Source organism: Nannocystis pusilla (genome assembly GCF_020073745.1).
Classification (GTDB): Bacteria; Myxococcota_A; Polyangia; order Nannocystales; family Nannocystaceae; genus Nannocystis; species Nannocystis radixulma.
Genome location: NZ_JAIRAU010000028.1, coordinates 230,686 through 286,569 on the forward strand (window position 1 = coordinate 230,686; position 55,884 = coordinate 286,569).

Here is a 55,884-nt window from a genome sequence, read left to right on the forward strand (position 1 = left end):
TGCTGAGGTACGCCGCGTCGCCCTTGCGCTCGGCGCTGATGCCCTCGAGCAGCTCGAGCGCCTCCTCGGTGTCGTCGTCGCTGAGGCGGATCTGCGCCAGCAACAGGCGGGCCTGGTCGATCGAGTCGGTGTCGGCCTTCTCGAGCCGCAGCACCGCGCGCGCCGCGGCCTCGGCCTCGTCGAGATCCTGGTCGTGCGAGAGCAGGCACTCGGCGCAGTCGAGGTAGATCTGCGGATCTTCCGGCGCGCCGTCGGCGGCCTGCATGAGATAGCCCGCCGCCTGATCGAGGCGACCTTGCGCCCAGGCGACCATCCCCGCCAGGTGCAACACCCGCACGTGGTTCTCGCCGCCGAGCCGAGCCGCCTCCTCGAGGGCGTCCTCCGCCGTCTTGAGGTCGTCGTCATCGACGGCTGCGAGCCCGCGGTCGACGATTGCATCCAGTGACTGCTGCTTCATGGGCGCGAACTCTAACACGGCGTCGCGCGCGACCGACCGAGCCCGTGCGGCCGCGCGCTCGAGGTAGATCCAGGCGCATGATGTCCGCTGCCGACCCGCCGGCGCCACCAGACGTGAGGCTGCTCATGAGGGTGTTGCAGGAGCGATGGGTCCTCGCCCTCGCCACGCTCGCGCCCGACGACCGATTGCCCTACGCCACTCCTCTCTTCTACGCCGTCGCCGCGCTGCCCGGCTGCCCGGCGCCGCTGCTCGTGTTCGCCAGCCGCGCCGACACCTGTCACGGGCGTGCGATCGCCGACGGTCCCACTGCCGTGGCCGCTGCGATCTACCTGGAGACCGAGACTGTCGGCGAAGTCCGCGGCGTGCAGCTCCGCGGCGACGTGGTGGTGAGCACACGCCTGGGTCCGGAGGCGGCCGCGAGCTTGCGCGCTGCGTACCTCGAGCGGCACCCGGTGGCCGCGGCTCACCTCGGCGAACGTGACCTGCTCTACGCGCTTGCGATCGAGTGGGCCAAGTTGACCGACAACCGGATCGGCTTCGGCAAGCGGCAGGTGTGGGCCTTCGAGCCGGCGTGGCGCCGGCAATTTCCCGTCGCGTCGGGTGAAGAAACCGCGCTACGCTGACGTCGTCGGGATTTGCGCATGATCACTCGGCGACACTGGCTCACGGCGGCGGCAGCGATCGCGGCATCCTTCCTCACGGGCCACGCGGTCGCGGCCGATCCTCCCGCGGGCGAGGTCCTCGAAGTGACAGTCCCGACGCGCGCGCTCGGGGCGATCGTCGCGGCCGAAGGCGGCGCGGCCGTGGTGGTCCGCATCGACGGAAAGCTCGGCCCGGCCGACATCCGCGTCGGCGGCGCTGTCCACAGCGTCGCCGCGAGCCAGCGCGACCTCCTCGACGACCCGCGCAACGCACCGCGCGTCGGCGCGGGCGTGCGCAAGATCCTCGTCGCCGTGCGGCCCGACCTTGCGGCCACGTTCGAGGCCAATCACAAGGCGTGGACGCTGACCTTCGTGCGCAAGGTGCTGGCGTGGAACGCCCGTCTGGCGAAGACCACGGTCCGTGGTAAGCGAATCGTTAACACCCACGATCGAGCCGCCTTGCTCGCGTGGGCGGGGGCCATCGTCGACGCCAAGGGACAGCCCTCGCCGCCGGCTCTCGCGCGAGCGCCGAGGGACGCGACCGCGGCCACGCTCGAGAGCTACGTCGCATACGTCGAGGCGCTGGTGCGCAGTCTCGAGTGAGTGCTGCACAGCACGGAGCGCGCGAGGCTTGTGCTGGCTCACGGGCTTGTTCCGGGGCCCGCGATGACAACGAAACCACGCGCGGCGCATACTCCTTGACGCGCGTCAGCCACCGGCTGTGTGCGCCCTCGTTGCGGTCATGGATACGTTCGCTTCCACAAATTCGACCACCCGCGAGCTCATCGAATCGGTCGTGATTCGCTTCGCCGGCGACTCCGGCGACGGTATGCAGCTCACCGGCTCACAGTTCTCCGACACGACCGCGCTGATGGGTAACGACCTGTCGACGCTGCCCGACTTCCCGGCCGAGATCCGCGCCCCGGCGGGCACGACTTTCGGCGTGTCGGGCTTCCAGGTCCACTTCGCCGCGCACGACATCATGACGCCGGGCGACGCGCCCGACGTGCTGGTGGCGATGAACCCGGCGGCGCTCAAGGTCAACCTGCGCGACCTCAAGCCGGGCGGCCTGCTCGTCGTCAACACGGGGGCCTTCAGCGCCGGCAACCTCAAGAAGGCCGGCTACGACAAGAACCCGCTCGAGGACGGCAGCCTCGACGGCTACCGGCTGCTCAAGATCGACATCACCAAGCACACGCTGCAGTCGGTCGAGCCGTTCGGCCTCGGCAACAAGGAGGCCGTGCGCGCCAAGAACATGTGGACGCTCGGCCTGATGATGTGGATGTTCGGGCGCGAGCGCGAGAGCACGGCCGAGTGGCTGCGCGGCAAGTTCGCCAAGAACCCGGCGGTCGCCGACGCCAACATCGCCGCGCTCAACGCCGGCCACGTCTACGGCGAGACCGCCGAGATGCCGCAGGGCATCCACGCCTACGAGGTCCCGAAGGCCCGGCTCGCCGCCGGTCACTACCGCAACGTCACCGGCAACGAGGCCACCGCGTGGGGCCTCGTCACCGGCGGCAAGCTCGCGGGCCTCGAGCTCGTGCTCGGCAGCTACCCGATCACGCCGGCCTCGACCATCCTCCACGCGCTGTCGAACCTGCGCGCCTACGGCGTCACCACCTTCCAGGCCGAGGACGAGATCGCGGCGGTGTGCGCGGCGATCGGCGCCTCGTACGCCGGCTCGCTCGGCATCACCACCACCTCGGGCCCCGGTCTGGCGCTGAAGACCGAGGCGATCGGCCTCGCCGTCTCGACCGAGCTGCCGCTCGTGATCGTCGACGTCCAGCGCGGCGGTCCGTCGACCGGCCTGCCCACCAAGACCGAGCAGAGCGACCTGCTGTTCGCGGTCTACGGCCGCAACGGCGACTGCCCGCTCGTCGTGCTCGCCGCCTCCACCCCCGGCGACTGCTTCACCATGGCGGTCGAGGCCGTGCGGCTGGCGACCAAGTACATGACCCCGGTCATCCTCCTCACCGACGGCTTCCTCGCCAACAGCGCCGAGCCGTGGAAGATCCCGGACATCGACACCCTCACGCCCTTCCCGGTCCAGCACCGCAAGGACGCCGCGGGCTTCCACCCGTTCCTGCGCGACCCGCAGACCCTCGCGCGCAACTGGGCGATCCCCGGCACCCCGGGCCTCGAGCACCGGATCGGCGGCCTCGAGAAGAACTACGACTCGGGCAACATCTCGTACGACCCGGACAACCACCACAAGATGGTGAAGGTCCGCGCGGCCAAGGTCGCCGGCGTCGCCGACGACATCCCGCTGCAGACGATCGACCAGGGCGAGGACAGCGGCGACCTGCTGGTCGTCGGCTGGGGCTCGACCTTCGGCGCGATCAGCTCGGCCGTGCTCGGCGCGCGCAAGGCCGGCTTCAAGGTCTCGCACGCGCACATCCGCTACATGCACCCGATGCCGAAGAACCTCGGCGAGCTGCTGAAGCGCTTCAAGCACGTGCTCGTGCCGGAGATGAACAACGGCATGCTGGTGAAGATCCTGCGCAGCGACTACCTCGTCGACGCGCGCGGCCTCAACAAGATCGCCGGCCAGCCGTTCAAGATCGCCGAGATCGAGGCCGAGATCCGCGGCCTGCTCGCCTCTGCCTGAATTGCTTTGGAGTCACGACGATGACGCCCCTCGATCCTCCGAACCCGCCGCTCACTCGCAAGGACTTCACCTCCGACCAGGAGGTCCGCTGGTGCCCCGGCTGCGGCGACTACGCCATCCTCGCGGCCGTCCAGCGCATGCTCCCCGAGATCGGGGTGCGGCGTGAGAACACCGTGTTCGTGTCCGGCATCGGCTGCTCGAGCCGGTTCCCGTACTACATGAACACGTACGGCTTCCACACGATCCACGGCCGGGCGCCCGCGATCGCCACCGGCGTCAAGCTGGCCAACCCGCAGCTCGACGTCTGGATGGTCACCGGCGACGGCGACGGCCTCAGCATCGGTGGCAACCACCTGATGCACGTCCTGCGGCGCAACCTCAACCTGCAGATCATCCTGTTCAACAACCGGATCTACGGCCTCACCAAGGGCCAGTACTCGCCGACCTCGCTGCTCGGCAAGCGCTCGCCGTCGACGCCGATGGGTTCGGTCGACAACCCGGTCGTGCCGGCCGCGTTCGCGCTCGGCTGCGGCGCGCGCTTCGTCGCCCGCGGCGTCGACACCGACGCCAAGAACCTGATCGCCGTGTTGAAGCGGGCTCACGAGTTCCAGGGCACCGGCTTCGTCGAGGTGTTCCAGAACTGCCCCGTCTTCAACGACGGCGCGTTCGACCACTTCACCGCCAAGGACGTCTCCGGCCAGCAGCAGCTCCACCTCGAGCACGGCAAGCCGATGCGCTTCGGCGACGACAAGGGCCTGCGCCTGCGCCCCGGCAGCCTCGACATCGAGGTCGTCACCGTCGGCGAGGGCGGCGTCAGCGAGGCCGATCTGCTGGTCCACGACGAGACCAACCGCGCCCAGGCGTTCCTGCTGGCGAGCCTCGAGCCGCCGGCCTTCCCGGTCGCGGTCGGCGTGCTCTTCCGCAGCGCCGAGCCCGGCGTGTCGTTCGAGATCGGCATGCACGAGCAGAACCGGCAGGCGCGCGCGCGTGGCCTCGGGGACATCAACGCCCTCATGCGCAAGGGTCACACGTGGAAGGTCGACCCCGACCCGGCCGGCGGCGAGCAGGCGGGCTGAGCGCGCTGGCTCGCGCATTCGTCTGCACGGCATGAAAGAAGCGGGCTGCGCCGGGGGCGCGGCCCGCTTACTTTTTCGCGAAGAATCAACCAGTTGCCCCTGTCGTCGGACGGGGTGATTCAACAGGATCGAGCCATGCAACGCATCTCTCCGCCTTCCTCCTTCTTGGCTTCTGTCTTCTCCTTCGCCTCCGCCTTCGCACTCGGCTGCGTGATCACGGTCGGCCCCGGCGGTGAGGACGCCGGCATCCACGACTGCGGCAGCCTGCTGGCCAACAACGACGCCAACTGCGTGTGCAACCCGGGCTACGAGCGCTGCAACCCCGGCACCGACGACACCGACTGCTGCGAGAAAGAGGGCAAGGGCGGCGAGTGCGAGCCGAACAGCACCCTCGACGGCGACCAGTGCTTCTGCAACGTCGGCTACACGTGGTGCAACCCCGCCGACGACAGCGACCTGACCTGCTGCCTCGACGAGGGCCAGACCTCCCAGGGCACCGACGGCACCAGCGAGACCGACGGCACCACCACCGAGCAGGTCCCGACCACCAGCGTGGGCACCACCGGCGAGCCCGAGGAGTGCCTCGACGCGGTCGAGCCCCCGGCGACCTGCGACGACGGCCAGGTCTTCTGCACCAACCCCGACACGTGCACCCCCTACGGCAGCGTCGCCTACTACTGCGAGGGCGGCGCGTGGGTCGAGGACACCACGCTCGACATGGCCTGCATGCTCGACGGCCACGACTTCTCCTACGGCTGCGTCGACGACGGCTCGTCCGTGATCATCGAGTGCGGCAGCGGCTCCGGCGACGCCTGCAGCGGCTCCGAACCCAGCTGCCTCGACTCCAACACCTGGGCCGGCTGCAAGTGGGGCAAGTCGACCGAAGCCGACTGCTTCACCCTCTGCACCGAGATCGGCGACGGCGACGGCGCGACCTACGACTTCGGCTCGTGCGAGGTCCAGGACGGCACGGCCGTGTGCGCCTGCTGCGACGAGGGCGACGAGGGCTGCCCGATCAACGAGCCCGACACCGACACCGACGGCACCAGCACCGGCGGCGACAGCACCACCGGGTAGCGCGCCGCGCTACCTGCCTGTTCGCGCAGGTCTCCGGGTACATGCACGAAGGAGCATGCTCCCGGGGACCTGTTCGTTCGGTCAGCCGCGCCAGCGGACCAGGCGGGCCTGCCCGCTGTGCTTCAGCACCCGCGCCAGCTTGAGCAGCTCGTTCGCCACCCACGCGTCCTCCGGCGTCGGCGCGAGCCTGGCCTGCCCGGCCGCGTCCCACGTGAGCGCGGCGGTCACCGTCGCCCCGCCGGCCACGTACACGCTCGCGCGGTAGCGCAGCGGTTCGCCCGCCTCGCGCTCGCACACGAAGCGCGCCCCCGACGTCGGATGAAGCTCCCGGCTCGAGACCACGCGCGCCCCCTCAGAACCGCAAGCCGAGGCCGGTCGGCGCCGAGCCCTGCAGCGGGCCGATGCTCCCGAGCTCGGCGGGGTTCCTGTCGTCGCGCCGGCTCGCCAGCACGCCCGCGGTGATACCACCGCCGACGGCCAGCACGCCGACGGCGATCACGCCCCAGAACCACCCGCGCTTGTACACCGGCTGCCTGGCCGGCGGCGGCGCGTCGGAGCCGCGGGTCGGCGGCGCGCTGGCGGCCTCGGACGGTCCCTCCGCCGGCGTGGCCGCCGGCGTGCGCGCGGCGATCTGCGCCAGCTCCTCGTCGATCTTGGCGATCTGCGCCTCGGCGTCGCCGCGCTGCTCCTGATCCATCTTCGGATCGTCGGTCAGCGCCTTGAGGTAGTTCTGGAACAGCCGCCGGGCCTTGCGCAGGTGGTCGACGGCGCCCGACAGCCCGTGCCACTGCGTGTACGCCAGGCCGAGGTTGTAGAGCAGGTACGGGTGATTCGACAGCGCGTAGCTGCGCTCGAAGTGCGCGATCGCCTGCTCGTAGTTGCCGAGCGCGTACGCCTGGGTGCCGAGCTTGTACTCGAGCGCCGGGTCGTTCGACAGCGGCACCTTCGACGTCGCCGCCCCGCCCTCGCCCTCCACGCCTGTCCCCGCGGCCCTGTCCTCGGGGACAGCTGGTTCGAGCACGCGCGCGCGCGCCGGCCGGGGTGAACACCATCGCCGCCGCGAGCGCGACGGCGAGCGAGCGACACGAGGACCGCGCAACCAGGTTCACGCCGCGAGCGTGCCATCGCCCGCCGGCAAATGCCACACCCCGCCCGGGAGGTCCGGCCGTCCGCACTCGCGCGCTTTGCGCCATCGCCGCCCCGAGACCTGGCCTTCGGGACAGCATCAGACGTTGAAGCGGAAGTGCATCACGTCGCCGTCCTGAACCACGTACTCCTTGCCTTCGACGCGGAGCAGGCCCTTGGCCTTGACGGCGGCCTCGGAGCCGAGGCGGACCAGGTCTTCCCAGCCCTGGACCTCGGCGCGGATGAAGCCCCGCTCGAAGTCGGTGTGGATCTTGCCGGCGGCCTGGGGCGCCAGCGTGCCGCGGCGGATCGTCCAGGCGCGGACCTCCTGCTTGCCGGCGGTGAAGAAGGTGATGAGGTCGAGCAGCGCGTAGGCCTGGCGGATCAGGCGGTTCAGGCCCGGCTCGGTGACGCCGAGGCCGTCGAGGAACTCGCGCCGCTCGTCCGGCGACAGGCCGACGATCTCCGCCTCGATCGCCGCCGAGATCACCACGACCTCGGACTTCTCGCGCGCCGCCAGCTCGACCACCTTGGCCACCAGCGGATCGGAGGTCCCGGCCGACAGCTGCCCCTCGGCGACGTTGGCGGCGTACAGCATCGGCTTGGCGGTCAGCAGCTGCAGCGTCTTCATCACCTCGCGCGACTCGTCGTCGAGCTCGATGGTCCGCGCCGGCTGGCCGCGGTTCATCGCCGCCAACAGCTTCTCGCAGGTCGCCGCCGCCAGCTTCTCGGCCTTGTCGCCGCCCTTCGAGTTCTTGACCGCCTTCTGCAGCCGCGCCTCCACCGACTGGATGTCGCGCAGGAGCAGCTCGGTGTTGATCACCTCGGCGTCGTCGACCGGGTCGACCTTGCCGTGGACGTGCACGATCCCGCTGTCGTCGAAGCAGCGGACCACGTGGACGATCGCGTCGACGTTGCGGATGTGGCTGAGGAAGGCGTTGCCCTTGCCCTCGCCCTGGCTCGCGCCCTTGACCAGGCCGGCGATGTCGACGAACTCGACCGTCGTCGGCACCTCCTTCAGCGGCACGTACAACTTCGTCAGCGCCTCTTGCCGCGGGTCCGGCACCGGGACCACGCCGATGTTGGGGTCGATCGTGCAGAACGGGTAGTTGGCCGCCTGCGCGCCGGCATTCGACAGCGCGTTGAACAGGGTGGACTTGCCGACGTTGGGCAGACCGACGATTCCGACAGCGAGCGACATGAGCGGCGGGGAGGTAGCACGATCTCCCGCGCTCCGCGAACCGGGTTTTCACACGCGCGCAGCTCGCGCCCAAGGCGCGCGCGACGGCCTAGAAGCGGTGCTCCACGATGAGCGGCAGGACCTCCATGCCGATCAGGAAGTTGGCGTTGGTCTCGGCCGGCTGGGCCAGCGGCCGGTCGCGGGAGATCGTGAACCCGAGCACCAGGTTCACGTCGAGGCCGATCGCCAGGTTGCGCAGCAGGAACAGGCGCAGACCGCCGCCGCCGCGCACGCTCAGCGACCACGTGCGCTCGCGGGCCTGCTGGCGCGACTCGGTGATGTACGGGTACCACCAGGCCCCGCCGTTGAGGCCGACGCGGGCGATAGGCACCAGGTACGGGTGCTCCTTCAGGAACCACTTGTGGGCGTAGCCGAGGCCGAGGTCGAAGCCCGCCACCGTGCCGCGGTTGCACGAGCCCTGCGACGCCCCCAGCCCGCACTCCGGCAGGCGGAAGGTGTGCCAGTCGCCGCGGTCGAGCAGGCCCGCGATCTGCACGTACACCCAGTGCGCCTTGTACAGTTGGCGCTCGTACTGGAAGCCGATGCGGACCCGCGGCAAGTAGCCGGCGAAGCCGACCTGCACCGGCAACAGCGCCGTGATCGCGTTGCCGCCGATGATGTTCTCCGGCAGCTCGAAGCCCTTCTTCGGTCCGCTGGCGGAGCCGCTGGTGCCGCCGGTGGTGCTGGCCTTGCCGCCGACCGTGACCGGTGCAGCGTCCGCCGCGCGCGGCAGCAGCGCCAGCGAACACAGCAGGGTCCACAGCAGGAACAGCTTGCAATGGGTCATGGCGGAGGCTCCTTGACGTCGCCGTCCGGCCCGGGCGGCCGGCGGTTCGGGCCCGGAGGGCCGTGAAGGGGAGGATCGCGGCCCCGGCGGCATCGCCGCCTGCGCGGGCGCGCCCGCAAGGGTAGCACTGCACCCGCGGGCGCCAGCAAATTCCCGGCGACCGACCGCGGCGAGGCCGGCTGCACACGCGCGGACGCACGGGCGCCCCCGGGCCCGACCCCGCGCACACCTGCGCGCATCGGTCGCGGAATAAGACCCCTCAGCCGGTGTTAGGCTTGTACTCCCCATGCGACGTGACGTCCGCGAACTGCTCGCGCTGCTCGCCGCGGGCCTCGTCCTCGGCCTCGTTCACCTGGCCCTGCGGCCAGACATGCCGTGGGTCCCGGAGCCCCGCGTCGAGGAGACGATGTGCGGCGAGGTCGAGCCCGCGCCGGCCGTCGAGGTGCCGGCCGCCTCGTTCGCGCCCGTCGAGCCGATGTCCAGCCCCGGCCCGGAGGATGTCCGATGAGCCAGGTCTCCGAGACCATGTCCGCTCGGGCATCTCATTGGCGGCGCGGCGGCGTGTGGGTCCTGCGGATCGTCGTCGCCGGCGTGCTGCTGGCGGCCGCCGTGCCCAAGCTGGCCGACCCGGCCGCGTTCGCGGCCAAGCTGCCCAACTACCGCCTGTTCCCCGAATTCCTCGTCAACATCGTCGCCACCACCGCGCCGATGCTCGAGCTGGTGGCCGCGCTGGCGCTGCTGAGCGGTCGCCTCTACCGCGGCGGCGTGTGGCTGTCGGTCGGGCTCATGGCGATGTTCACGGCGCTGATCGGCTCGGCGCTGGCGCGGGGGATCGACCTCGACTGCGGCTGCTTCGGCAACGCCGTCCAGGCCGAGCCGGTCGGCGCCCTCGACCTCGTGCGCAACGTCGTGCTGCTCGGCCTCACCGTCGTCCTGGCCATCGACCTCGGGCGTGAGCCGGCGCAGTGACGAGCTTCACGCGCCGAGGTGCCGGGCGATCACCCGCCAGGGTCACGTGCGACGCGCTCGTGGTCGCCGCGAGCGCCGCCGGTCGCGCGTGGTAGACACGCGTCGATGACCGGCGTCCCGTACATCCTCTCGATCGACCACCTCCTCACCGACGAGGAGCGGCTGACCTGGCAGGCCGCGCGGGACTTCGGCGCCCGGCGGATCGCCCCCGTCATCGAGCAGCACTACGAGCGCGGCACCTTCCCGCGCGAGCTCATCTCCGAGTTCGCGGCCATGGGCTTCCTCGGCGCCCCGCTGCAGGGCTACGGCTGCGCCGGCATGAACCCGGTCGCCTACGGCCTGACGATGATCGAGCTCGAGCGGCAGGACAGCGGGATCCGCAGCTTCTGCTCCGTCCAGTCGGCCCTGGCGATGTGGCCGATCTACGCCTACGGCAGCGAGGAGCAGCGCCAGCGCTGGCTGCCCGGCATGGCGCGCGGCGAGATCATCGGCGCCTTCGGCCTCACCGAGCCCAACTCCGGCAGCGACCCCGGCTCGATGCGCACGCACGCCCGCCAGCGCGAGGCCGGCGGCGACTACGTGCTGAGCGGCCAGAAGATGTGGATCACCAACAGCCCGATCGCCGACGTGCTGGTCGTATGGGCCAAGACGCTGGACTTCGGCAGCGACACGCCGGTCATCCGCGGCTTCCTCGTCGAGCGCTCGATGGCCGGCCTGCAGACCCCGGAGACGCACGGCAAGCTGAGCCTGCGGGCCTCGATCACCGGCGAGATCGTGCTCGACGAGGTGCGAGTCCCCCGGGAAAACCTCCTCCCCGGCGTGCAGGGCCTCAAGGGTCCGCTCGGCTGCCTCACCCAGGCCCGCTACGGCATCGGCTGGGGCGCCGTGGGCGCGGCCATGAGCGTGTACGAGCGGGCCCGCGAATACACCCTGCAGCGGACCCAGTTCGGGCGCCCGATCGCCGGCTTCCAGCTGACCCAGCAGAAGCTGGTCGAGCTGCACAACGACATCGGCAAGGGCCTCCTGCTCGCCTATCACTTCGGCCGGCTCAAGCAGGACGGCAAGCTCACCCCCGAGCAGGTCTCGTACCTCAAGCGGGACAACGTGCGCATGGCCCTGGAGTCGGCCCGCACCGCGCGCTCCATGCTGGGCGGCAACGGCATCATGGGCGAGTTTCACATCATGCGTCACCTGTGCAACCTCGAGACGGTCTACACCTACGAGGGCACCCACGAGATCCACACGCTGGCGATCGGCCGGGCCCTGACCGGGCTGTCGGCCTTCACCGGCTGATCGAGCCGAACCCACGAGCCGCGGCCCGTCCGGTCGGCCTGCACGACATCCTCGCGCGACGTCTTCTGCCACCGCCCGAGTCGTCGCCGCCAGGCCGTCGCCGCGCGAGCAACTTCTTCTTCACCCGAACAACTTGTTTCGCGGCTCGCGGCCGGTCACCACGCCAGCGGGATGACGCCCTGGACCACGAGGCCGATCAGCACCAGCGAGAGCGACAGGATCAGCACGAAGAACCCGGTCGACGGCGCCGCGCCCGGCGTCGCGGGCGAGGGCGCGTGGCAGGAGCAATAACCGGGGCCGTGGATCTGCATCGGGCCAGCGGAGCTTAGCACGCCGGGGGCGGGCGCAGGCAAATCGGGCGGGCCGCCGCAACCGATGCGGGCACGTGGACACGGCTCACGACCTGCGCGGCGAGCGGACTTGCGACGTACCGTACGGACGAGCATCGGCCGGCGACGCGACGCGGTGGCCCGGGCGCCGCGCGGAAAAGGCCGCGACCCTCGCCAGTCCGGTCGACTTCCGCTAGCTTAGGCGGGCCATGGTGCACCCGGTCCAGAGTGTCATCGAGTCGCTGTACGCGGCTGGTCGCTGCCCTCGCCTCCACGTCGACGCGACCCACGCCTCCGTGACGGTGCCGGACTTCATCCGCCAGCAGTGGCGCGAGCGGCTGATCATCGACCTCGACGCCAGCTACCCGCTCGACCTGGTGTTCGGCGAGAGCGGTCTCGCGGCCGATCTCTCGTTCGGCGGGCACGTGACCCGCTGCTCCTTCCCCTGGGAGTCCATCTACATCGTCACCGACCGTTCGACCGGCCGCGGCATCGTGCTCGACCGCCACGTGCCCGAGTCGGTCAAGCGCCAGGCCGCCGGGCAGCAGCCGGCGCCGGCCTTCGACAACGCGATCACCAAGGTCGAGCCGCCGGCCGAGCCCAAGCCCGAGCTGCGGCGCGTCGAGGCCGAGCCTGCCGCCGAGGAGGCGCCGGCCGTGGCGGAAGCCGCTCCACCCGCCGCCGCGCCCAGCCCGAGCGACGATCAGGCCAAGAAGCGTCGCGCGGCCTTCCGCGTCATCGATGGTGGTGGTTGATCTTCGCGCGTGGCAGGATCGTTCTTTCACGCGGGTCCGCGAGCCATCCGCGTCGGACCCACATCGATGCCGGCGGGCCGAAGCACGGGCCTTGACCCTGCCCTCACCCGTCGCCCCAGAGGAGCCCGGTCATGAAGCTGGCGGCCATCTTCATCAGTCTCTTCCTCGCGCTGCTCGCCGCGCTGTGGCTCGCCTTCGTCCGCGCCGCGCCGCCGCATGAAGTGTGTCAGCGCAAGGCCGACATCCTCCGCGCCGAGGCCGGCAACGAGCACGGCGAGGCCGTCGAGCGCCTGCTCGACCAGTACCGCCTCGGCTGTCGCAAACAGGCCGAGGCCCTGCTCCAGCTGCGCGGCAAGCTCGTCTACGCGCGCCACGCCAAGTGCGTCATGGCGGCGCGCACCCTCTCCGAGGCCGAGCGCTGCGGCTAGCGGGCGCGGCTCGCTAGTGCCCTGAGTCGCGGCCGCGGGCCCTCGACCCGGGGCCTCCGACCTCTATACTCCGGCCTCGCCATGACCACGCAGTTCATCCCGAGCGCCGGCCTGTTCCCCGGGCGCAAGGCCACCGCGCCCGCCGTCACCGCCGACGACGAGACCAGCACCTACAAGCTCCACCGCCGCTTCGACCGCATGGGTCGGCTGGTCGGCGACGCCGGCATGCAGCGGCTGTTCGGCAGCCACGTGATGGTCGTCGGCCTCGGCGGCGTCGGCAGCTGGGCCGCCGAGTCGCTCGCGCGCTCGGGCGTCGGCAAGCTGACCATCGTCGACTTCGACCTGATCTGCGTCACCAACGCCAACCGCCAGCTGCACGCCGTGCGCGGCACCACCGGCAAGCCCAAGGCCGCCGTCATGGCCGAGCGGCTGCGGCTCATCAACCCGCGCTGCGAGGTCGTCCCGCGCCAGGAGTTCTACAACGCCGAGGCCAGCGAGTCGCTGCTGGCCGGCGCGCCCGACCTGGTCGTCGACGCGATCGACAACCTCGCCGCCAAGACCCACCTGATCGCCACCTGTCGCAAGCGGCAGATCCCGCTGGTCGTCTCCGGCGGCGCGTCCGGCCGCATGGACCCGACGCAGATCCGGATCGCCGACCTCAACGCCGTCGACAACGACCCGTTCCTGGCCGCCACCCGCAAGCTGCTGCGCAAGCACCACGAGTTCCCCCACCGCGACAAGGAGCCGTGGGGCATCGCCGCCGTCTACTCGCCCGAGCCCGCCCGCGACCCGCTCGACCTCGACTACGACGGCGGCGAGGGCTTCCGCTGCGTGTGCCCGCAGGGCGAGAACGACCTCCACGGCTGCATGCACCGCAACGTCATCTACGGCACCGCCAGCTTCGTCACCGGCGCCTTCGGCCTCGCCTGCGCCAGCGCGGCCGTGCGCACCCTGCTCGGCCAGCCGCTCTGAACCTGTCCCGCGGGCCAGCTCGCGCCGACGCGGGGCGGCCCGTTGGGGAACGCGCCTCGCGGACCTGTCCCCGCGAGCGGCCCGCGGAGCGAGCTTGCCTGTCTCTCGGGACATGCGCCAGCTCGGACTCGCGCCGCGGCGTGCGGCCTTCGCCGCCTGCTGCTCGCTGAGCCGCGAGCGCACGAGAGAACATGCCTGATAAAACATTCCCGGAAGAACATGCCCCTTCAGGCATGCCCCTGCGGACATGCTCTCCCGTCACCCCCTAGCCCAGCGGACGAACTGCGCCACCAGCTGGGCCAGGTCGTCGACGCTGGTCGGCGCCGGGTCACGCAGCGGCAGCAGCCACAGCGGCAGGCGCGGGTAGGCGCGGGTCAGCGCCTGCCCGGCCGCGACCGACTGTTCGCCCTGCACGCGCAGCCCGGCGTAGACCTGCAGGACCCGCTGGCACATGTCCTCGAGGACATCCGGTTCGACCTGCCCGGCCAGCGTCGCGCACACCGCCTCCGCGGGCGGCGGCGGCGGGAACGGCGGCAGCACGCGGTTGAGCACCACGCTGTCGACCCGCAGCCCGCGCTCGTGGAGCACCCGGAGGAAGTCGAGCGCCTCGCGGACGCTCAGCGGCGACGCCGACGTCGCCAGCACCACCCCCGTCTCGGGCGACGTGAGCAGCGTCGAGAAGTCGCCGGCGCGCTGCTGGAACGCCGACAGCACCCCGGCGAAGTCGCGCAGGAACGCCCCCAGCTCGGCCAGGAATTCGCCGCCGCCGATCGCCCCGAGCGCCTTCAGCACCACCCCGTTGCCGACCCCGAGCAGGCGCGCGCCGATCTTCCCGCCGCCGGTGATGATGCGGGTCGCGGGGTTGGTCACGACCTCGTGGATCCGCTCGGGCGCGCTGAGGAAGTCGATCGCGTTGGCCGTCGGCGGCGTGTCGAGCACGATCAGGTCGTAGCGGCGCTCCGCGTGCAGGATCTGCAGCTGGGCCATCGCCGCGTACTCGAGCGCCCCGCCGAGGTTCTCGGCGATCGTGCGGTAGATCGGGTTCTGCAAGATCTGCCTGGCCGCCGCCGGCGACTCGGCGTAGGCGCGGACGATGCGGTCGAACACCACGTCGGGCGCCAGCAGCAGCGCGTGCAGGCTGCCGGTGCCGTCGCCCGGGAGCGGCACCGGCAGCTCCTCGCCGGCGCGGGCTCGGTCTTGCCCGAGGGCCTGCGCCAGCCGGCGGGACGGGTCGATCGTCACCACCAGCACCTTCTTGCCCTGCCGCGCCGCCCCGAGCGCGAGCGCCGCCGCACAGGTCGTCTTGCCGACCCCGCCCGGGCCCACGCACAGCAGCACGCGCCGCGACGGCCCCGCGGACAGCGGGTCCCCTCCTGGCCTCGGCTCGTTCATCGCCCGCTCACCGTCCCGATCGGGGTCGTGGACGCGCCAGCGTCGAGTGACGTAGTCTCGCCGACCGTGAGCGCCCGAGAATTCGTCGTGCGGGTCGGCGAGCGCGAGCTCGTCGCCCGAGTGACCGCCTCCGATCCGCCCGTCGTCATCGTCGACGGCGTCACCCACGAGGTCACCGCCGTCGCCGGCGGCCGCAGCCACGTGCGCGTGCAGGGCGAGGTCGCCCAGCGGATCGTCACCCTCGACGACCGCGACCTGCCGACCGCCGCCGCGCTCGGTGGCGTCGCCGTCGCGCTCGATGTCCGCACCGCCCAGGCCGCCGCGCGCGACGCGGCGCTCGCGGTCGGTCGCACCGGCGGCGCCGGCGGCGGGCTCGTCAAGGCGCCCATGCCCGGCCGGGTCGTGCGCGTGCTCGTCAGCGCCGGCCAGAGCGTCGAGCGCGGCGCTCCGCTCGTCATCGTCGAGGCCATGAAGATGGAGAACGAGCTGCTCGCCGCCGTCGCCGGCACGGTCAAGGCCGTCCACGTCGGCGAGGGCGTCGCCGTCGACGCCGGCCAGGCGCTGGTCGAGCTCGACCCGTCCTGAAGGTCATGTCCTGAGGGACCTGTCCGATTGACCATCTGATTCACGCCGCCCTCCGCGGCTCGAGCGTCGCCAGCACGTCGTCGATGTCGGCCAGCCCGGCGAAGCCCTGGAAGCGCCACGGCAGGGTCACGACCGGGGGCACGCGGCGCTCCGCGGCGTGTTCGCCGGCCAGCCAGGCCTCGACGTGGCCGCGCTGACGGGCCGCCTGCTGCGCCACCACGTTGGTGGCCGCCAGCGTGCGAGCCACCTGGCCGTCGGGGTCGAGCTCCGGGGGGCCGGGCTGGAACGCCGGCAGCTCGGGCCACGCGCCGTTGACGAAGATCCCGCCGATGTGCACGCGCGACTCGTTGCGCAGCGACGCCGCCATCTCGCCCAGCTCGGTGAGCGGCCAGCGGTCGGGCAACCCGACCAGCACCGCCTGCGTCACCGCCGGGTCTTCGAGGCTCGCCTGGATCGCCTGCGCCTCGCGCGGCAGCGGGCCCACGCGGACCGCCTTGAGGATCGCCTGCGGGATCCCCAGCGTGTAGCGGAGGTGGCCGGTCGCGGGCCCGTCGAACACCACCACGTCGAAGCTGCGCGCGCGCACCGCCTCGTGCCAGATCTTGCCGAGCACCGCGAAGTCGTCGAGGCCGGGCACCGCGCGCACGAGCCTGCGGATCGGGGCGCTGTCGAACACGGCGCCGGCGATCCGCTCGCTGCGTAGCACCAGCGCCCCGTACTCGCGGACGCACACCGTCGGGACCACGCGTTGGACGTACAGCCCGGGGCCAGCGACCGTCGGTGTCTCGGACAGCGTGCGCTGACCGAGCATCCACGCCAGGCGGTCGTCGAGGCCGACTGTCGCCACCAGGACCCGGCGGCCGCGCCGGGCCAGGGACAGGCCGAGGAGCGCCGCGACCGTCGTCCGGCCCACGCCGCCCTTGCCGCTGACGACCAGCAGCTGGCGCTGGGCGAGGGTATCGAGGACGGCTCCGAACCCGGAGGGGGCGGCGCTGGAGACAGCCATGGGCGGGGCGAACCTTGGCACAGACCCGGGCCGCTCGCTACCAGAAGGCGCCAAACCCTCACGTGCGCCTGCCCTCCTCGGCAGGTCTCTTCTCGCGCCCTTGACCTGCCCGCCGCTGGCGACCATTCTCCGCGCAAGATCGGCCGGGAGAGACGGACGTGGCAGTCGAGATCAAGAGCAAGCGGGACATCGAGAAGATGCGGGCCACGTGCCGGCTGGCGGCCTCGGTGCTCGACCACATCGCCCCGCACGTCGTCCCCGGCGTCACCACCGGCCGGCTCGACAAGATCTGCCACGAGTACATCGTGAGCCACGGCGCCTACCCGTCGCCGCTCAATTACAAGGGCTTCCCGCGCTCGATCTGCACCTCGATCAACGAGGTCATCTGCCACGGGATCCCGGGCGATCAGGTGCTCAACGCCGGCGACATCCTCAACATCGACATCACCACCACCCTCGACGGCTACTTCGGCGACTGCTCCGACATGTTCGTCGTCGGCGGCAGCACCACCCCCGAGGCGCAGAAGTTGGTCGACGTCACCCGCGAGTCGCTGTGGCTCGGCATCGCCGAGGTCGGGCCGACCAAGCGGATCGGCGACATCGGCGCGGCGATCTACGAGTTCGCCCACGGTCGCCACGGCTACGGCGTCGTCGAGGCCTTCTGCGGCCACGGCATCGGCCGCGAGTTCCACATGGCGCCGCAGGTGTCGCACGTCGGCAAGCGCGGCAACGGCCTGCGCATGAAGCCGGGCATGACCTTCACCATCGAGCCGATGATCAACCTCGGCACGCCCCACTGCGACATCCTGGCCGACGGCTGGACCGCCGTCACCAAGGACGGCAAGTGGAGCGCCCAGGTCGAGCACACCATCCTCGTCACCGAGCACGGCTTCGAGGTCCTCACCCTGCGCGACGCCTCCTGGCGGCCCAGCTGGGCCGCCGCCAGCTGAGCCGGCGGCCTGGCGTCCCGGGCATGCTCCCAGGGACATGCCCGTGAAGACATGTCTGGGAGGGCCTGTCCTCGCAGACACGCTGACAGAAGAATCGCGGCGCCCCGAGCGAGGCGCCGCGGTGGTGCTCAGGCCATCCCGATGGTGGGGCCGGCCTTGACCTTGCTCTTGACCTTCATGACGCTCTCCCTTTCTCAGGCCTGGCGGTGGATCGGACCTGCGTGTGGACTGCTCCGAGACAAACTTTGCGGATCATGGCAGTCGCCGCGGAGGAAGTCGCCCGGCCCGCGAGCACGCGAGGGGCGAGACCGTGCCTCGCTCGGCCTCGCTCATGACATGTCTGTACAGACATGTCCCGTAGACCATATCCATCCGCCGGCCCGCGGCGCCGACACGGCCCGTCTCCGGCCCCTCACTCGGCCGCGCGCGTGCGGCCGCGCGGCTTCGTGCGCTGCCCCGGGGCCAGCGCGCCGTGGAGCAGCAGGTCGATCAGGCGCTGCAGGTACTCGTCGTCGAGCGGCGCGCGCTCGAGGAACAGCCGGCGGTTGAGCGCCGCGCCGAACACGTCGAACAGCAGCTTCGAGTCGACGCCGGGCGCGATCTCGCCGCGCGCCTCGGCGGCCTCGAGGATCGCGCGGGGTCCCGTCTCGAGGGTCGTGCGCACCGACCTCACGATCGCCAACATCTCGGGGTCCGCGCCCTCGACCACGAACAGGCGGAACAGCCCCTGGAACTGGGGCTGGGCCGCGAGCTCGCCGATCCGGCGGGCGATCGCCAGCATGTCGCCGCGCAGCGAGCCGGTGCCGGCGACCGCGAACGTCTCGCTGGCGATCGACATCAGCGCGTCGCGGACCAGCTCCTGCTTGCTCGGCCAGCGGCGGTACACCGTCGTCTTGTTGACCCCGGCCAGCGCCGCCACGTCCTCGATGCGCAGCCCGTGATAGCCCGCGCGGGCGGCCTCGCGCAGCGTCGCCGCCAGCACCCCGCGCACCACAGGTTCCCCGCGCACGAGCGCCTGCGTCTTCGCCTTCCGCTTCGCCTGGACCACGGCCGCACTCAGCGTAGCACCGGCGCCGCGGCCATATCGCAACTATAAGTTGCAATGCGACCGGCGCGTGTCACCCTCGTATCGCAACTGAGAGTTGCGATACGCGCCATGACCGACACGACCACCCTCTTCAGCCCCGCGATGTTCGCCGACCCGTACCCGATCTACGCCCGCCTGCGCGAGCAGACGCCCGTGCTGCACGTCCCGCAGATCGGCGTGTGGCTGGTGACGCGCTACGACGACGTCCAGCACATCCTCAAGTCGCCCGAGCTGTTCTCCTCGGAGCGGACCGCCGCGATCGACAGGCTGCGAGATCCGCGGCTCTCCGAGGGCATGGAGCTGCTCGCCTCGCGCTCGCTCGTCAGCATCGACCCGCCGGACCACACGCGGCTGCGGCGGCTCGTCAACGTCGCCTTCACCCCGCGGGCGATCGCCCGGCTCGAGCGGCGGGTCCGCGACCTCGCGCGCGAGCTCGTCGACGACATCGTGCGCAAGGACAGCTTCGACCTCATGGAGGACCTCGCCGTCCCGCTGCCGGTGATCGTGATCTCCGAGCTGCTCGGCGTCGACCCGGCGCGGCGGACCGAGTTCAAGCGCTGGTCCGACGATCTGCTGCTCGGCTCGCGGCTCGACGGTCACCTCGACGACGCGGAGATCGAGCGCATCGTCGCCAGCCGGCGCGAGTTCATCGCGTTCTTCCGCGCCATGATCGAGCACCGCCGGCGCGAGCCCGGGGACGACCTCCTGAGCGACCTCGTGCGCGCCGAGGCCGAGCGCGACGCCCTGAGCCCCGAGGAGGTGCTGACGATGGCGATCCTGCTGATGATCGCCGGCAACGAGACCACCACCAACCTGATCGGCAACGGCACCATCGCGCTGCTCGAGCACCCCGACGTCCTGCCGCGTCTGCGCGCCGACCCGACCCGGATCCCCGGCTTCGTCGAGGAGGTGCTGCGCTGGCGTTCACCGGTCGTCATGCTCGTGCGCACGACGAGGCGGGACGTCGCCGTCGGCGGCGTCGACATCCCGCAGGGCGCCGTGCTCGGCGTCCTCGTCGACTCGGCCAACCACGACCCGACGCACTTCGCCGAGCCGGAGCGCTTCGACATCGAGCGCCAGTCGGCCCACCTGTCGTTCGGCTACGGCATCCACTTCTGCGTCGGCGCGCCGCTGTCGCGGCTGGAGGGCCGGATCGCCTTCGAGGAGCTGGTCGCGCGCGTGCCCGAGTTCTCGCGCGAACCCGGGCCGCTGGAGTGGACGCCGAGCTTCAACCTGCGCGGGCTGAAGCGGCTGCCGCTGCGTCGCGGCGCGCCGGTCAGCGCGCCAGCGTCACGCGGAAGTACGGCATGATCGCCTTCCAGTCCTGCGCGACGGCGCGGGTGTCGCCGAACGGGTACTCCATGCGGGCGATGTACATGACGTCGCCGTAGGGGAACATGAACTGCTGGATCTCGCGGACCGCGTTGCTGCCCGACTCGTCCATCACCTGCAGCTTGGCGTAGATGCCGGTCTTGTCGAAGTAGTCGTCGTTGAACGACAGGTCTTCGATGTTGAGGCCGGCCTCCTGGTACTGGTTGCGGTAGAACGCGACCGCGCGCTCGTCGACCGGGCGCTCCTTCGGCGCGAGGTAGAACGTCAGCGCGATCATCTCGCTGTCGGACGACGAGCTGGCGCCGAGGTCCTCGTCGGAGCTGGACACGCCGGCCGACGAGCAGGAGGCCACGGTCACCCACTCCTTGTTGGACTCGAGGTCACCCTTCGAGTGACCGGTCTCCTCGCAGTTCTTGAACACGTACAGCGTGTCGGGGATCTCGAACTCGAGGCCGATCTGCGGGATCTTGATGATGTTGCCATCCTTCTTGCCGCTGCTCGGGTTGTCGATCCACTTGCGTGCCTCGGACTGCTTGCCCTTGCGGCGAGCCCCGCTGCCGCCGCAGCCGGAGGAGACCACCGAACCGGCCGCCACGGCCAGCGCGACGGTAAACAACACGTTCTTGGGGACGCGACGGGAGGACATCATGGCTTCTGGAGACCGTTCGCGCGCACAGTACCCAAGTGCGCCGCGGGCGGCAAGACGTCCGTCCGGCCGCTCGCCGCGCCGCGAAGCGGGCCGCCGCACGCCCGCCCGCGTCCCCGGCGCGCCCCCGCTCACCGGGCCAGCAGCGACGCCCGGTAGCCCTCCGGCGGCAGAAAGCCGAGCAGCTCGAGGCACGTCGACGCCACGTTCGACAGCCCGGCCGCGGGCGGCGGCGCCAGCAGCGGACCGCCACCGGCGGCGCGCGGGTCGACGATCGCCAGCGGCACGCGGTTGAGGCTGTGACTGGTCCGCACCTGCAGCGCGCCGTCGGGGCGGAGGTCGAACATCTGGTCGGCGTTGCCGTGGTCGGCCGTCACCACCGTGATGCCCTTGCGGGCGCGCACCGCCTCGATCACCCGGCCGAGGCACAGGTCGACCGCCTCGACCGCGAGGACCGTCGCCCCGAGGTCGCCGGTGTGACCGATCATGTCGCCGTTGGCGTAGTTGACCCGCACGAACTTCGGCTTGTACGCGTCGAGTTCGGCGATCAGGCGGTCGGTGATCTCGGCGGCGCGCATCCACGGGCGGTGCTCGAGCGGCGGCCCGTCCGACTCGACCTCGACGTACTTCTCGCGCTTGGGGTCGAACGGCTCCGAGCGGTTGCCGTTCCAGAAGTAGGTCACGTGGCCGAACTTGTGCGTCTCGCTGATCGCCAGCTGCGTCACCCCGGCGCCGGCCAGCAGCTCGCCCATCGTCCCGGCGATCGCCGGCGGCGCGACCAGGAAGTGGGTCGGCAGCTGGAGGTCGCCGTCGTACTGCGTCATCCCGGCGAACTCGACCCGCGGCTTCGGCCCGCGCGGGAACTTGTCGAAGTGCTCCTCCTCGAACGCGCGCGTCAGCTCGAGCGCCCGGTCGCCGCGGAAGTTGAACAGGATCACCGCCGCCCCGTCGCGGATCGGCCCGACCGGCCCCAGCGCGTCGGCGATCACGAACGCCGGCAGGTTCTGGTCGTCGAGACCTGTCTCTTTGTACAGGGTCTCGACCGCCTCGCGGGCCGACCCGAAGCGGCGCCCCAGCCCGCGCACGTGCGCGTCCCAGCCGCGCTCGACGATCTTCCAGTCGGCCTCGTAGCGGTCCATCGTCACGACCATGCGCCCGCCGCCGCTGGCGATCCGGTAGTCGCGGCCGTCCTGCGACAGGCGGGCGAGCACCGCCTCGAGGCGGTCGACGTACGCCAGCGCCGAGCGGGCCGGCACGTCGCGGCCGTCGAGCAGGACGTGCACGCGGACCTTCGGCACCCCCTCGAGCGCCGCCCGCTCGAGCAGCGCGATCACGTGGTCGATGTGGCTGTGGACGTTGCCGTCGGACAGCAGCCCGACGAGGTGCAGCGGCTCGCCGGACGTCTTGACCGCGTCGATGCAGCGGCGCCACGCCGGCCCGAAGATCGCCCCCGACGCGATCGCCTGGGTCACCAGCTTGGCCCCCTGGTCGACGATCCGCCCGGCCCCGAGCGCGTTGTGACCGACCTCGCTGTTGCCCATGTCGGCGTCGCTCGGCATCCCCACGGCTGTCCCATGGGCCAGGAGACTGGTGAACGACGGCAGCCCGCGCAGGCGGTCGAGCGTCGGCGTGCGCGCCTGCGCCACCGCGTCGCCGAAGTCCCCGCGGCCGATGCCGACCCCGTCGAGCACGACGCACACCACCGGCCCCTCGGGCGGGCGGCGGGTCGGATGCTGCAGCAGCCTCGTCAACATGTCCCTATCCTCCTGTCCTCAAAACCATGCCTGATAGGCCAGCGTCACGTTCAGCAGCATGTCGAACACCACGCTGTCCGGCTTGGTCCCGACCGGCGCGGCCGGGTCGACCACCACCTTCGTGCGCGAGAACGCCTTCTGCCAGTCGACCCCGAGCGCGAGCCCGTGGTTGTTGCGGATCGGCACGCCGACGCTGATCCCCGCGCGGACCAGCGGATCGTACGCGACCGTCTGCTCGTCCTCCCACGGGTTCGCCGACCGCATGCGCCGCCAGTTCGAGATCATCAGCCCGGCCCCGGCCCCGAACTCGATCACCAGCACGCGCGCCGGGATCTGAAAGGATGGCCCGAGGGTCAGGTCGGTGTGAGACAGCGACGAGACCCGCGTCACCTCCTGCCCGATCGGCATCCCCGTGTTCGGGTCGACCGGCGTCGTCGGGTCGGCCGGCACCGTGAAGCGGTTGCGCTCGGGGAAGCGGGTGTGCCCGCCCTGGAACTCGAAGCCGAAGCGCATCGGCCCCAGGCGCAGCGCGTGATAGCGGAGGGCCAGCCCGAAGCCGAAGCCGAGCGGCGGCCGGCGATCGAACAGCACGTCGCCGGCGCCGATCAGGATGCCCATGCGGCCGATGACCGACACGCCGAACACGCGCTTCTTCTCGGCGATGTCGAGCACCGTGTTGCCGCGCGGCGCCGGCAGACCAGACGCGCCGTATGCGAGGCACGTCGCGAGGAGCGCCGCCAGGGGGAGCATGCGACGGGCACCATAGCAAATCTTTTTCGCGCATAATCACCGGCGCATGACCACCCGCGTCGCTCTCCGGCGAGACGCCGGCCGGATCGGCCCCGAGTCCGGGCCGTGGATCCGTCAGCGCCAGGTCGCCAAGATCTGGGGACCCCCGGACCCCGCGAGCCTCGCGCAGCTCGTCGACCACCGCGACGTCGTCCTCGGCTGGGGCCTCCTCGCGCCCGACGCCGACATCCCGCTGCGCCTCGTGCAATTCGGCGACAAGCCGCCCGCGGCCGACTGGTTCGAGCGCAGGCTCGCCTCCGCCCTCGCCGCCCGCGCCGGCCTCGGCCTCGGCGAAACCCTCGACACCACCGCCTACCGCGAGGTCAACAGCGAGGGCGACGGCCTGCCCGGCCTGGTCATCGACCGCTACGGCGACGACCGCGTGGTCCAGCTCGGTACCCCGGCGATGACCGCCCGCCGCGCCGCGATCCTGGAGTTCTTGCGCCCGCGCACCCCCGGCCAGATCTTCGTGATCGCCGGCGAGGCCGCGCCCGACGCCGCCGAGTCCGTCCTCGAGTTCCGCGAACATGGCCTTTGGTTCAGCTGCCCGGCCCCGCCCGCGCAGAAGACCGGCGCCTACCTCGACCAGCGCGACAACCGCCGCCTGGCCGCCGGCCTCGCCGCGCGCGCGGGCGGCCCGCTGCTCGACCTCGGCTGCCACGTCGGCGGCTTCGTCGTCCACGCCGCCGCCGCCGGCGTGCGGGCAGTCGGCCTCGACCAGAGCGCCCGCGCCCTCAGTTTCGCCCGGCGCAACGCCGCGCGCAACGACCTGACCGAAAGGACAGCCTTCGTCCAGGCCGACATGTTCGGCGCCCTCGACGACCCCGCGCTGGCCGGCCCGTTCGGCGTGATCGTGTTCGACCCGCCGCGGATCGCCACCGGCTCGCAGGGCCGCGAGCGCGCGGTCGCGGCCATGGCCCGCAGCCTCGGCCGCCTGGTCCCGCGCCTCGCCCCCGGCGGCTTCCTGCTCGCCTGCAGCTGCTCGCACCACGTCGGCCGCGCCGACCTCGACGCCGCCCTGCTCGGCGCCGGCCCCCACGGCTTCACCCGCGTCCACGCCCTCGGCCCCGGCCCCGACCACCCGGTCTGGCCCGGCCACGTCGAGGGCGAGTACCTGCGCGTCAACGTCTACCAGCGCCGCGACACCTGACCGTGAGGACATGCCTCCACGGGCATGCCCCTTCGGACATGTCCCTTCGGGCATACCTCACGAGCCATGTCCTCGCGGACATGTCCCTCACAGCCCCTCGACCGGCGCCAGCGTGACGGAGCGCAGCGGCTCGCCGGCGCGCTGGACCTGCATCTCGATCGGCCCGTCGACGCCGATGAGCTGCGTCAGGTAGGCCACCTCGGACACGCGGTGGACCGGCTGGCCGGCGACCGACAGGATGAAGTCGTCGACCTGCAGCCCGGCCTTGGCGCCCGGGCCTGCCGCCTCGACGCGGGTGATCTTGACGGTCGCCAAGCGCCCCGGGAACTCGTCGTCGTCGACGGCGCGGATGCCGAGGCGCACGCGGCGGAAGCGGCCGTGCGTCAGCACCTCCTCGAGGTAGCGGCGGACCATCGGCGCCGGCACGGCGAAGCCGATGCCGGTGCCCTCGCCGCGGACCGCGGTGGCGATCCCCAGCACCTCGCCGCGCAGGTCGACGATCGGCCCGCCGGAGCTGCCGGTGTTGATCGACGCGTCGGTCTGCACGAAGCTGAAGAAGCCGTCCTGCGGCAGGTCCTCCGGCTTGCCGACGTCGGCCCAGTCGCGCCCGAGGCCGGACACCACCCCGACCGTCACGGTGTCGCCGAGGCCGAACGGGTGGCCGACGGCGAGCACCCACTCGCCCGGCCGCACCGGTCGCTCGCGGAACACCACCGGCGCCTGGTCGACGCGCGGCGGGTCGGGGGCGATCACCGCCAGGTCGAGCAGCGGCTCGCGGTGGATCACCTGCGCCCGCACGCGCTCCTGATTGGCGTACTGGACGTCGATCTCGCTGGCGGTGAGCGGCACCACATGGGCGTTCGTCACCACGAGCCCGTCGGCGCGCACGAGCGTGCCGCTACCGATCCCCCGCTTCGCCCGGCCCCCGGCCTGCGGCAGCGTGCAGATCACGCTGACCACCGACGGCGCGATCTGCTCGGTCACCGCCGCGAAGTCGGGCAGCGCCGTCGGGCGCGACGGTCGCTGCGGCGGCGGCGCGCTCGGCGGCGGCGCGCTCTTCGAGCTGTCCGAAGAGACAGGCGAAGGCGCCGCGTCGTCGAGCGGTCGACACGCGACGAGCGCGACCAGCCCGGCGACGAACAGCGTGCGCACCGGCGTCTCAGTCCTCGTCGTGCTCAGCCCTCGTCGCCCGCGGGAGCCTCGGGCTCGCCGGCGGGGGCCGCGGGCTCGCCGGCGGGGGCCGCGGCGTCCTCGCTCGGCGTGTCGGCGGCGGCGGCCGGTGTTTCGGCGGCGGCCGGCGTTTCGGCGGCGGCCGGCGCCTCGCTGGCCTCCGCGGCCTTCTCGACGACCGCCTCGGTCCCGGCGACCGTCTCGGTCTCGGCAACGACCGCCTCGGCGTCGGCGTCGGCCTCGGCCTCGACGACCGCCTCGTCGCCGTCGTTGTCCTCGTCCTCGTCGTCGTAGTCGTCGTCGTCCTCGTCGTCGTCGTCGAAGGGCGCGCTGACCAGCGGACGCGTGGGAGAAATCACAGGGAACCGCGGCGCCTGGCGCCGGGCCTCGCGCTCCTCCTCCTCGAAGCTCACCGTGGCGACGTTGTCGGCGGCATCGGGGAGCGTCTTCAGCCACTCCTCGTAGCGTTCCTTGGTGATGAGCCCACCGCGGATGTTGCGGCGGACGGTGCGGAGGTCGAAGAGGCGTTCGAGCTGGCGCGGGGCAACCATGCGGCGGCCCTTTTAGAACACCGGCCGCCGTCCGTCAAACCGGCGCGCGCGCGCCGGTGCGCGGGCGGGCGGTCCGCTCGCAGGCCCGCGCGGCGAAATTCTGCCGACCGGGGCGCCGCGCGTGACTCCGACCTCACGCGCCCGCGGGTCTCGGCAGCGACGACCTCACCGACCTGCGGCGTCTGCGAGTAGCCGCTCCGGACGCGATATTTTTCGCCCGCGACAGGCGCCCGCGCCTGTCCTCATGGACCGCCGCGGGGAAATAACCCGCCACTTTGCCTGGTAGGCGGCCGGGCGTATAGATCCCGCGCACACCGGTCCGCGCGCCCCGCCGAGACCCCTTGCCGACCCGCCACCGCGTACCCATCAAGCGACAGCCATGAGTGTAGGAGCCTACGACATCCGCGTCATCAACGACCTCGTCGAGCGCGAGAGCGCCTTCGTCGAGCGGCTCATGACCGAGGTCCACAAGGTCATCGTCGGCCAGGACGACATGATCGAGCGCGTCTTCATGGGCCTGCTGTGCCACGGCCACGTGCTGCTCGAGGGCGCCCCCGGCCTCGCCAAGACCCTCACCGTCAGCACCCTCGCGCGCTGCCTCCACATGGAGTTCAAGCGCGTCCAGTTCACCCCCGACCTGCTGCCCTCGGACGTCCTCGGCACCGTCATCTACAACCATCAGACCGGCAGCTTCACCAACCGCAAGGGCCCGGTCTTCACCAACCTGCTGCTGGCCGACGAGATCAACCGCGCCCCCGCCAAGGTCCAGAGCGCGCTGCTCGAGGCGATGGCCGAGCGCCAGGTCACCATCGGCGACACCAGCTACCCGCTGCCGCGGCCGTTCCTGGTGCTCGCCACCCAGAACCCGATCGAGCAGGAGGGCACCTACACCCTGCCCGAGGCCCAGCTCGACCGCTTCATGTTCAAGATCAAGGTCGGCTACCCGACCGCCGAGCAGGAGCTGCAGATCATGCAGCGGATCGGCGGCGCGCCGACCGCCAGCAAGCCCGAGGTCCAGCCGGTGATCGGCCCCGACGACATCGCCAAGGTCCAGCAGACCATGGACCGCATGATCGTCGAGCAACCTGTCCAGAAGTACATCGTCGACGTCGTCGCCGCCACGCGCACCCCCGGCGCCGTCGGCCTCGAGAAGCTGGCGCCGTTCATCGACTTCGGCGCCTCGCCGCGCGCCACCATCGCCCTGTTCCAGGCCGCGCGCGCCCACGCCTTCATGCGCCACCGCGGCTACGTCAGCCCCGAGGACATCAAGGCCGTCGCGCCCGACATCCTGCGCCACCGCATCATCCTCTCGTACGAGGCCGAGGCCGAGGGCAAGACCGTCGAAGAGGTCGTGCGCGCCATCCTCGAGCACGTGCAGGTCCCCTAGTCTCCGCGCCATGGCCCGCCCGTCTTCCGATAAGGCGTCGCCGAGCCGGAGCGACGCCGAGGCCGCGAAGGAGCGCACCACCCAGCTCCTGCGCGAGATCCGTCGCATCGAGATCCAGACCTCGCGCCTCGTCAACCAGCACCTCGCCGGCTCGTACCAGTCGGTGTTCAAGGGCCAGGGCGTGGCCTTCTCCGAGGTCCGCGCCTACACCCCCGGCGACGACGTGCGCGCGATCGACTGGAACGTCACCGCGCGCACCGGCGAGCCGCACGTCAAGCTGTTCACCGAGGAGCGCGAGCTCACCGTCATGCTCGTCGTCGACATGTCGGGCAGCCTCGACCTCGGCTCGCGCGACTACGACAAGCGCCAGCTGGTGGCCCGCCTGGCCGCGACGTTCGCCTTCTCGGCGATCCGCAACAACGACAAGGTCGGCCTCATCGGCTTCACCGACACCGTCGAGGTGTTCGTCCCGCCGCGCAGCGGTCGCAAGCACGTGCTCGCGGTCGTGCAGCAGGTGCTCACCCACCAGCCGCAGAGCCGGGCCACCCGCGTCGCCTCCGGCCTCGAGTACCTGGCGCGCCTCGGCCAGCGTCACACCGTCGCCATCCTCGTCAGCGACTTCGTCGACGCCGTCCCCGAGGACTCGCCCGACGCCGCCCGCGCCTTCGAGCACGCGCTCAAGGTCGTGCGCCGCCGCCACGACCTCATCCCGATCCGCGTCGAGGACCCGCTCGAGCTCGAGCTGCCCGCCCTCGGCCTCGTCGCCCTCGAGGACCTCGAGCTGCTCGGCCTCGGCGGCGACACCTTCCTCGACCTCAGCCCGCGCCGGGCCAAGAATTACCGCGCGCGCGTCGAGGCCGAGCGCGCCCGCCTCGACCAGATGCTGCGCAAGCTCAGCCTCGACAGCATGTCGATCCGCTGCGGCGACAACTGGCAGCAGCCGCTCGTCAACTTCTTCGCCCGCCGGGCCCGGAGGATGCGCCGCTGATGCTGTCTCTTCTTCACGGTCTGCTCGCCACCCTGCTCGCCCAGGCCCCCGCGCCCGTCCCGGAGCCCGAGCCCGCGCCGGGGCCCGTCGACGAACCTGTCTCCGAGGACATCTCGACCGCCCCCGCCGGCGACAGCCCGGTGGCGATCAGCGCGCGGGTCACCCCCGATCCCTCGCAGATCGGCGACCTGATTAAACTCGAGGTCACCGTCGCCTACCCGACCGGCTACGCCGTCAACGTCCCGCTCGGGCTCAAGCTCGACCCGCTGCACCTCGTCTCGGTCGAGGAGAGCGACCCCGAGAGCACCGGCCAGGGCCTGCGCAAGGTCTTCACCTTCACGATCCAGCACTTCAATGTCGGCGAGGCCAGGACCCCCGCCTTCCCGATCACCTACGTCGCCCCCGACGGCGCCGTGCAGACCGCCCAGGTCCCGCCGCACAGCTTCACCGTCACAGCCCTGCTGGCCAACGAGGCCGACCCCAAGCGCCAGGGCGAGGACCCGCCGATCTCGCTCGAATACCCCAACCACCGCGCCGAGACGGCCATCTACTACACGGCCGGCGCGCTGGTGGCCGGCTTCGTCTCGGCGCTGTTGTGGCTACGCTGGCGCCGGCGGCCGCGCCCGGTCGTGCTGCCGCCGCCCGAGCCGGCCGACCGCGTGGCCCTGCGCGCGCTCGACCGCCTCAAGGAGGCCGACTACGCCGGCCGCGGCGAGTTCCAGCTGCACTACCTCATGCTCACCGAGATCCTCAAGGGCTACCTCGAGGGCCGCTTCGGCATCGACGCGCTCGAGCGCACCACCGACGAGCTGCGCGCCGCCCTGCTGCGCAGCGAGGCCGCGATCGCCCCGCTCAAGCCGACCGACGTGATCCGCTTCCTGCAGCAGTGCGACCTCGTCAAGTTCGCCCGCTTCGCCCCGCCGGCCGGCGAGGCCGCCGACGCCATCGAGCAGGCCCGCAGCATGGTCCAGGCCACCACGCCGGTCTCCCCGACCAGCCCGAAAGAGCAGGCCCCCAAGGACATGTCCTCCGCGACAGCTCCCAAGGAGCAGGCCCCCAAGGACGGCCCGCCCGCGCCGCCCTACCGCCCCGAGTCGGACATCCCGACCGAGCCGGTGCCCAAGTTCAAGGAGGACGACCGGTGAGCGCCTCCCCGCCCGGCCGGCTCGCCGCCGTGCTGCACAACCTCCTGCCGATCCTCGGCTTCGCCGGGCTCGGCCTCGGCCTCTCGCTCGCCGGCCTCGCCGCCTACCTCGGCGCCGACCTGCGCCACGTCGTCATCGCCTCGCCGTGGTGGCTGCTCGCCGCCCTCGTCCCGGCGCTCGCGGTGCTGGTCCGCGGCGTCCTCTCGCCGCGCCCCGCCACCCTCAAGTTCTCGCGCGCCGCCTCGGCGCGCCGCCTCGGCCCCGGCCTGGCCGCGCGCCTGGCCCACCTCCCCGACGGCTTCCGCCTCGCCGCCGCCGTCCTCCTCGCCCTCGCGCTGGCCCGCCCCGAGTCGAGCCGCGCCACCGACCGCGTCGAGCACCGCGGCATCGACATCGTCGTCGCCCTCGACCTGTCCGACTCGATGGAGGCCGACGACCTCTACCCGAACCGCCTCGAGGCGGCCAAGGACGTCATCGACAGCTTCATCGCCCGCCGCCGCCACGACCGCGTCGGCATGGTCGCGTTCGGGGCCACCGCCACCACCGTCTCGCCGCTGACCGTCGACCACGGCGTGCTGCGCCAGCTGGTGCGTCGCCTGCAGCTCGGCAGCATCGACGGCAGCAAGACGGCGATCGGCGCCGGCCTCGGTCAGGCGCTCAACCGCCTCAAGGAGTCCGACGCCGACAGCAAGGTCGTCGTCCTCCTCACCGACGGCGTCCACAACGCCGAGGGCGTCGACCCCGACTCGATGGCGCGCGAGGCCGCCGACCGCGGCGTCCACGTCTACACCGTCCTCATCGGCCGCCAGGCCGCCTCCACCGACCCCGGCCGGCTCGAGCGGATCGCCAGCACCACCGGCGGCTACGCCTACACCGCCGTCGACCAGCAGGCCCTCGTCACCACCTTCCAGGACCTGCTCAACAAGCTCGAGCGCTCGACCATCCTCGGCGAGCACATCCGGGCCCAGCTGTTCCACCTGGTCTTGTGGCCAGCCCTGCTCCTCCTCATGATCGACATCGTGCTGCGCTCGACCCGCCTGCGGAGGTTCCCGTGAGCCCCGTCGTCGAAGCCATCCGCGACCTCGCCCAGGACGCCGAAACCACGGACGTCTCGCGCTCGACCTGCTTGCGGAGGTTCCCGTGAGCCCCGTCGTCGAAGCCATCCGCGACCTCGCCCAGGACGCCGAGACCCGGGACGTCTCGCGCTCGACCTACTCGCGAAGGTCCCCCGCGGTCTCGCGCTCGACCTACTTGCGGAGGTTCCCGTGAGCCCCGTCGTCGAAGCCATCCGCGACCTCGCCCAGGACGCCGAGACCCGGGACGTCCTCACCCTCTTCGAGGAGGTCGTGATCGCCCGCGAGGACCTCCTGTGGCTGCTCGTGCTCGTCCCGCTGGCCGCGGCCGCCTACCTCTGGGCCGCCCGCCAGCGCCGCCGCGGCCTCGCCAGCCTCGGCAGCCCGATCCTCGTCGAGCGCCTCGTCGGCAGCGTCAACCACGCCAGCCGGGTCGTCGCCGCCGTCGTCTCTGTCCTTTCGGTCATGCTCGTTTGCGCGGGCCTGCTGCGCGTCCAGTACGGCGGCGAGACCACCATCGTCCCCGCCACCGGCCTCGACATCGTGCTCGCCGTCGACTACAGCAAGTCGATGCTCGCGCGCGACGTCTACCCGTCGCGCAGCGAACGGCTCGCGGCCGAGCTGCAGCGCTTCCTCGACGAGGCCGACCGCCGCGGCGACCGCGTCGGCCTGGTCGTGTTCGCCGGGGCCGCGCGCGGCCTGCCGGTCAGCCGCGACGCCCGCGTCCTCAAGCTCTACCTCGACAAGGCCGACCCGCGCACCGAGAACCCCGGCGGCACCGCGATCGGCAAGGCGCTCAAGCTCGCCCTCACCTTCCTCATCGACGCCCGCCGCGCCGCCGCGGCCGGCCCCGAGGGCGGCCCGACCCGGTCGTTCCCCAAGGACGGCAAGGACGGCAAGGCCGTCGAGGACATCCCGCCGTCCGAGAGCGACCAGGTCGTCATCCTCCTCACCGACGGCGAGGACACCGTCTCGCGCCCGCTCGAGGTCGCCGCCGAGGCCGCCAAGCTCGGCGTCCGGATCTACACCGTCGGCATCGGCTCCAAGTCCGGCGAGCCGATCCAGAAGTTCGACGCCGAGGGCAACCCCGACGGCTTCGTCACCGACGAGCAGGGCAACTACCTCATGACCCGCGTCGACGACGCGACCCTCAAGGACATCGCCAAGACCACCGGCGGCGACTTCGTCCTCGTCGAGCCCGACAAGTTCGGCCTCGACAAGGTCTCCGAGTGGATCCGCGACCTGTCCAAGGGGCAGCGCGAGGACACCGTCACCGCCCACCGCGAGGAGGGCTACGCCTTCCTCGTCATCCCCGCGCTGCTCCTCCTCGCGCTCTCGCTCGCGCTGCCCGAGCGCAAGAAAGGGCCCTGACCATGCCGCTCTTCTCCACCAGCAAGCTGCTCGCCACGGTCCTCGCCGCCGGCTGGCTCGCGGAGGCCCTCGCCGGCAAAAACAGCGACGTCGAGGCCGGCATCGCCGCCTACAACGCCGGCGACCACGAGGCCGCCCTCGCCGCCTACGCCGCCGCCGAGGCCGAGCTCGGCGAGCGCCCCGAGATCTTCTACGACCGCGGCCTCGCGCTCGTCGCCAAGGGCGACAAGGACGAGGCCCGCAAGGCGTTCGAGCGCGGCACCGAGTCCACCTACCCCGACGTCCACGCCAGCTCGGAGTACGAGCTCGGCAACCTCGACCTCGACGCCGAGGCCTTCGACCCCGCCATCGAGCACTACATCAAGTGCCTCAAGGCCAGGCCCGACCACGCCAACGCCAAGTGGAACCTCGAGCTCGCCCTCCTGAAGAAGAAGCAGAAGGAGGAAGAAGAGAAGAAGAAGCAAGAGGAAGAGAAGAAGAACCAGGAAGAGAACAAGGACGAGCAGAAGCAGGACGAAGAGAAGCAGGACGAGGAAAAGAAAGACGAGCAGAAGCAGGACGAGGAAAAGAAAGACGAAGAGAAGCAGGACGAGCAGAAGCAAGACGAGCAGAAGCAAGACGAGCAGAAGCAGGACGAGCAGAAGCAAGACGAGCAGAGGCAAGACGAGCAGAAGCAGGACGAGCAGAAGGAGAAGGGCGAGCAGCCGCAGCCCCAACCGCAGCCCCAGCCGCAGCTCGACAAGGCCGACCTCGACAAGGCGCTCGAGCAGCTCGACGCCGAGGACAATTTCCAGCTCGACCGACCCGCGCGCCAGATCCGGGTCGAGAAGGACTGGTGATCGTGACCTCTCGTCGCCGCGTCCTCCAGCTCGCCGGCGCCGCCGGGCTCGGGTTCATCCTGTCCCCGAGGACAGCTCACGCCGACACCAAGTCGCGGATCGTCACCGAGATCGACCGTGACCGCGTCGAGGTCGGCGAGGCCTTCGAGTTCACCGTCCAGGTCGACAGCGAGGGCGAGCGCGGCGCCGAGGTGCCCGAGCCGGTGCTGCCCGACCTCGCCGCCATGGGCCTGCAGATCGTCGGCATGCCCGCCAGCTACCGCAGCACCAGCAGCTCGTTCAGCTTCGGCACCGGCCGCGGCTCGTCGATGACGACCCGCACCACGCAGACCACCGTCTACACCCTCGTCGCCAGCAAGCCCGGCCGCTTCGAGCTCCCCGTCCACGTCATGGAGGGCAAGACCAAGGTGGGCCCCCCGCGCGTCCCCGCGATCGAGGTCACCGGCCAGGCCGCCCCCACCGAGCCCGTCCCCGCCGCCGCAGACGGCCCGACCGAGCCGCAGGGCGACATCTTCCTGTGGACCCGCCTCGACAAGCCGACCCTGTTCGTCGGCGAACAGCTCACCTACACGCTCGAGATCTACGAGCGCCTGCCCTTCCTGCAGATCCAGCTGCGCCAGCTGCCCGGCTTCCAGGACTTTTGGAGCGAGGAGCTGCCGCAGGGCCAGATGCGTCAGGCCGTCGTCGGCAACACCGCCTACCGCGTCCACCCCGGCCTCCGCCGCGCCCTCTTCCCCCAGCGCGCCGGCACGCTCACCCTCTCGCCCGCCGAGGTCGGCATCGGCATGCGCCGCCGGATCACCGGCCGCCCCGTCAGCGTCGAGGTCAAGCCGCTGCCCGCCGGCGCCCCCCCCGGCTTCTCGCCCAACAACGTCGGCGTCTACACCATCCGCGCCGAGGCGGACCGCACCAACCTCAAGGCCGGCGAACCATTTACCCTGACGATCGCCATCCAGGGCACCGGCAACATCCGCGTCATCGACCCCGGCCCCTGGCCCGAGATGCCCGGCCTGCGCCGCTACGAGCCCAAGGTCGAGACCGAAGTGACCACCGGCGCCCAGCTCGGCGGTGAGCGTCGCTACGCCTTCCTCGTCATCCCCGAGCACGGCGGCGAGCTGACGGTCCCGCCGCACACGTTCCACTACTTCGACCCGGCCACCGCGAGCTACCAGACCGCCACCAGCGCCCCGATCGAGCTCACCGTCGCCGGCGATCCGGCCGCTGCCCCGACCGTCGCCGCCGACGCCCCACCGCCCACCGCCGCCGAGGAGGAGGGCATCCTCGCCCCGATCGTCGAGCCCGCCACGCTGCCGCGCGCGACCCCGACGCAGTCGTGGCTCACCCCCTCGCGCTGGACCTGGGGCATGGCCGCGGCCCCGATGCTCCTGGCCTTCGGGACAGCCGCGAACGCGCTGTGGCGCCGCTTCGGCCCCGACGAAGCCAGTCGCGCCGCCGCGGCCCGGCTCGCCAGGCAGCGCGAGCTGCTGGCCCAGGCCGAACACGGCCTCGCCAGCGGCGACGGCTTCTACCCCGCGCTCGCCCAGCTGCTCCAGACCGCCGCCGTCGAGCGCGCCGGCTCCGAAGGCGAGGGCCTGCCGCGCCACGCCTTGCTCGGCCTGCTCGCCCGCAAGGGCGTCCCCTCGGTCGACTGCGACCGCCTGCGCGACCTCCTCGACCGCTGCGACGCCGCCCGCTTCGGCGCCCGCGGCGAGTCTGCCAGCGAACGCGAGGCCGCCCTCCGCAGCGCCCGCGAGCTCCTGCACGGTCCCCTGAAGCACGGCGCGACCGCTCGCCCGGGATGACCGCGAACGCCTCCCCCGACCGCTCCCCTTCGACCTCCGCCCGTCACTCCTCTTCGCCACGCCCGCGATCTCTCGCGCGCTCCTCTCCGCCGCGTCTCCCGAGCCGCTCACGCGACCGACTCCCTTCCACTTCGTCCCCACCCCCCACGCGCTCTCCATGACCCGCGAACCTCCGCGCTGCGCGACCGCCCGCTCGAACCGATGACCCGCATGCGAACCCGCGCGCTCCTGCTCCTCGCCCTGCTCGCGCTCACGCCCGCGCCCGCCCGCGCCGACGTGGTCGACGAAGCCTTCGCCCGCGGCAACGCCCTCGCCGCGGCCGGCGACTACGCGGGCGCCGTCCGGGCCTACGAGGACGCCGAGGCGCTGCTCCCCGGTCGCAGCGCCGCGCTGTCGTTCAACCTGGGCACCGCCTACGCCCAGCTGGGAGAACTCGGCGCGGCCACGTATCACCTGCGCCGCGCCCTCCAGCCCCAGGCCGAAGCCAGCGTCGACATCGCCGAGGCCGCCCGTCGCAACCTGGGCGTCGTCCGTCAACGCGCCGAGGTCGCCGCGATCGCCGCCACCCTGCAGATCGATCGCCCCGAGACCTGGCGCGACGCGGCGCTGTCGGCCCTCCGCTCGCCCGCGTTCGGCTGGCTGTCTCTCGGAGCAGGTTGGCTCGCGCTGCTGCTGTGGGTCACCCGCGCCCGCTACCGCGAGGCGGCCCGCAGCGCCCTCGCGGGGCTCGCCGCCGTCCTGGCCGCCCTCTACCTCGTGCTCGGCGGCCTCCACGGCTACGCCCTGCGCACCGAGCTCGGCGCGCCGCAGGCCATCGCCCTCCCGGCCAAGCTCGAGGTGCGGGAGGGCCCCGGCATCCACCGCAAGGTCGTCTTCACTGTCCAGGGCGGCAGCCGCCTCAGCCTCGTCGAACGCGGCGCCGGTTGGGGCCGCGTCCGCCTCCCGGGCGGCCTCGAGGGCTGGGCCCCCCTCTCGGGCCTCGGTGAACTCGCGGCCCCCCCGAAGCGCCTGGCCAGCGAACCGCCCGCCCCATAGCGAAGTCGTCCATCTCGACGGCTCCGTGCATCCGCAACGAGGGTGCGGAAGCCTCGCCGTCGTCCATCTCGACCGCTGCCTGCATTCACACTGCCCGCGGTCCAAAAATCGCGCCCGCAGCCACCGCGCGAACAAAGCGGCCGCCCAGCCCGGCGGCCTGCGTGCATCCGCAACGAGCGCAGTCAGAGCGCCTTGTTCGTACGGACCCCGTGAAGGAAGCGGGCATAGCCCAGCTCGGCCGCGTTCTTGACCAGCTCGACGTTGGCCCACGCGACGATGTCCCCGAACGGTCGGTCCTGGAACGGCCAGCGGGTCCGCTGCGAGGACCGCAGGTCGTCGTCCGTCAGCGACTCGAGCGCCGCCCGCCACTGGCGCTGGAGCCCACCGAGCCACTCGCGGACCGCCTCGGCGGAGCCGGGCCACACCACGTCTTCGCGGTCGAGCTTCGCCGGGCCGAACGAGTGATCGAGCGCCATCGACCACCAGAACCCGAAGTGCCAGGTCACCCACGCGATGCTCGGCGGACCGATCTCGTAGCCTTCGTGTTCCGGCCAGTCCGCGCGCCAGGTCCCGTCCGCCGTTCGATGCACGTGCAAGCCCACCTGCGCGGGTCGCCACAAGCACTCCTCCGTGGTCAGACCGTCGAGGTGGTAGCTGGCGAGCTGCCATCCCGTCTCGAGCTGCCGGAGCAAGTATCCGAGGGCTTCGTCGGCCATGCGCAAGTCTTGTGGCGCGCTCGGGGAATCTCAAGCGAGAAGTCCGATCTCGAACTCGAGACGGATCGACCAGCGCCAGGGCATCCATCGACCGACCGCCGGCGGGGCAGATCGGCCCGACGTCCCTCGTGGCGTCGCCACCGCAAGGATGAGTTGGGCCTCTCACCAGGCTCCAGGACGATCGCAAGCGAGGCCCAGCACTCGTCAGCCACGGCCGTGCCGCGCCGCGCTCATCCCGCGGACTGGCCCGCCCTCGCCGATCGACCGCCTGCTTACAGAAAGCACGCGGCCCGGCCAGGGAAGCCGACGAATGAGCACGAGGACCTCGTCGGGGTCGCCCGGCGGCCGGTACCGTCGTGAGACCGGGTCGCGCACCTGAGGTCAGGCGCAGACCAGGGCGAGCTCGAGGCCACCGGGCGGTCGAAGTCGGCGCAGGCCGGTCTTGTTGTGCGAGCCCGCGAGCGGCCGCGCCGTCATGGACGAATTCACGCTGCATGAATTGCCGAGGGCACCCGGCTGCAATCTGGCCAGCTTCGTCCTGGTCCGCGCGCGACCGGCCTCGGCGACCGCCGACGCTGCGCACCGCTTGTTCCGGACGTGCGCCCTGCCACGAGTGACGACAACCGCCGGCTTCCGCCCGCGCGGTCCGTGCATGCACGCGTTCGGCCGCGACAACAGCCGCAACAACTTCCTTCTTTATGAGGCGGAGGGAGCGCCATGCCGGCCACACGTCCGGCGCGCTCACGCCGCCCGAGGACAGGCCTTCGCGCGGTTCAGGAGCACCGCGCCGCACCCGGCCCCGGGACAAAACAGTCGACACTTGCAGAACACCGGGGCTGTCGCGCGCCGGCCATGTTACTGTGATGGTGTCGTGCTCGCGGTTCTCGCCACCAAGATTCGCAGCAACGGTGAAGGGTCGGTCGCAACCGCCATCAAGAAGCCGTACGAGGGCTTTCTGATCAGCGAACCGATGGTCGGGCGAGGCATGGTGATCTTCCGTGACCCCAATGGCCGTCGCATGGTCACAACGGCTGTCCGCCGGATCTTGACCACTGCCGAGACCGAGGGCCGCGAGGACGAACACGAACGCCGGCTGATGTACGTCGAGACCGAAAACTCCGTATATCGCCTGGCTTTCCTCGACGCCGCCAGCCGCTCCGTGACCGCCGCCAGCGGCTGAGCGAGCGGTCGTCGAGTTCGCCGAGCAGCCCGACAATGGGCGGCTCGTGAGTTGCACGCTCGTACGAGTCGAATCGGCCAGGCTCATGAGCGCCTCGCGATCTCATGCCGGCACGGGTTGTAGAGCGCCTCCGTCACGCGAACCTCGCTAGCGGCGAGGTCGCGGAGCGCGAGGCGTCGTCCGACTGCCATTGGCCGCTGCTCCCATGGACCCCCGGTGCAGGGCCTATGTGCCGCGACGAGCCCGCCCGCTCGCCCTCGTACGCGCAGACGCTCTCGACCAGGCGCACCCGGTCGGCCGTGCCGCTCGGCCGCGGCGAACCTCCGCTCGCTCCGACCCCGCTGGTGGACCCGCCAAGTGCCTCCGGCCCGCGGCCCAACGTCACCCCTCCGAGGATTGCCGGCACACCGATCGTTCGCATCATCGCTCGTCAGAGTACCCACCCCGGATCCCCGCGCAACGCACAACGGTGGTTGGCGCTCACGAACTCTCGTTGGGTGCCCCCCACCGGGCCTGCTTCGCGAAATCACATGCCCATATATACATGTCTTTAAACACATGCTCCTTCGAGCATGCACAATCACACTCGCCGCGCAAGACACGACGAGGCTTGGTGCTCACCAACTCGGCTTGTGGCTCCGACTCACGCCGCCACACCTTACGAAACGCTGGCTCGCGCCTTGCCGGCCGCTACACCTCTGCCTGCGTATGCTCGACCCAACCGCAGCTCTCCGGCGAGATGTCCCCTCGCCTCGCGGTTCGCCACCCGCCTGCCCCGACCAAACCACGGAGCGATGGTTCGCCCGCGGTTCGCCCCTTCACGCGCGCCCCTCGACGTGCCTCCTACGTCGCGAACGCGAGCACCACCGCACCGGCCGGCATTTCATCCGTCGGCGCCAGCAGCCGCCCGATCTCCCAGCCCTGTTGCCCGGCCTCCCGCAGCGCCGCGACCAGCGCCGCGGCGCGCTCCTCCGCGACCGTGAGCAGCAGCCCGCCGCTGGTCTGCGCGTCCGCGGCGAGGATCGTGCGCAGCGGCTCCTCGTCCCCGCGTACGAGCAGGTTCGGCCGCACGAACGCGAGGTTGGCCTTCGAGCCGCCCGGCACGCGTCCGGCTGCCGCGTGCTCCAGCGCCCCGGGCAACGCCGGCAGGGCTCGCATGTCGAGCCGGGCTGCCACCTGCGAGCCGCGGAGGATGTTGCGCAGGTGACCCAGCAGCCCGAAGCCGGTCACGTCGGTGCAGGCCGTCACCCCGAAGCCGCGCGCAATCGCCAGCGCTGGCCCGTTCAACGTCGTCATGCTGCCGACTGCCGCGGCGATCTCGGCCGGCGCCGCGTGCCCCTGCTTGATCGCCTGGGCGATGAAGCCGGTCCCGAGCGCCTTGGTCAGCACCAGCACCTGGCCTGGAAGTCCTGTCCTGTTCGACAGGATCTCCGAGACAGTCACTTCTCCGGTCACGCTGAGCCCGTACTTGAGCTCCGCGTCGCGCACCGTGTGGCCGCCGACCACCGCCACTCCGGCGCGCGCGCAGGCTCTGGCGCCCCCGCGCAAGATGGCCTGCAGCACCGTCAGCGGCAGCTTGTCGTCGGGGAAGCCGACCACGTTGAGCGCGAACAGCGGGCGCCCGCCCATGGCGTAGACGTCGGACAGCGCGTTGCAAGCGGCGATCTCGCCGAAGGTCTCGGGGTCGTCGACGAGCGGGGCGATGATGTCGACGGTCAGCACGGTCGCCCGCGAGGGGTCGTCGCCGACGCGCACGACGGCCGCGTCGTCGGCGAATTCCGTGCCGACGATGACCCGTTCGTCGCCCCGATCTCCGGGCGGGGGCATGCCCTCCAGGACCTGAACCAGGTCGCCGAGCCGCAGCTTGGCGGCTCAACCGCCGCCGCGGGCGAACTCGGTCAAGCGGAGCGGCCTCGGATCTTCGCGCGTGTCGCCGGACTGACTGGACATGGCGCGGGAGTGTATCGCAGACCCCGGGCCGCTACACTGCGGCGCATGGCCAAGCCCGTGCGCGACCTGGTCCTCGGGACCGCCGGCCACATCGATCACGGCAAGACCGCCCTCGTCCGTGCCCTCACCGGCGTCGACACCGACCGCTTGCCCGAGGAGAAGCGCCGCGGGATCACCATCGACCTCGGCTTCGCCGCCTGGCAGGTCGGGCCCGGGCTGCAGGCCAGCATCGTCGACGTCCCGGGTCACGAGGCGTTCGTCCGCACCATGGTCGCCGGCGCCGGAGGCGTCGACGCCGTGCTGCTGGTGGTCTCCGCCGAGGAGGGCGTGATGCCGCAGACGCGCGAGCACCTGCTCGTCTGTCGCCTCCTGGGCATCACCCACGCCGTCGTCGCGCTCACCAAGATCGATCGCCTGCACGGCGACGCCGAGGCGATCGCCCTCGCCGAGGCCGACGTGCGCGCGGCCCTCGCCGACCTCGCCCCGGCCCTCGGCGGCGCCGCGATCGTGCCTTGCTCGGCCCACAGCGGCGCCGGCCTGTCCGAGCTCACCGCCGCCGTCCGCCGCGTCGTCGCGCAGCTGCCGGCCCGGCCGCTGCGCGACCGCCCGATCGTCCCCGTCGACCGCTGCTTCGTCCTCAAGGGCCACGGCACCGTCGTCACCGGCACCTTGCTCGCGGGGCAGCTCGAGATCGCCGCCGACCCGCACTTCACCCTCGTCCCCACCGGCCCCGACCGCCCGGTCCGCGAGCTCCGGGCCCGCGCCCTCCACGTCCGCGGCGCCGCGGCCCCTCGTATCCCCGCCGGCGCGCGCGCGGCCGTCAACCTCGGCGGCGTGGCCGTCGGCGAGCTCGCCCGCGGCGACGTGCTCACCCGCGGCCACCGCGTCGTCGCCGGCGACGCCGTCCATGCCTTGCTCGAGCACCTGCCCCACGACCCCCGGACCTGGCGCAGCGGCACCAGCGTCCAGGTCTGCGCCGGCACCGCCCACACCACCGGGCGCCTCGACCCGCTCGGTCCGCTGGTCGGCGACGAGGATGCCCCCAAGACCATGTCTCTCGCGCCAGGTACTTCGGCGCTGGTGCGGATCCGCCTCGACACACCGTTGCCGACCTGGCACGGCCAGCGGATCGTCCTCCGCAGCCACGGCGGTGACCTCGCCCACGGCCACACCTGCGGCGGAGGCGTCGTGGTCGATCCGCGGCCGCGCCCCGGCCGGGGCCAGCGCAGCCGCTGGCTTCGGGTCGCCCGCGCCCTCGCCGGCGCCGATCTGCGGGTCCGCCTGGCCGCCCTGCTCGCCGACGCCGGTGCGCTCGCCATCTCGCGCGCCGAGCTCGAGCTGCGCTCCGGCGCGCCCGACCTCGACGCTGTCCTTTCAGACATGGTCCAAAGCTCAGATGCGGTGCGCCTCGGCGACAGCCGCCACGTCGCCGCCGCCGTCCTGCCCGAGCTGGCCGCCGCCGCCGTGGCCGTCGCCGACCGCTTCCACGCCGCCCACCCCGACCGGCCGGGTTTGTCGCGCGCCGCCCTCCTCGGCGGTCTGCCCGGCCGGGTCGCCCCCGACGTCGCCGCCGCCGCCCTCGACCACGCCCTCCGGCGCGGGCTGCTCGAGCTGCGAGGCGACGTGCTGGTCCGCGGCGGCACCGAGCCCACGCCGGGCCTGTCGCCCGTCGGGCACAAGGTGCTCGATCTCTATGTCCGCGCCGGCGTCGCCCCGCCCACTCTTAAGGAGGTACAGGCGGCCGCCAACCTCACCGAGCGGCAGGCGCTGGACGCCCTGACCGCGCTGCAGAAAGCCGGCGCTCTGGTGCGGGTGTCCGCCGACCTGTCCCTCGCCCGCGAGCACCACGCCGCGCTGGTCGACAAGGTCCGGTCGCATCTCGGCGCGAGCCCGCAGATCGATGTTCAGGCCCTCAAGGGCCTCACCGGTCTGTCGCGTAAGTTCGTGGTTCCCTTCCTCGAGCACCTCGATCGGCTCGGCCTCACCCGCCGGCAAGGCGAGGTGCGTGTCGCGGGGCCCAAGCTCCATGCCGGGTGACCGCCTGAACTCGCCGGCCTCACCCGGCTCTCGGAGTCGACCGGCTCACCTGCCAGCGAGCCCGCCTCGTCGGGCAGCGACGTCCCTGGCGGATGACCGGTCCGCTCGCGCGTCGGCCCTCATGGCAAAACCGGCCGACCACCCGCGCGTCGGCCCTCAGCAAGACCGGCCGACCACCCGCTCGCACCCGCTCGCTCATCCTCGCTGGATCGGCGCATCGCTGCACCCGGGAGCCAGCCCGGGCGGCGCTCGATCGCGCCGGTTCGGTCTCTTCATACATGTCTCTTGCGCAAGGTGTCGCCCTGTTCGAGCGCGTGACGACCCTCGCGCATCGCGCACGAGGCCGCGCTGTACAAGGCGGCGGCGAGCCGATAACTTTACGCGCCATGCATGCTGTCACCTCGGCGTCGCCGGCGGGTTCGCCTGCCGTCTTGCCGACAGGTCGCGGCGCGCGGTCAACCTCAGCTCCGATGTCCCGGCCATAGCGGGACAGGAGGATCACGTGGGTCGCCTCAAACTATTCTCGCTGCTCTTCGGCGTCGGCTTGCTGTCTGCGCTCGCCCCTCTGCTCACCGCAGGCTGCATCCAGTGCGACGAATTCCTCGAGTGCACCACCAAGCCGGGCCTCCGCTACTCAGCCTGCGGGGCCAAGCAGCACGAGTTCAACGACGGCGCCTCGTTCGACGACGAGGACACCGCCTGGGATTATTGCTTCTGCAACGCCAACCGCCTCCCGTGTGAGAACGGCACCAGCTTGCGGATGTGCAATTACATGACCTACGACGGCAGCATCGTCGCGCTGTACAACGACAGCACCGTGGCCGAGCTGACCTCCTCGGTCGCCGCCTGCCTCGAATACGACGGCTGCGCCGTCGAGACCGCGCGCTGCAACTTCGGCGGCTGGTACCTCAATTGCGCCCGCGGCGATGAACGTGCCTACGTCAGCGGCGCCGGCTCGATCTTCAAGGACGAGAAGAACGCCGTCGACACCTGCGTCGAGCGCGGCCAGGGCGGCTTCAGCTGCCAGCCCATCATCAACGACTGCGAGGATCTCGACTCGTGCGCCCTCAGCAAGGCCTGCGCCGAGTTCTGCTCCGCGCCCGACTGCCGCAACAACAAGAAAGCCGCGGATTGCATCGCCGATCCCGCGTGCCGGTGGGCCCCGCAATGACCGCGCTCCGCATCTCCCTCGCCGCCGCCCTGTCGGCCGCGCTCGCCCTCCCGACACCCGCGCTCGCCGCAGCGCCCGCGCCCGCGGCCCCCGCTGTCGCGGCCGTCGACTGGTCGACCACCTTCACGCCCACCGGCGTCAGCGCGCACCTCGGCGACGACAAGCCCAACGTGATCGTCATCGCCGGCAACGCCGGCTCGCAGCCGGCCGCCGCGGCGTTCCGCGCCGCGCTCACCGCCTCCAGGCGGGCCGGCGTCGTCATCGACGGCCAGGCGCTGGGCGCCGTCGACAGCCTCGACGATCGCGCCATCGTCGACCGCGCCAAGGTCCTGCCGGTCCAGCAGATCGTCGTCGTCCGCGTGTTCGAGGGCAGCCCCGGCGCCGCGCCGACCTTCATCGCCATGGCCTACGGCACCGACGGCGGCGTCGCCGTCGCCCTCAGCGGCACCGCCGGCGTCCCGCTGCCCGAGCCCGAGCCGCCGACCGAGGTCGGCATCCCCGACGCGCCCGAGCCCGCCGACGCCGCCCCCGAGGAGCCCGAGGAGCCCGAGGAGGTCAAGCAGGCGCGCGAGCAGGCCGAGAAGGAGTACGCCGACAAGCGCCTCGGCGGCACCTGGGGCGCGCTGCGGCGCGGCACCCCGGGCACCCCGATCGGTCCGACCGAGTTCTACGCCGCCCTCGGCCGCGACGACCTCGCGCGTCAGGTCGCCCAGCGCCAGAAGACCCGCCTCGGCGTCGGTCTCGGCCTCGGCATCGCCGGCGGCGGCCTGCTCGCGGTCGGCGTCACCTTCCTGATCCTCAACGGCACCGCCGCCAAGTACGGCCCCGACTTCGGCCCCGACGACCCGCTCCGCGCCGGCACCGACCGCGTCCGCTACCCGCTGTCGATGCCCGTCTCCGGCGCCCTGCTCGGCGTCGGCGCGGCCATGCTCATCGGCATGGGCGTGTTCCTCGGCGTCTACAAGGCTCACCCCGTCGGCCGCCGCGAGGCCCCCGGCCTCATCGACAGCCACAACCGCGAGCTGCGCAAGAAGCTCGGCCTGCCCCCCGAGCAAGCCAGCGTGCGCCTGTCCCCCAGCCTCGGCGCCAGCAACGGCCTCGTCCTCACCGGCCGCTTCTGAGCCCCAAATGCCTGAAAGGACATGCTCTGCCGAGCATGTCCTTTCAAGCATGTACATCTCTACATACTCCCGAGAACATGCTCTCTCGAGCATGTCCAATTAAACATCCCGCACCGCAGCGATCAGCGCCTCGTCCTCCTCGGGCGCCACGGTCCGCAGGTCGAGCAGCAGCTCGCCCGCGTGCACCCGCCCGACCACCCCCACCTGCCGCAGCGCCGCCGCGGTCGCCGACGGGTCTCGCGTCGGCACCGCCAGCGCCACGCTGGCCATCGTGTCGCCGGGCAGCGACCCCCCGCCGACCGTCGCCACGCTGGCCCGTACCTGTCCCGGAGGCCAGCCGAGCCGAACCGCCAGCGCCTCGGCGCGCGCCCGCAGCTGGTCTTCCGACCAGCCGATCATCCGTCGCAGCGGCAGCGTGTCCGCCTGCCCGCGCGCGTACGCGAGCGCCGTCGCGTGCAGGGCAGCCGCCGTCGTCTTGTCGGGCCGCAGCGCCCGCGCGAGCGGGTGCCGGCGGCAGCGCCCGACCAGCGCCGCCGACCCGGCGAGGATCCCCGCCTGCGGCCCGCCGAGCAGCTTGTCGCCGCTGCAAGTCACCAGATCTGCCCCTTGCGACAGGTACTCCTGGACAGTCGGCTCCTCGCCCGGGATCCCTCCCAGCGACCCCGACCCGAGGTCGGCCAGCAGCGGCACCCCGCGCGCGCGACCCAGCGCCGCCAGCTCCGCCAGCTCCGGCTGGTGCACGAACCCCGCCTGCGAGAAGTTGCTGAGGTGCACCCACAGGATCGCGGCCACGGGTCCGCTCTGCCCCGGCAGCTCGCCCGCCAGCGCCGCCGCGTAGTCGGCCACGTGCGTGCGGTTGGTGCTGCCGATCTCCCACAACGCCGCGCCTCCGGCCGCCGCCATCTCCGCCACCCGGAAGCCGTCGCCGATCTCCACCATCTGCCCGCGCGACAGCGCCACGCCCCCGGGTCGGCCCACCGCCGTACACGCCAGCAGCAACGCCGCCGCCCCGTTGTTCACCACGTGCACGTCCTCCGCCCCGAGCAGCGCCGCCAGCAGCGGTCGCAACCACGTCAGCCGCGACCCGCGGCGCCCCGACTCGACCTCGAATTCGAGCTCGCAGGTGCCCGCCGCCGCCGTCATCGCCGCGACTGCCTCTCGGGACAGGGGCGCGCGTCCGAGGTTGGTGTGCAGCAGCACCCCCGTCGCGTTGATCAGCGCGCGCGGCCGCGGCGTCATCACCTCGGCGAGTCGCCTCGCCACCGCCCGCGCGATCGCTTCGGCCTCGGGCGCCTCGGAGAGCTCACCGACCAGCGCTCGCCGTCGCAGGTCCGCCAGGGCATCGTTCACGTAGCGCTTCTGGATCGATCGCAGCGCCGGCGAGGACGCGAGCGCCGGGTGGTCGAGGATCCGATCGACGCGGGGGAGGCGGAGCGACATCGCCTCTACTGCTGCCACAAGAGCAGCGCCGCGACGAGCGCCGCGAACATCAGCGTCGCCGCCACCGGCACGAGCAGCGACTCGCCCCGCTCGGGCGCCAGCGCCGGCCGGATCTGCGTCACCGTCGCCTCGCCTCCGCGGCGCAGCGCCGCGTCGACCTGCGCCCCCGGGTGGTGGACGCGCAGGCAGATCCCCCCGACCACGATCGCCTCGCCGTGCGCCAGCCCCGTCGTCCCGCTCAGCAGCACCCCGTCGCGGAACACCCCGTTCTTGCTCCCGAGGTCGGTCACCGCGATCGACTCCGCCGTCACGTCGAGCGCCGCGTGGAAGCGGGACACGTCGTCACCCGCCAGCGACACCGTCGCCCGCGGGTCGCGGCCGACCAGCGCCCGCCCCGGCGCCAGCGCGTGCGTCCGGCCGCGACCCGGCCCGCTCTCCTCGCGCACGAAGATCTCCGGCACTCCGGCCACGCCCGCACCATAGCCTATCTCTCACCGGCCGCGAACGCCCCGTCGATCCAGCACTCCGCGCCCGTCCCGTCCGGCCCGGCCCGCACCACCGCCCGCCGCTGCCGCGTCCGGGCCTGACAGTCCGCCAGCGCCGCCCGCAGCGACTTCAGGGCAGGTCCTTCGGGACATGTCCCCGAGAACATCATCCCCGCGCGCTCGAGCTCGGCCTGCACCGCCGCGGCCGCCGGCAGACTGCGGGGCGCCGTCACCCGCGCCGCCCCGCGGAAGCCCAGCGCCGGCAGCAGCTCCGGCCACGCCTCGGGCGCGAGCCACGGGTCGCGCACGCACGCCAGCGACGCCTCGTCCTGCGCCGGCACGATCACCGCCGCGCTGCGCGGCCCGCCGATCGCCACCCACGCCCGCGGCGGCCCCTCCGGTCGCCCCGGCGCGCTCGACAGCACCACCGCCAGCACCCCCGCGCACGGCAACACCCCCGGCGTCCAGCGCAGCACTGTTGCGCGCCGCACCGTCGTCCGCACCACCAGCCCGACCGCCGCGACGATCGCCAGCGACCACCACGGCGGCTCCGGCACGCGCGCGGCCACCCCCGCCAGATCGATCACCACCTGCCCCCCGAGCGCGGCCGGCCGCAGCGCCTCCGGGCCGAACCACGGCGTCGCCATCAGCCCCGCGATCCCCAGCGGCAGCACCCACAACGTGAACACCGGCACCGCGATCACGTTCGCCAGCACCCCGATCAGCGACGCCTGGCCGAAGTGCACCAGTACGATGGGCACTGTCCCGAAGGACACCCGCCAGCTCTGCGCCACCAGCCCGCGCGGCGCCTGCGGGTGCACCAGCACCGCCATCGCCGCGAGCGACAGGTGCAGCCCCGGGTCGAGCGCCCACGCCGGTCGCCACGCCAGCATCGCCGCTGCCGTCAGCGCCAGCGCCGTGAGGCCGTGGCCCGGGCGGCCCGTCAGCGTCGCCGCCTGTGACAGCCCGAACATCACCGCTGCCCGCAGCGCCGGTGGTTCGCCGCCCGTCACCCCCAGGTACGCCAGCACCGGCAGCCAGGCCAGCGCCGCCGCCAGCGTCAGCGACCCGCCGAGCAGCAGCCCTGCGCGCAGCAGCGGCGCCTGGACCAGCGCCGCCGCCACCGCCACGTTCATGCCGCTGACCGCCACCACGTGGCCCAGGCCGGCCCGGCGCAGCTCCGTCCGCCGCTCCGGCGCGAGCGCCGCGGCCTGTCCGAGCACCGACGCAACCACGAAGCCCAGCGCCGCGTCCCCCCGCGACGCGCGCGTCGTCGACTCGCGAAGCTCGGCCACCGCCCGCCAGTAGCCGCCCGCCGGGGGCCCTGCGCGCCACGCCCTGTCCGCCGAAAACGCCGCCGCAGCGCCGTCACGGGCCGGATCGAAGTCCCCTGCGCCAGGCCACGGCGGACCGCCGCGACGCGCGAGATCTCCGGCCCTGAGCCAGATTGGATCGCCCGCTGCAAGCGGACAAATCTCCTCGGGTACGTGAAGCGACCACATCGCCGTGCTGCCGGACGGTGTTCCAAACGCCGAACAGCCCGCTGTCGTCGGCGCGCTGGCTCCACGGATCGTCACCCGGAGCAGCCCGGGCCCTGCGACCTCCGGCACCTCCGGCTTTGGCAGTCGGCCGCGGGCCGCGCCAGCGAGCCCAGCCGCGAGCACGACCGCCATGAACGCCGCCCGCGGACGTCTGGCGAGCCACGGGGTGGCGACCGCGATCAGGCCTGCGAGGCCTGCGAGGGCCACCGCGGGCAGCCTCTCCGCGCGCGCGAATCCGAGCACGACACCGACACACCAGGCCAGGCACCAGCACAGTGGGAGCACCTGGAAGAGTCGCTGCCGCGGCCTGTCTTTTTGCAGCAGGGCGGGCGCGGACTTGCCCGGCCCTAGGAGCCCGGATGCACAGCGAAATTGCCAGCGCCGGCCGCGTGGCCCTACACTAGGCCCAATCGTGCTGCTGACGAAGATCTGGGCTGCAATCCTCGCATGCCTCGCGACGGCCTTCCTCGCGGGTATGTTCCTCCTGTCTTTTGGGACCGCTGGGGGCTTCACGGACGCGGACCGTGCCGCACTCAAGGCGAAGACCGAGGCCGGTGTGGTCGCGCTCGAGGCCGCGATCCAGGCCTCACCCGTCGCGCGAGCGCCGGCGATCCTGTCCGATCCGTACCTCAAGCTCGCGCTCAATCCGGGTCAGCCCGGGATCGGCAAGGTGACCCCGCCGTCGCTGGCCGACGCCTTCGCCACCGCCGCCAATTCTGCGGTGCTGTCCGACAACACGCAGATGACCGTCGGCCTGTTCGACAAGTCGGGCGCGCTGCTCGTGTACGCGGGCGGCGGGCACGACGAGTTGGTCGAGGCGGCGCTCCTGCCGAACTTCGTGACCGCGCCGACCGACAAGGAAGACCAGTTCTCGGCCGCGCTGCGCGGCACGCTACACGTCGCGCGGATCTCGAAGGCCGACGAGGCCGGGCGGCGGCTGGTGGCGATTCACCCGCTCGACCTCGGGGCCAACTCGATCTTCCGCCGGATCCTCGGCACGCAGAACCCCGCCGCCCTGGTGCGCAGCGGCCAGCCGCTCGAGAACACCCTGATCAACCCCGGCAACAGCGGCGAGGCGCTGACCAAGTTCGCCGTCGAGCACGGCAAGGACGCCCCCGGCGTCGGGGCCAGCGACGCCTACAAGGTCGGTGACGGCCTCAACGCCCGCATCGGCTCGATCGGCCGCGTGCCTGGTCCCGCGGGCGCGGGCGACGACGGCGCGATGCTCGTCGTGCTCTCGGCCAACACCGCCGCCGCCGGCCAGAAGGACCTGTTTACCGCGCTCGGCGAGGCCAAGGCCAACGGTCTGAGCGGCGAGCACCTGGCCATCTTGCTGTTCGTGCTGGCCATCAGCCTCGCGCTCGCCTTCTACCTGCCGAACCTCGAGGCTGCGAACCCGATCCGTCGGCTCACCGCCGAGTTCAACGCCATGCGGCTCGGCTCGCAGCAGCAGCTCTTCTACGACACCTACGGCGCCGGTCCGGTCGCCGAGCTGGCCAAGGCCGCGCACGGCTATCACGAGGCCCTGCGCTCGAGCCTCGCCGCGGGCGTCGGCGAGGAGGACGGCGACCCCAGCGGTCGCGCTTCGCGGCGGGTCCCGGCCGTCAGCACGCGTTCGCACCGCAAGGTCCCCGGCCGCACCGGCGCCGTCGACCGCGTCGATGCTCCGCCCGTGGTCGCCACGCCTGGTCCGGCCGAGGACGAGGCGCCGACCATGGCGCACCCCTCGGTGCCGTCCTCGTCGCAGCCGGCCGCGGGTCGTGGTCCTGGCTTCTTCACCATGCCGGCGACCAAGCCGTTGCGTTCGCGTGAGACCGTCATCGGCAACCTGATGACGATGGACAACGAGGCGAGCGCCAGCGGCCCCGAGCCGGCCAAGGACGACGCGGTGCGCGAGGCCTACTACCAGGAGGTCTTCGAGGAGTTCGTGAAGTTCAAGCTCGAGAACAACGAGCCGATCGATAACTTCACCTACGAGAAGTTCGCCACCAAGCTGCGGGCCAACACCGCCGAGCTGATGAAGCGCCCGGACGTCAAGGACGTGCAGTTCTCGGTCTACATCAAGGACGGCAAGGTCGCGCTCAAGGCGCGCGTCGTCCGCGGGTAAGCGCACATCCTCGAGCGGCCCCGACGGGCCGCGCAGGCCGAGGCCCGGGCCGGACCGCCATGGTCCCCCCGGGCCTCCACATGTCGTGTGCATTACACTGGCCGGCGATGCCGATCCTCAAAGTCGCCCAGATCGGGCACCCCGTGCTGCGCCAGAAGGCCCGCGAAGTCGGCCGAGACGAGCTGCTGACCCCGGCGTTCCAGGCGTTCATCGACTCGATGATCGAGACCATGCGCGACGCCCAGGGCGCGGGCCTCGCCGCCAACCAGGTCCACGAGCCGGTGCGCGTGTGCGTCATCGAGGTCAAGGACAACCCGCGCTACCCCTACAAGCCCAACATCCCGCTGACGGTCCTCATCAACCCGGTGCTGACCCCGCTGTGCGGCACCCGCTTCGAGAACTACGAGGGCTGCCTGTCGGTGCCCGACCTGCGCGGCATCGTCTATCGCTCCGTCGAGATCCGCGTCGAGGCGTGGGACCGCTTCGGCAACCCGATCGACAAGGTCGTCCGCGGCGTCACGGCCGGCACCTTCCAGCACGAGTGCGACCACCTCGACGGCATGCTGTTCGTCGACCGCGTCGAGGACCCGCGGACCCTCTGCACCTGGAAGGAGTTCGCGCGCCAGCACGAGGCCCGCTTCCGCGAGCACGTCAAGGAGCTGGTCGAGCACTACGGCTCGTGACCCGGCCGCGGCCTGCGGCCCTCGGTCCGCGCCGCGCGACCGCCTCGCGTGCCAAGATGACATGCACTTCGGGATATGTCTTCTCAGGCATGTCCCAAGCGACATCTTCTCCTCGCAATCGCCGCGGCCGCGCCCGCGCGCAGCGGCGCCCCCAGACGCCGGCGGCCCGATCCGGCGCTCCCGCCCCCGGGTCGAGTCGGGGCGGGCGCGGGTTCGGGCGGGCGCGTGCCGGCTTGCGATGGTACACTCGCGCCGCCCGTGACGCCCACGCGCCGCATCTTCGCCGCTGTCCTCGGCTCGCTGGCCTTGCACCTGTCGCCGCTCGTGCGCGGCGGCTGCGGCCTCGACATCAAGCTCGAGATGCCGGAGATCGAGTTCGAGGTCACGCAGTTCGAGCCGGTCGAGCTCGACGAGGAGCTGAAGGGCGCGCCCCCGCCCGAGCCGCAGCCGGAGCCCGAGGTCCCGCCGCCGCCGACGGGCCCCGACAAGCCGCCCGAGGACGAGGGGCCCAAGCCCGAGGAGAAGGAGCCGCCCAAGCCCAAGCCCAAGTTCGGCGAGAAGACCTCGCGCGTCGCCGAGCTCGGGCCCGGCAGCAGCAACTTCTTCATGCTGCTGTCGGCCAAGAAGGTCTCGGGTCTGCCGTTCGCCGACGCGATCGTCGAGATCATGTCGCCGCTGCCCGACTTCGACTTCATCGTCACCGGCGGCGGCTTTCATGCCCTCAAGGACTTCAACTACATCGTCATCGCCAGCCCCAACCTGCGCGACCTGACGCAGACCTTCCTCGCCGTCGAGTACCGGCTGTCGCAGGCCGAGGTGCAGGCCGGCCTCGACCGCGCCGCCGCGAAGGACGGCCTCAAGATCGACTGGGAGGTCCGCGACGGCCGGACCATGGGCAACCCGCGGCCGATCGCCAACCCCGACGGCGACGACGACCCCCGCTGGTTCGTCTTCCTCGACGACGACGTCGCCGTCTACGTGCGCGAGGAGTTCCTGCCGGCGATCACCGCCGGCCCCGACGAGTCGAAGGGCAACACCGCCGGCAACTTCGTCGCCAACCTCACCAAGCTGCGCACCTTCGCCGCCCGTGAGCCGCGCGCCGGCCTGCAGCTCGTCCTCAAGGACATCCGCGCCAGCATCAAGCTCAAGAAGGAGCCGCCGTTCCCGATCCCCAACAACCTCGAGCTCATGGCCGAGGCGGCGTCGTCGCCCGAGATCGTGATCAAGAGCGAGTACCTCGACGCCGTCGACGCCGTGCAGATGCAGCGCCAGTGGTCCGAGGACCTCCCGGCCTTCATCGACGACAAGGTCCCGTTCTACGCCCGCTTCATGGTCCGCAGCTTCTACGACGCCACCGAGATCGCGCGCGAAGACAACGCCCTCCACCTGCGCGCCGACTTCACCAAGGACCAGGCCAAGTTCATCCTCGAGCAGATCGGGGAGCAAGCCCGTCGCATGCTCCGCCGCACCCCCGAGCAGATCGAGGCCGCCCGCAAGCAGCGCGAGGAGATGTGGGCCGCGCGCAAGAACGGCAAGCTGTCCCCGAGCGAGGCCCTCGCGCCCAAGGACCCCGGCAAGTCGGGCAAGCCCCCCGAGGCGCCCGACACCAAGGCCCCCGAGGCCCCGCAGGACGGCGGCCCCGCCCCGAGCATCCCGTCCGACGCCCCGCCCGCGCTCCCGCAGCCTCCGCCCGCGCCCTCGCCCTGAGGCGCGCGACCCCGCAGCTCGCGACAGCCTGAAATCGTCGGCCGACGGTCGTCCGCCGACGAGTCTCACTCGTCCCTCGTCGCCCCGAGCCGGCCACCGCCGACCTCAACCAGCGCTCCTGCACGAGGCCGCCACGCGTCCGCCGCCCCGCCGCGCGCACCGTCGGGCGGACCTCGCGCGGGCTCTCCCCTGCGTCCGTTCCTGCCGCGCCCGGCTCCGCGGAGCCGGGGCCGAGCGCCCGCGGCGGGGCACTCCGCGGCATGTCCATTTCGACATGTCCGAAAGGACATAACGTCCCGCCGCGACCGCGTGGATCGCCGCGCACCCGCGCGCTATGGTGACCGCATGGCCTACCGTCTCTCACGCGGCGAGTCCATGCATCAGGCCGCCGTGCGGATCGCCGACGAGGAGCTGAGCCAGGCGATCGAGCGTCTGCGGAGCACGGGAGGGTCGCAGCAGGCCGACACCCACACGCGCGTGCACGCGGCACGCAAGGCGATCAAGCGCACCCGCGCGCTCGTCCGGCTCCTCCGCGAGGGCCTGGGCGCCGGCTTCCACCGCGACAACCTCGACCTCCGCGACGCCGCCCGCCGCCTCGCCGAGCGCCGCGACGCGGCGGTCGCCGCCGACGCGTTCGCGCGCCTCGTCCCCGAGCCCGCCGGCGACCTCGCGGCGATCCGCGAGCGCCTCGCCGCCGTGCGCGACGAGGTCGTCGCAGCCGACGCCGCCCTCGCCGCCGCCGCCGCCGACCTCGCCCGGGTCCGCAGCCGCAGCGCCGACTGGCCCCCGCTCGATCGCGGCTGGAGCATCCTCGAACCTGGCCTGAAGACCAGCTACAAGCAGGGCCGCCGGGCCATGCGCACCGCCTTCGCCGACCCCACCCCGGCCGCCTTCCACGCGTGGCGCAAGCGCGTCAAGGACCTCTGGTACCACACGCAGCTGCTCCACAACGTGTGGAAGGGCGTCCAGTCGGCCTGGGCCGAGGCGCTCGAGGACCTGTCCGACGCGCTCGGCGACGACCACGACCTCGAGGTCCTGCGCGCCGCCCTCGCCGCCCACCCCGACCTCGACCCCGATGCTCGCCGCGACGTCCTCGCCCGCGCCGAGGCCCGCAGCGCCGAGCTCCGCGCCGCCGCCTGGACCCTCGGCCAGCGCCTCTACGCCGAGCGCCCGCGCCGCTACGTCGCCCGGATCCGCCGCTACTGGGAGACCTGGCGCGACCACGAACGCCGCACCGCCGCCGCTGCCCGCCCCGCCGCGCCCGGCCCCGCCCCGCCGCCGAGCGCCGACCCCCTGCAGGCCGATCCCGAATTCATCTGTCCCGGAGACCATATCTCTTCGGACATGCCCTGTAGGCCATGAAACGATCCGCCCGCGACCGGCGTGCATCACAATCACATGCCCGAACGGACATGTCCGTTCGGACCGGCCGGCTCGCCGGCGCTCAGCCCTCGGCCGCGCGCCGCAGGCGGTCGGCGATCGCCCGGCCGAGCCCGACCTCCGGCACCGCCTCGACCACGATCGTCTCGACCCCCGGCGCGTCGAGCTCGCGCAGCGCCCCGAACAGCGCCTGCGCGTAGCCCTCGAGATCGGCCGGCATCCTCCGCCAGCGGCCGACGAACCCGGGCGGACGCGGGCTCCGGCTCATCACCGCCACCGCCTCGCCGCCCAGCGCCGCCGCCTGTCCGGGCGCGACCAGCACCACCCGGGCCCGCGGCGCGTAGTGGCGGTGGCGCAGACCTGGCGATCGGGACATGGCCTCATGGTCCTGTCCCGACAGCACATCGACCGCGCCGACGGCCGCCCGCAGCGCCTCGAGCGACAGCCCGCCGGCGCGCAGCACCATCGGCGTCGCCCGCGTCACGTCGACCACCGTCGACTCGAGCCCGACCGCGCACGGCCCCCCGTCGAGGATGACGTCGACCACCCCGTCGAGGTCGGCGCGCACGTGCTCGGCGGTGGTCGGGCTCGGCCGGCCCGAGCGGTTGGCCGAGGGCGCCGCGACCGGCCGGCCGCACGCGCGCAGCAGCGCCAGCGCGGCCGGATGCGCGGGGATCCGCACCGCCACGGTGTCCTGCCCGGCCGTGGTCACGTCGGGCACGACGGCGGCACGCGGCAGCACCAGCGTCAGCGGACCCGGCCAGAGCGACATCAACGTCTCGGCCGCCGGCGGCACCGCCCGCGCCAGCGCCCGCGCCTGCTCCGGCGCCGCCACATGCACGATCAGCGGGTTGTCGGCCGGTCGGCCCTTGGCCGCGAAGATCCGCCGCACCGCCTCGGCGTCGAGCGCGTCGGCCCCGAGCCCGTAGACCGTCTCGGTCGGGAACGCCACCAGCCCCCCGCGCCGCAGCACCTCGGCCGCGCGGGCGATCGCCGCCGGGTCGTCGGCCGGCCACACCTCGGTCCGCGCGCTCATGCGACCTCCGCCGCCCCGGTCGCCCGCCCTGCTGTCCGAACGGACATGCTCCTCGGGTCAGCCCAGCTTCGCCAGCTCGACCAGCGCTTCCTTCATCTGCAGCGCGTCGGCGAAGCGGTGGTGGACCTGCTTGCCGCACGCCTTGGCGAAGAACGCGTCCATCGCCCGCGCCTTGGCGGCCGGCACGCTGTCGGAGATGAAGTGGCTGACGGGCAGCGGCTCGCGCTCGCGGTGGGCCTGCAGCAGCGCGCGCGGGTGGGCGTCGAACAGGTCTTCGAACGGGTGGCGGCCGCCGGTGACGAGCTCGAAGAACGTCATGCCGAGCGCGTAGAGGTCGGCGCGGTGGTCGATGTAGTTGCCCGGGATCGTCTGCTCGGGGGCGATGTAGCGCGGGTCGCCCATGATGTGGTGCGTGTTGTGCGACGACAGGTCGGACAGGTCGCGGGCCACGCCGAAGTCGAGCAGCTTGACCACGCGCAGCAGCGGGTCGTGCGAGTCGCGGGTGACGAACACGTTCGACGGCTTGATGTCGCAGTGGACGATCCGCCGCAGGTGCACGTAGCGCAGCGCGTCGAGCACCTGCGAGAAGATCTCGAGGATCACGGGGATGCCCATCGGCGTCCCGCTCTCGATGAACCAGCTGACGTCCTTGCCGCGCAGGTACTCCATCGCGAACCACAGCACGTCGAACTCCTCGGCCGTGCCGACCTGGCTGACGTGCACGAGGTTGTGGTGCATGAAGCTCGCGCACATGCGGGCCTCGCGGCGGAAGTGGCGATGCGCCCACTCGGGCACGTCGTTCTTCATCACCTTCAGGGCGATGTAGCGGTTCATCAGGCGGTCGAACGCCTTGTAGACCTTGCTCATCCCGCCCTCGCCGAGGCGCTGCACGATCTCGAACTGGCTCGTGCCGGTCACCACGGTGCCGGGCGGCAGCTCCGTGCCCTGATAGCCCTCGTACTGCGAGGTCGACGTCGGCGTGATGCCGGTCATCCCGGCGCGAGGCCGATTGCCGGTGTTTTGATCCTCGTTGGACACGTGGGGGAAGCGCGCGGCGGGGGTGGGGCTAGGTTATGCAACCTACACCACCTGGTCCGGTCTCGTCAGCCTTCCTCGAGGGGGGCGCCGGAGCCGGTCCGATGCAGGTCGTCGCGCGCACATTAGCCGCAGGTGCGGGTGAAGCACAAAAGACAGGCGGGCGGCGCGAAGGGCGAAATCGCCACCATCGCGCGCCCGCCGCTGCCTGCGCGCCCGAGGCGCCCGGCGAACAACGTTCAGACGCCGAGCTCGAGCCCGACGGCCACGCCGTGGACGACCGCGCCGGTGCGCACGGCGTCGTGGATCTGCTCCGACGTGCCGCCGGCCTCGCGGATCGTCTTCTCGTGCGAGACGACGCAGCGCTCACAGCCGAAGACGGCGCTGACCGCCAGGCAGAACAGCTCAAAGTCGAGCTTCGAGCTCTGCGGCTTGGCGATCCGGGTCATGCGCAGGCGGGCCGGCAGCTTCTCGTAGTCCTCGCTG

General features: G+C 72.1%; 54 protein-coding genes (2 of these 54 cut by a window edge). 32 read left to right on the top strand and 22 right to left on the bottom strand.

Translation table 11 applies throughout. The features are described from left to right. On the bottom strand, positions 1 to 457 hold the 5' portion of the coding sequence (locus K7C98_RS22455) for a tetratricopeptide repeat protein (RefSeq protein WP_224193777.1). 563 nt of this gene lie to the left of the window's left edge; 457 of the gene's 1,020 nt are visible here — the first part of the coding sequence; it begins with the start codon at positions 455 to 457; its stop codon lies beyond the left edge, outside the window. Between the two features lie 125 nt (positions 458 to 582). On the opposite strand from K7C98_RS22455, the gene K7C98_RS22460 reads away from it, so the two are divergent. The 5 genes from K7C98_RS22460 to K7C98_RS22480 all read left to right on the top strand — a co-directional run bounded on the left by K7C98_RS22460 (position 583) and on the right by K7C98_RS22480 (position 5,859). Continuing rightward, entirely contained in the window at positions 583 to 1,080 is a 498-nt protein-coding gene (locus K7C98_RS22460; protein WP_224193778.1) for a hypothetical protein, read from the top strand. An 18-nt stretch (positions 1,081 to 1,098) separates the two neighbouring features. After that, positions 1,099 to 1,701, top strand: coding sequence for a hypothetical protein (locus K7C98_RS22465; RefSeq protein WP_224193779.1), 603 nt, complete (start codon positions 1,099 to 1,101; stop codon positions 1,699 to 1,701). Between the two features lie 139 nt (positions 1,702 to 1,840). Then, positions 1,841 to 3,706, top strand: coding sequence for a 2-oxoacid:acceptor oxidoreductase subunit alpha (locus K7C98_RS22470; RefSeq protein WP_224193780.1), 1,866 nt, complete (start codon positions 1,841 to 1,843; stop codon positions 3,704 to 3,706). A gap of 20 nt (positions 3,707 to 3,726) precedes the next feature. Further along, entirely contained in the window at positions 3,727 to 4,782 is a 1,056-nt protein-coding gene (locus K7C98_RS22475) for a 2-oxoacid:ferredoxin oxidoreductase subunit beta (RefSeq protein WP_224193781.1), read from the top strand. A 135-nt stretch (positions 4,783 to 4,917) separates the two neighbouring features. Next, positions 4,918 to 5,859, top strand: a complete 942-nt coding sequence (locus K7C98_RS22480; RefSeq protein ID WP_224193782.1) for a hypothetical protein — start codon at positions 4,918 to 4,920, stop codon at positions 5,857 to 5,859. An 81-nt stretch (positions 5,860 to 5,940) separates the two neighbouring features. On the opposite strand, the gene K7C98_RS22485 is transcribed toward K7C98_RS22480, so the two are convergent. The 4 genes from K7C98_RS22485 to K7C98_RS22500 form a co-directional block, all read right to left on the bottom strand. Beyond that, complete coding sequence (locus K7C98_RS22485) at positions 5,941 to 6,201, bottom strand: hypothetical protein (protein ID WP_224193783.1); 261 nt, start codon at positions 6,199 to 6,201, stop codon at positions 5,941 to 5,943. A gap of 10 nt (positions 6,202 to 6,211) precedes the next feature. Continuing rightward, positions 6,212 to 6,880: a tetratricopeptide repeat protein gene (locus K7C98_RS22490; protein ID WP_224193784.1), complete on the bottom strand. Its 669-nt coding sequence runs from the start codon at positions 6,878 to 6,880 to the stop codon at positions 6,212 to 6,214. A 204-nt stretch (positions 6,881 to 7,084) separates the two neighbouring features. Continuing rightward, complete coding sequence (gene ychF / locus K7C98_RS22495) at positions 7,085 to 8,185, bottom strand: redox-regulated ATPase YchF (RefSeq protein WP_224193785.1); 1,101 nt, start codon at positions 8,183 to 8,185, stop codon at positions 7,085 to 7,087. An 88-nt stretch (positions 8,186 to 8,273) separates the two neighbouring features. Beyond that, on the bottom strand, positions 8,274 to 9,011 hold the full coding sequence (locus tag K7C98_RS22500) for a hypothetical protein (RefSeq protein WP_224193786.1): 738 nt from the start codon (positions 9,009 to 9,011) through the stop codon (positions 8,274 to 8,276). Between the two features lie 286 nt (positions 9,012 to 9,297). Between K7C98_RS22500 and K7C98_RS22505 the strand changes: the two genes are divergently transcribed. The 3 genes from K7C98_RS22505 to K7C98_RS22515 all read left to right on the top strand — a co-directional run bounded on the left by K7C98_RS22505 (position 9,298) and on the right by K7C98_RS22515 (position 11,273). Continuing rightward, a complete protein-coding gene (locus K7C98_RS22505; RefSeq protein ID WP_224193787.1) occupies positions 9,298 to 9,519 on the top strand; it encodes a hypothetical protein in 222 nt (73 codons plus the stop codon). A 17-nt stretch (positions 9,520 to 9,536) separates the two neighbouring features. After that, a complete protein-coding gene (locus K7C98_RS22510) occupies positions 9,537 to 9,980 on the top strand; it encodes a MauE/DoxX family redox-associated membrane protein (RefSeq protein ID WP_224193788.1) in 444 nt (147 codons plus the stop codon). A 105-nt stretch (positions 9,981 to 10,085) separates the two neighbouring features. After that, positions 10,086 to 11,273 (top strand): acyl-CoA dehydrogenase family protein, encoded by a 1,188-nt coding sequence (locus K7C98_RS22515; RefSeq protein ID WP_224193789.1) that lies wholly within the window; start codon positions 10,086 to 10,088, stop codon positions 11,271 to 11,273. 155 nt (positions 11,274 to 11,428) lie between these two features. On the opposite strand, the gene K7C98_RS22520 is transcribed toward K7C98_RS22515, so the two are convergent. Then, complete coding sequence (locus tag K7C98_RS22520) at positions 11,429 to 11,584, bottom strand: hypothetical protein (RefSeq protein ID WP_224193790.1); 156 nt, start codon at positions 11,582 to 11,584, stop codon at positions 11,429 to 11,431. A gap of 227 nt (positions 11,585 to 11,811) precedes the next feature. Here K7C98_RS22520 and K7C98_RS22525 point away from each other — a divergent pair, with 227 nt between their 5' ends. The 3 genes from K7C98_RS22525 (at position 11,812) to K7C98_RS22535 (ending at position 13,757) form a co-directional block, all read left to right on the top strand. Then, positions 11,812 to 12,357 carry a ClpXP protease specificity-enhancing factor SspB gene (locus K7C98_RS22525; protein ID WP_224193791.1) on the top strand — a complete coding sequence of 182 codons (546 nt, stop codon included), beginning with the start codon at positions 11,812 to 11,814 and terminating at the stop codon, positions 12,355 to 12,357. 131 nt (positions 12,358 to 12,488) lie between these two features. Beyond that, complete coding sequence (locus K7C98_RS22530; RefSeq protein ID WP_224193792.1) at positions 12,489 to 12,785, top strand: hypothetical protein; 297 nt, start codon at positions 12,489 to 12,491, stop codon at positions 12,783 to 12,785. An 81-nt stretch (positions 12,786 to 12,866) separates the two neighbouring features. After that, positions 12,867 to 13,757 (top strand): tRNA threonylcarbamoyladenosine dehydratase, encoded by an 891-nt coding sequence (locus tag K7C98_RS22535; protein WP_224193793.1) that lies wholly within the window; start codon positions 12,867 to 12,869, stop codon positions 13,755 to 13,757. Positions 13,758 to 14,015: 258 nt separating this feature from the next. On the opposite strand, the gene K7C98_RS22540 is transcribed toward K7C98_RS22535, so the two are convergent. Further along, on the bottom strand, positions 14,016 to 15,149 hold the full coding sequence (locus K7C98_RS22540; protein ID WP_224193794.1) for an ArsA family ATPase: 1,134 nt from the start codon (positions 15,147 to 15,149) through the stop codon (positions 14,016 to 14,018). Between the two features lie 66 nt (positions 15,150 to 15,215). On the opposite strand from K7C98_RS22540, the gene K7C98_RS44960 reads away from it, so the two are divergent. Continuing rightward, positions 15,216 to 15,734 (top strand): biotin/lipoyl-containing protein, encoded by a 519-nt coding sequence (locus tag K7C98_RS44960; RefSeq protein WP_346660296.1) that lies wholly within the window; start codon positions 15,216 to 15,218, stop codon positions 15,732 to 15,734. A 40-nt stretch (positions 15,735 to 15,774) separates the two neighbouring features. Here the strand turns inward: K7C98_RS44960 and K7C98_RS22550 are convergent, their stop codons facing one another. Next, positions 15,775 to 16,740: an ArsA family ATPase gene (locus tag K7C98_RS22550; RefSeq protein WP_224193795.1), complete on the bottom strand. Its 966-nt coding sequence runs from the start codon at positions 16,738 to 16,740 to the stop codon at positions 15,775 to 15,777. Positions 16,741 to 16,898: 158 nt separating this feature from the next. Here K7C98_RS22550 and map point away from each other — a divergent pair, with 158 nt between their 5' ends. Next, positions 16,899 to 17,690 (top strand): type I methionyl aminopeptidase, encoded by a 792-nt coding sequence (map, locus tag K7C98_RS22555; RefSeq protein WP_224193796.1) that lies wholly within the window; start codon positions 16,899 to 16,901, stop codon positions 17,688 to 17,690. Between the two features lie 412 nt (positions 17,691 to 18,102). Here the strand turns inward: map and K7C98_RS22560 are convergent, their stop codons facing one another. Beyond that, a complete protein-coding gene (locus K7C98_RS22560; protein ID WP_224193797.1) occupies positions 18,103 to 18,738 on the bottom strand; it encodes a TetR/AcrR family transcriptional regulator in 636 nt (211 codons plus the stop codon). 108 nt (positions 18,739 to 18,846) lie between these two features. Here K7C98_RS22560 and K7C98_RS22565 point away from each other — a divergent pair, with 108 nt between their 5' ends. After that, positions 18,847 to 20,088 (top strand): cytochrome P450, encoded by a 1,242-nt coding sequence (locus K7C98_RS22565; RefSeq protein WP_224193798.1) that lies wholly within the window; start codon positions 18,847 to 18,849, stop codon positions 20,086 to 20,088. Here the strand turns inward: K7C98_RS22565 and K7C98_RS22570 are convergent. The 3 genes from K7C98_RS22570 to K7C98_RS22580 form a co-directional block, all read right to left on the bottom strand. After that, complete coding sequence (locus K7C98_RS22570; protein WP_224193799.1) at positions 20,054 to 20,755, bottom strand: hypothetical protein; 702 nt, start codon at positions 20,753 to 20,755, stop codon at positions 20,054 to 20,056. The genes K7C98_RS22565 and K7C98_RS22570 overlap by 35 nt on opposite strands. Before the next feature lie 131 nt (positions 20,756 to 20,886). Further along, positions 20,887 to 22,509: a 2,3-bisphosphoglycerate-independent phosphoglycerate mutase gene (gpmI, locus tag K7C98_RS22575; RefSeq protein WP_224193800.1), complete on the bottom strand. Its 1,623-nt coding sequence runs from the start codon at positions 22,507 to 22,509 to the stop codon at positions 20,887 to 20,889. An 18-nt stretch (positions 22,510 to 22,527) separates the two neighbouring features. Then, positions 22,528 to 23,259 (bottom strand): hypothetical protein, encoded by a 732-nt coding sequence (locus K7C98_RS22580; protein ID WP_224193801.1) that lies wholly within the window; start codon positions 23,257 to 23,259, stop codon positions 22,528 to 22,530. A 46-nt stretch (positions 23,260 to 23,305) separates the two neighbouring features. Between K7C98_RS22580 and K7C98_RS22585 the strand changes: the two genes are divergently transcribed. Continuing rightward, positions 23,306 to 24,448, top strand: coding sequence for a class I SAM-dependent rRNA methyltransferase (locus tag K7C98_RS22585; RefSeq protein ID WP_224193802.1), 1,143 nt, complete (start codon positions 23,306 to 23,308; stop codon positions 24,446 to 24,448). A gap of 87 nt (positions 24,449 to 24,535) precedes the next feature. Here K7C98_RS22585 and K7C98_RS22590 read toward each other — a convergent pair whose 3' ends face one another. Further along, positions 24,536 to 25,600, bottom strand: coding sequence for a S1C family serine protease (locus K7C98_RS22590; protein ID WP_224193803.1), 1,065 nt, complete (start codon positions 25,598 to 25,600; stop codon positions 24,536 to 24,538). 23 nt (positions 25,601 to 25,623) lie between these two features. After that, positions 25,624 to 26,169 carry a hypothetical protein gene (locus K7C98_RS22595; RefSeq protein ID WP_224193804.1) on the bottom strand — a complete coding sequence of 182 codons (546 nt, stop codon included), beginning with the start codon at positions 26,167 to 26,169 and terminating at the stop codon, positions 25,624 to 25,626. Positions 26,170 to 26,548: 379 nt separating this feature from the next. Here K7C98_RS22595 and K7C98_RS22600 point away from each other — a divergent pair, with 379 nt between their 5' ends. From K7C98_RS22600 to K7C98_RS22635, 9 genes are all read left to right on the top strand, one after another. Beyond that, positions 26,549 to 27,556, top strand: a complete 1,008-nt coding sequence (locus K7C98_RS22600; RefSeq protein WP_224193805.1) for an AAA family ATPase — start codon at positions 26,549 to 26,551, stop codon at positions 27,554 to 27,556. A gap of 10 nt (positions 27,557 to 27,566) precedes the next feature. Next, entirely contained in the window at positions 27,567 to 28,544 is a 978-nt protein-coding gene (locus K7C98_RS22605) for a DUF58 domain-containing protein (protein ID WP_224193806.1), read from the top strand. Further along, the gene (locus K7C98_RS22610; RefSeq protein ID WP_224193807.1) at positions 28,544 to 29,689 is read left to right on the top strand and encodes a hypothetical protein; all 1,146 of its coding nucleotides are present in this window, start codon (positions 28,544 to 28,546) and stop codon (positions 29,687 to 29,689) included. Before K7C98_RS22605 ends, K7C98_RS22610 begins: the two co-directional genes overlap by 1 nt. Further along, positions 29,686 to 30,744: a VWA domain-containing protein gene (locus tag K7C98_RS22615; protein WP_224193808.1), complete on the top strand. Its 1,059-nt coding sequence runs from the start codon at positions 29,686 to 29,688 to the stop codon at positions 30,742 to 30,744. The genes K7C98_RS22610 and K7C98_RS22615 overlap by 4 nt, the downstream gene beginning before the upstream one ends. Positions 30,745 to 30,829: 85 nt before the next feature. After that, positions 30,830 to 30,958 (top strand): hypothetical protein, encoded by a 129-nt coding sequence (locus K7C98_RS43835; RefSeq protein WP_263429711.1) that lies wholly within the window; start codon positions 30,830 to 30,832, stop codon positions 30,956 to 30,958. Next, positions 30,955 to 32,133 carry a vWA domain-containing protein gene (locus K7C98_RS22620; protein WP_224193809.1) on the top strand — a complete coding sequence of 393 codons (1,179 nt, stop codon included), beginning with the start codon at positions 30,955 to 30,957 and terminating at the stop codon, positions 32,131 to 32,133. The genes K7C98_RS43835 and K7C98_RS22620 overlap by 4 nt, the downstream gene beginning before the upstream one ends. Before the next feature lie 2 nt (positions 32,134 to 32,135). Then, on the top strand, positions 32,136 to 32,972 hold the full coding sequence (locus K7C98_RS22625; protein ID WP_224193810.1) for a tetratricopeptide repeat protein: 837 nt from the start codon (positions 32,136 to 32,138) through the stop codon (positions 32,970 to 32,972). 2 nt (positions 32,973 to 32,974) lie between these two features. Then, the gene (locus K7C98_RS22630) at positions 32,975 to 34,774 is read left to right on the top strand and encodes a BatD family protein (protein WP_224193811.1); all 1,800 of its coding nucleotides are present in this window, start codon (positions 32,975 to 32,977) and stop codon (positions 34,772 to 34,774) included. A gap of 201 nt (positions 34,775 to 34,975) precedes the next feature. After that, positions 34,976 to 35,809, top strand: a complete 834-nt coding sequence (locus K7C98_RS22635; RefSeq protein ID WP_224193812.1) for an SH3 domain-containing protein — start codon at positions 34,976 to 34,978, stop codon at positions 35,807 to 35,809. Between the two features lie 182 nt (positions 35,810 to 35,991). On the opposite strand, the gene K7C98_RS22640 is transcribed toward K7C98_RS22635, so the two are convergent. Beyond that, complete coding sequence (locus K7C98_RS22640) at positions 35,992 to 36,525, bottom strand: DinB family protein (RefSeq protein ID WP_224193813.1); 534 nt, start codon at positions 36,523 to 36,525, stop codon at positions 35,992 to 35,994. Positions 36,526 to 37,000: 475 nt separating this feature from the next. Here K7C98_RS22640 and K7C98_RS22645 point away from each other — a divergent pair, with 475 nt between their 5' ends. Then, a complete protein-coding gene (locus K7C98_RS22645; RefSeq protein WP_224193814.1) occupies positions 37,001 to 37,705 on the top strand; it encodes a hypothetical protein in 705 nt (234 codons plus the stop codon). Positions 37,706 to 38,548: 843 nt separating this feature from the next. Here K7C98_RS22645 and selD read toward each other — a convergent pair. Then, a complete protein-coding gene (gene selD, locus K7C98_RS22650; RefSeq protein WP_224193815.1) occupies positions 38,549 to 39,655 on the bottom strand; it encodes a selenide, water dikinase SelD in 1,107 nt (368 codons plus the stop codon). Positions 39,656 to 39,700: 45 nt separating this feature from the next. On the opposite strand from selD, the gene selB reads away from it, so the two are divergent. The 3 genes from selB to K7C98_RS22665 all read left to right on the top strand — a co-directional run bounded on the left by selB (position 39,701) and on the right by K7C98_RS22665 (position 43,984). Then, positions 39,701 to 41,692 (top strand): selenocysteine-specific translation elongation factor, encoded by a 1,992-nt coding sequence (gene selB, locus K7C98_RS22655; RefSeq protein WP_224193816.1) that lies wholly within the window; start codon positions 39,701 to 39,703, stop codon positions 41,690 to 41,692. A gap of 502 nt (positions 41,693 to 42,194) precedes the next feature. Continuing rightward, positions 42,195 to 42,863: a hypothetical protein gene (locus tag K7C98_RS22660; RefSeq protein WP_224193817.1), complete on the top strand. Its 669-nt coding sequence runs from the start codon at positions 42,195 to 42,197 to the stop codon at positions 42,861 to 42,863. After that, complete coding sequence (locus K7C98_RS22665; protein ID WP_224193818.1) at positions 42,860 to 43,984, top strand: hypothetical protein; 1,125 nt, start codon at positions 42,860 to 42,862, stop codon at positions 43,982 to 43,984. The genes K7C98_RS22660 and K7C98_RS22665 overlap by 4 nt, the downstream gene beginning before the upstream one ends. 99 nt (positions 43,985 to 44,083) lie before the next feature. Here the strand turns inward: K7C98_RS22665 and selA are convergent, their stop codons facing one another. Genes selA through K7C98_RS22680 form a run of 3 tightly spaced genes read right to left on the bottom strand, consistent with a single transcriptional unit; the run spans position 44,084 to position 47,204 of the window. Further along, the gene (selA, locus tag K7C98_RS22670; RefSeq protein WP_224193819.1) at positions 44,084 to 45,424 is read right to left on the bottom strand and encodes an L-seryl-tRNA(Sec) selenium transferase; all 1,341 of its coding nucleotides are present in this window, start codon (positions 45,422 to 45,424) and stop codon (positions 44,084 to 44,086) included. A 5-nt stretch (positions 45,425 to 45,429) separates the two neighbouring features. Further along, entirely contained in the window at positions 45,430 to 45,894 is a 465-nt protein-coding gene (locus K7C98_RS22675) for an FHA domain-containing protein (protein ID WP_224193820.1), read from the bottom strand. 14 nt (positions 45,895 to 45,908) lie between these two features. After that, on the bottom strand, positions 45,909 to 47,204 hold the full coding sequence (locus K7C98_RS22680) for a ComEC/Rec2 family competence protein (RefSeq protein ID WP_224193821.1): 1,296 nt from the start codon (positions 47,202 to 47,204) through the stop codon (positions 45,909 to 45,911). A gap of 658 nt (positions 47,205 to 47,862) precedes the next feature. On the opposite strand from K7C98_RS22680, the gene K7C98_RS22685 reads away from it, so the two are divergent. The 4 genes from K7C98_RS22685 to K7C98_RS22700 all read left to right on the top strand — a co-directional run bounded on the left by K7C98_RS22685 (position 47,863) and on the right by K7C98_RS22700 (position 53,309). Beyond that, the gene (locus K7C98_RS22685) at positions 47,863 to 49,557 is read left to right on the top strand and encodes an MXAN_5187 family protein (RefSeq protein WP_224193822.1); all 1,695 of its coding nucleotides are present in this window, start codon (positions 47,863 to 47,865) and stop codon (positions 49,555 to 49,557) included. A gap of 107 nt (positions 49,558 to 49,664) precedes the next feature. After that, on the top strand, positions 49,665 to 50,240 hold the full coding sequence (def, locus tag K7C98_RS22690; protein ID WP_224193823.1) for a peptide deformylase: 576 nt from the start codon (positions 49,665 to 49,667) through the stop codon (positions 50,238 to 50,240). 258 nt (positions 50,241 to 50,498) lie between these two features. Continuing rightward, on the top strand, positions 50,499 to 51,947 hold the full coding sequence (locus K7C98_RS22695; RefSeq protein ID WP_224193824.1) for a hypothetical protein: 1,449 nt from the start codon (positions 50,499 to 50,501) through the stop codon (positions 51,945 to 51,947). Between the two features lie 345 nt (positions 51,948 to 52,292). Next, entirely contained in the window at positions 52,293 to 53,309 is a 1,017-nt protein-coding gene (locus tag K7C98_RS22700; protein ID WP_224193825.1) for a CHAD domain-containing protein, read from the top strand. Positions 53,310 to 53,391: 82 nt separating this feature from the next. Here K7C98_RS22700 and K7C98_RS22705 read toward each other — a convergent pair whose 3' ends face one another. The 3 genes from K7C98_RS22705 to K7C98_RS22715 all read right to left on the bottom strand — a co-directional run. After that, on the bottom strand, positions 53,392 to 54,363 hold the full coding sequence (locus K7C98_RS22705; RefSeq protein WP_224193826.1) for an L-threonylcarbamoyladenylate synthase: 972 nt from the start codon (positions 54,361 to 54,363) through the stop codon (positions 53,392 to 53,394). A 57-nt stretch (positions 54,364 to 54,420) separates the two neighbouring features. After that, positions 54,421 to 55,356, bottom strand: coding sequence for a serine/threonine protein kinase (locus K7C98_RS22710; protein ID WP_224193827.1), 936 nt, complete (start codon positions 55,354 to 55,356; stop codon positions 54,421 to 54,423). A 281-nt stretch (positions 55,357 to 55,637) separates the two neighbouring features. Further along, positions 55,638 to 55,884: the 3' end of a carboxymuconolactone decarboxylase family protein gene (locus tag K7C98_RS22715; protein WP_224193828.1), read on the bottom strand. It continues 281 nt past the right edge of the window; 247 of the gene's 528 nt are visible here — the last part of the coding sequence; its start codon lies beyond the right edge, outside the window; it ends in the stop codon at positions 55,638 to 55,640.

Excerpts from the sequence above, each read along its gene's own strand:
- K7C98_RS22705 (WP_224193826.1), bottom strand. The coding sequence starts at position 54,363 with ATGAGCGCGCGGACCGAGGTGTGGCCGGCCGACGACCCGGCGGCGATC.
- K7C98_RS22480 (WP_224193782.1), top strand. The coding sequence starts at position 4,918 with ATGCAACGCATCTCTCCGCCTTCCTCCTTCTTGGCTTCTGTCTTCTCC.
- K7C98_RS22585 (WP_224193802.1), top strand. The coding sequence starts at position 23,306 with ATGACCACCCGCGTCGCTCTCCGGCGAGACGCCGGCCGGATCGGCCCC.
- K7C98_RS22595 (WP_224193804.1), bottom strand. The coding sequence starts at position 26,169 with ATGGTTGCCCCGCGCCAGCTCGAACGCCTCTTCGACCTCCGCACCGTC.
- K7C98_RS22635 (WP_224193812.1), top strand. The coding sequence starts at position 34,976 with ATGACCCGCATGCGAACCCGCGCGCTCCTGCTCCTCGCCCTGCTCGCG.
- K7C98_RS22570 (WP_224193799.1), bottom strand. The coding sequence starts at position 20,755 with ATGTCCTCCCGTCGCGTCCCCAAGAACGTGTTGTTTACCGTCGCGCTG.
- K7C98_RS22610 (WP_224193807.1), top strand. The coding sequence starts at position 28,544 with ATGCTGTCTCTTCTTCACGGTCTGCTCGCCACCCTGCTCGCCCAGGCC.
- K7C98_RS22530 (WP_224193792.1), top strand. The coding sequence starts at position 12,489 with ATGAAGCTGGCGGCCATCTTCATCAGTCTCTTCCTCGCGCTGCTCGCC.
- K7C98_RS22665 (WP_224193818.1), top strand. The coding sequence starts at position 42,860 with ATGACCGCGCTCCGCATCTCCCTCGCCGCCGCCCTGTCGGCCGCGCTC.
- selA (WP_224193819.1), bottom strand. The coding sequence starts at position 45,424 with ATGTCGCTCCGCCTCCCCCGCGTCGATCGGATCCTCGACCACCCGGCG.
- K7C98_RS22565 (WP_224193798.1), top strand. The coding sequence starts at position 18,847 with ATGACCGACACGACCACCCTCTTCAGCCCCGCGATGTTCGCCGACCCG.
- gpmI (WP_224193800.1), bottom strand. The coding sequence starts at position 22,509 with ATGTTGACGAGGCTGCTGCAGCATCCGACCCGCCGCCCGCCCGAGGGG.
- K7C98_RS22465 (WP_224193779.1), top strand. The coding sequence starts at position 1,099 with ATGATCACTCGGCGACACTGGCTCACGGCGGCGGCAGCGATCGCGGCA.
- K7C98_RS22475 (WP_224193781.1), top strand. The coding sequence starts at position 3,727 with ATGACGCCCCTCGATCCTCCGAACCCGCCGCTCACTCGCAAGGACTTC.
- K7C98_RS22580 (WP_224193801.1), bottom strand. The coding sequence starts at position 23,259 with ATGCTCCCCCTGGCGGCGCTCCTCGCGACGTGCCTCGCATACGGCGCG.
- K7C98_RS22540 (WP_224193794.1), bottom strand. The coding sequence starts at position 15,149 with ATGAACGAGCCGAGGCCAGGAGGGGACCCGCTGTCCGCGGGGCCGTCG.
- K7C98_RS22510 (WP_224193788.1), top strand. The coding sequence starts at position 9,537 with ATGTCCGCTCGGGCATCTCATTGGCGGCGCGGCGGCGTGTGGGTCCTG.
- K7C98_RS22710 (WP_224193827.1), bottom strand. The coding sequence starts at position 55,356 with ATGACCGGCATCACGCCGACGTCGACCTCGCAGTACGAGGGCTATCAG.
- K7C98_RS22515 (WP_224193789.1), top strand. The coding sequence starts at position 10,086 with ATGACCGGCGTCCCGTACATCCTCTCGATCGACCACCTCCTCACCGAC.
- def (WP_224193823.1), top strand. The coding sequence starts at position 49,665 with ATGCCGATCCTCAAAGTCGCCCAGATCGGGCACCCCGTGCTGCGCCAG.
- K7C98_RS22600 (WP_224193805.1), top strand. The coding sequence starts at position 26,549 with ATGAGTGTAGGAGCCTACGACATCCGCGTCATCAACGACCTCGTCGAG.
- K7C98_RS22640 (WP_224193813.1), bottom strand. The coding sequence starts at position 36,525 with ATGGCCGACGAAGCCCTCGGATACTTGCTCCGGCAGCTCGAGACGGGA.
- K7C98_RS22535 (WP_224193793.1), top strand. The coding sequence starts at position 12,867 with ATGACCACGCAGTTCATCCCGAGCGCCGGCCTGTTCCCCGGGCGCAAG.
- K7C98_RS22700 (WP_224193825.1), top strand. The coding sequence starts at position 52,293 with ATGGCCTACCGTCTCTCACGCGGCGAGTCCATGCATCAGGCCGCCGTG.
- K7C98_RS22520 (WP_224193790.1), bottom strand. The coding sequence starts at position 11,584 with ATGCAGATCCACGGCCCCGGTTATTGCTCCTGCCACGCGCCCTCGCCC.
- K7C98_RS22500 (WP_224193786.1), bottom strand. The coding sequence starts at position 9,011 with ATGACCCATTGCAAGCTGTTCCTGCTGTGGACCCTGCTGTGTTCGCTG.
- K7C98_RS22525 (WP_224193791.1), top strand. The coding sequence starts at position 11,812 with ATGGTGCACCCGGTCCAGAGTGTCATCGAGTCGCTGTACGCGGCTGGT.
- K7C98_RS22605 (WP_224193806.1), top strand. The coding sequence starts at position 27,567 with ATGGCCCGCCCGTCTTCCGATAAGGCGTCGCCGAGCCGGAGCGACGCC.
- K7C98_RS22550 (WP_224193795.1), bottom strand. The coding sequence starts at position 16,740 with ATGGCTGTCTCCAGCGCCGCCCCCTCCGGGTTCGGAGCCGTCCTCGAT.
- K7C98_RS22645 (WP_224193814.1), top strand. The coding sequence starts at position 37,001 with ATGGACGAATTCACGCTGCATGAATTGCCGAGGGCACCCGGCTGCAAT.
- selB (WP_224193816.1), top strand. The coding sequence starts at position 39,701 with ATGGCCAAGCCCGTGCGCGACCTGGTCCTCGGGACCGCCGGCCACATC.
- K7C98_RS22470 (WP_224193780.1), top strand. The coding sequence starts at position 1,841 with ATGGATACGTTCGCTTCCACAAATTCGACCACCCGCGAGCTCATCGAA.
- K7C98_RS22460 (WP_224193778.1), top strand. The coding sequence starts at position 583 with ATGAGGGTGTTGCAGGAGCGATGGGTCCTCGCCCTCGCCACGCTCGCG.
- K7C98_RS22625 (WP_224193810.1), top strand. The coding sequence starts at position 32,136 with ATGCCGCTCTTCTCCACCAGCAAGCTGCTCGCCACGGTCCTCGCCGCC.
- K7C98_RS22505 (WP_224193787.1), top strand. The coding sequence starts at position 9,298 with ATGCGACGTGACGTCCGCGAACTGCTCGCGCTGCTCGCCGCGGGCCTC.
- ychF (WP_224193785.1), bottom strand. The coding sequence starts at position 8,185 with ATGTCGCTCGCTGTCGGAATCGTCGGTCTGCCCAACGTCGGCAAGTCC.